Source organism: Vibrio sp. ZF 223, from assembly GCF_003050585.1.
In the GTDB taxonomy this organism is placed as follows: Bacteria; Pseudomonadota; Gammaproteobacteria; order Enterobacterales; family Vibrionaceae; genus Vibrio; species Vibrio crassostreae.
On record NZ_PIGB01000004.1, the window covers coordinates 288,358 to 346,028 of the forward strand.

The 57,671-nt window shown below is 43.3% G+C and carries 52 protein-coding genes, 2 tRNA genes and 1 pseudogene (1 of these 55 running past the window's edge); 21 read left to right on the forward strand and 34 right to left on the reverse strand.

Going from position 1 to position 57,671, the window contains the following annotated elements; translation table 11 throughout:
- Positions 1-207: the 5' portion of a hypothetical protein gene (locus CWO13_RS11170; RefSeq protein WP_108082958.1), read on the reverse strand. It extends 36 nt beyond the left edge of the window; only the first 207 of its 243 coding nucleotides appear in the window; its start codon is at positions 205-207; the stop codon falls past the left edge of the window.
- Positions 208-483: 276 nt separating this feature from the next.
- On the opposite strand from CWO13_RS11170, the gene CWO13_RS11175 reads away from it, so the two are divergent.
- Positions 484-1,371: a 6-pyruvoyl trahydropterin synthase family protein gene (locus CWO13_RS11175; protein WP_108082959.1), complete on the forward strand. Its 888-nt coding sequence runs from the start codon at positions 484-486 to the stop codon at positions 1,369-1,371.
- 171 nt (positions 1,372-1,542) lie between these two features.
- Here the strand turns inward: CWO13_RS11175 and CWO13_RS11185 are convergent, their stop codons facing one another.
- The 7 genes and pseudogenes from CWO13_RS11185 to CWO13_RS11215 form a co-directional block, all read right to left on the reverse strand.
- On the reverse strand, positions 1,543-1,749 hold the full coding sequence (locus CWO13_RS11185; protein ID WP_108082960.1) for a hypothetical protein: 207 nt from the start codon (positions 1,747-1,749) through the stop codon (positions 1,543-1,545).
- 211 nt (positions 1,750-1,960) lie between these two features.
- Positions 1,961-2,149, reverse strand: a complete 189-nt coding sequence (locus CWO13_RS11190) for a helix-turn-helix transcriptional regulator (RefSeq protein ID WP_219910246.1) — start codon at positions 2,147-2,149, stop codon at positions 1,961-1,963.
- A gap of 1,852 nt (positions 2,150-4,001) precedes the next feature.
- Positions 4,002-4,376 (reverse strand): annotated as a pseudogene (locus CWO13_RS11195) (FGGY-family carbohydrate kinase); the annotation flags it as partial.
- A gap of 78 nt (positions 4,377-4,454) precedes the next feature.
- A complete protein-coding gene (locus tag CWO13_RS11200; protein ID WP_108082962.1) occupies positions 4,455-5,696 on the reverse strand; it encodes an integrase domain-containing protein in 1,242 nt (413 codons plus the stop codon).
- A 172-nt stretch (positions 5,697-5,868) separates the two neighbouring features.
- Positions 5,869-5,945, reverse strand: a tRNA-Val gene (locus tag CWO13_RS11205).
- Positions 5,946-6,015: 70 nt separating this feature from the next.
- Positions 6,016-6,092, reverse strand: a tRNA-Val gene (locus tag CWO13_RS11210).
- A gap of 168 nt (positions 6,093-6,260) precedes the next feature.
- A complete protein-coding gene (locus CWO13_RS11215; RefSeq protein WP_048658548.1) occupies positions 6,261-6,923 on the reverse strand; it encodes a DUF2726 domain-containing protein in 663 nt (220 codons plus the stop codon).
- 272 nt (positions 6,924-7,195) lie between these two features.
- Between CWO13_RS11215 and CWO13_RS11220 the strand changes: the two genes are divergently transcribed.
- Positions 7,196-7,381 (forward strand): hypothetical protein, encoded by a 186-nt coding sequence (locus CWO13_RS11220; RefSeq protein ID WP_048658547.1) that lies wholly within the window; start codon positions 7,196-7,198, stop codon positions 7,379-7,381.
- Between the two features lie 97 nt (positions 7,382-7,478).
- On the opposite strand, the gene CWO13_RS11225 is transcribed toward CWO13_RS11220, so the two are convergent.
- On the reverse strand, positions 7,479-9,443 hold the full coding sequence (locus tag CWO13_RS11225; protein ID WP_107899333.1) for a diguanylate cyclase: 1,965 nt from the start codon (positions 9,441-9,443) through the stop codon (positions 7,479-7,481).
- Positions 9,444-9,702: 259 nt separating this feature from the next.
- On the opposite strand from CWO13_RS11225, the gene CWO13_RS11230 reads away from it, so the two are divergent.
- Complete coding sequence (locus CWO13_RS11230; RefSeq protein WP_019824125.1) at positions 9,703-10,809, forward strand: M20/M25/M40 family metallo-hydrolase; 1,107 nt, start codon at positions 9,703-9,705, stop codon at positions 10,807-10,809.
- A gap of 108 nt (positions 10,810-10,917) precedes the next feature.
- Here the strand turns inward: CWO13_RS11230 and CWO13_RS11235 are convergent, their stop codons facing one another.
- Positions 10,918-11,340, reverse strand: a complete 423-nt coding sequence (locus CWO13_RS11235; protein ID WP_048611912.1) for a DUF3859 domain-containing protein — start codon at positions 11,338-11,340, stop codon at positions 10,918-10,920.
- Positions 11,341-11,418: 78 nt separating this feature from the next.
- Positions 11,419-11,787 carry an ATP-binding protein gene (locus CWO13_RS11240; protein WP_102530324.1) on the reverse strand — a complete coding sequence of 123 codons (369 nt, stop codon included), beginning with the start codon at positions 11,785-11,787 and terminating at the stop codon, positions 11,419-11,421.
- A 275-nt stretch (positions 11,788-12,062) separates the two neighbouring features.
- On the opposite strand from CWO13_RS11240, the gene metA reads away from it, so the two are divergent.
- Positions 12,063-13,004: a homoserine O-acetyltransferase MetA gene (metA, locus tag CWO13_RS11245; protein ID WP_048658543.1), complete on the forward strand. Its 942-nt coding sequence runs from the start codon at positions 12,063-12,065 to the stop codon at positions 13,002-13,004.
- Positions 13,005-13,173: 169 nt separating this feature from the next.
- Positions 13,174-13,941 carry a type IV pilus biogenesis/stability protein PilW gene (gene pilW, locus CWO13_RS11250; RefSeq protein ID WP_048658542.1) on the forward strand — a complete coding sequence of 256 codons (768 nt, stop codon included), beginning with the start codon at positions 13,174-13,176 and terminating at the stop codon, positions 13,939-13,941.
- Positions 13,942-14,030: 89 nt separating this feature from the next.
- On the opposite strand, the gene rlmF is transcribed toward pilW, so the two are convergent.
- Both rlmF and CWO13_RS11260 read right to left on the reverse strand, forming a co-directional pair.
- Positions 14,031-15,353: a 23S rRNA (adenine(1618)-N(6))-methyltransferase RlmF gene (gene rlmF, locus CWO13_RS11255; protein ID WP_048668595.1), complete on the reverse strand. Its 1,323-nt coding sequence runs from the start codon at positions 15,351-15,353 to the stop codon at positions 14,031-14,033.
- Between the two features lie 4 nt (positions 15,354-15,357).
- The gene (locus CWO13_RS11260; RefSeq protein WP_004734935.1) at positions 15,358-15,855 is read right to left on the reverse strand and encodes a YgjP-like metallopeptidase domain-containing protein; all 498 of its coding nucleotides are present in this window, start codon (positions 15,853-15,855) and stop codon (positions 15,358-15,360) included.
- A 137-nt stretch (positions 15,856-15,992) separates the two neighbouring features.
- Here CWO13_RS11260 and CWO13_RS11265 point away from each other — a divergent pair, with 137 nt between their 5' ends.
- Positions 15,993-16,229 (forward strand): glutaredoxin family protein, encoded by a 237-nt coding sequence (locus CWO13_RS11265; protein ID WP_016786183.1) that lies wholly within the window; start codon positions 15,993-15,995, stop codon positions 16,227-16,229.
- 88 nt (positions 16,230-16,317) lie between these two features.
- Here CWO13_RS11265 and CWO13_RS11270 read toward each other — a convergent pair whose 3' ends face one another.
- Positions 16,318-17,190 carry a LysR family transcriptional regulator gene (locus CWO13_RS11270; protein ID WP_108082963.1) on the reverse strand — a complete coding sequence of 291 codons (873 nt, stop codon included), beginning with the start codon at positions 17,188-17,190 and terminating at the stop codon, positions 16,318-16,320.
- 110 nt (positions 17,191-17,300) lie between these two features.
- On the opposite strand from CWO13_RS11270, the gene CWO13_RS11275 reads away from it, so the two are divergent.
- Both CWO13_RS11275 and CWO13_RS11280 read left to right on the forward strand, forming a co-directional pair.
- Positions 17,301-18,500 carry an MFS transporter gene (locus CWO13_RS11275; RefSeq protein ID WP_108082964.1) on the forward strand — a complete coding sequence of 400 codons (1,200 nt, stop codon included), beginning with the start codon at positions 17,301-17,303 and terminating at the stop codon, positions 18,498-18,500.
- A gap of 85 nt (positions 18,501-18,585) precedes the next feature.
- Complete coding sequence (locus CWO13_RS11280; RefSeq protein WP_108082965.1) at positions 18,586-19,152, forward strand: DUF1415 domain-containing protein; 567 nt, start codon at positions 18,586-18,588, stop codon at positions 19,150-19,152.
- Positions 19,153-19,168: 16 nt separating this feature from the next.
- Here CWO13_RS11280 and CWO13_RS11285 read toward each other — a convergent pair whose 3' ends face one another.
- Complete coding sequence (locus CWO13_RS11285; RefSeq protein ID WP_108082966.1) at positions 19,169-20,239, reverse strand: sensor domain-containing diguanylate cyclase; 1,071 nt, start codon at positions 20,237-20,239, stop codon at positions 19,169-19,171.
- Between the two features lie 209 nt (positions 20,240-20,448).
- On the opposite strand from CWO13_RS11285, the gene CWO13_RS11290 reads away from it, so the two are divergent.
- Positions 20,449-21,024: a nucleoside triphosphate pyrophosphohydrolase family protein gene (locus CWO13_RS11290; RefSeq protein WP_048664881.1), complete on the forward strand. Its 576-nt coding sequence runs from the start codon at positions 20,449-20,451 to the stop codon at positions 21,022-21,024.
- Between the two features lie 136 nt (positions 21,025-21,160).
- Here the strand turns inward: CWO13_RS11290 and CWO13_RS11295 are convergent, their stop codons facing one another.
- From CWO13_RS11295 to CWO13_RS11350, 12 genes are all read right to left on the reverse strand, one after another.
- A complete protein-coding gene (locus CWO13_RS11295; protein WP_108082967.1) occupies positions 21,161-21,649 on the reverse strand; it encodes a GNAT family N-acetyltransferase in 489 nt (162 codons plus the stop codon).
- A 238-nt stretch (positions 21,650-21,887) separates the two neighbouring features.
- Positions 21,888-23,342: a lytic polysaccharide monooxygenase gene (locus CWO13_RS11300; RefSeq protein ID WP_108082968.1), complete on the reverse strand. Its 1,455-nt coding sequence runs from the start codon at positions 23,340-23,342 to the stop codon at positions 21,888-21,890.
- A gap of 399 nt (positions 23,343-23,741) precedes the next feature.
- Positions 23,742-24,101 carry a DUF6559 family protein gene (locus CWO13_RS11305; RefSeq protein WP_108082969.1) on the reverse strand — a complete coding sequence of 120 codons (360 nt, stop codon included), beginning with the start codon at positions 24,099-24,101 and terminating at the stop codon, positions 23,742-23,744.
- 91 nt (positions 24,102-24,192) lie between these two features.
- Positions 24,193-24,951 carry a vitamin B12 ABC transporter ATP-binding protein BtuD gene (btuD, locus tag CWO13_RS11310; RefSeq protein ID WP_108082970.1) on the reverse strand — a complete coding sequence of 253 codons (759 nt, stop codon included), beginning with the start codon at positions 24,949-24,951 and terminating at the stop codon, positions 24,193-24,195.
- Complete coding sequence (gene btuC / locus CWO13_RS11315) at positions 24,938-25,933, reverse strand: vitamin B12 ABC transporter permease BtuC (RefSeq protein ID WP_048668601.1); 996 nt, start codon at positions 25,931-25,933, stop codon at positions 24,938-24,940. Before btuC ends, btuD begins: the two co-directional genes overlap by 14 nt.
- A gap of 133 nt (positions 25,934-26,066) precedes the next feature.
- Positions 26,067-27,095: a succinylglutamate desuccinylase gene (locus CWO13_RS11320; RefSeq protein ID WP_017057427.1), complete on the reverse strand. Its 1,029-nt coding sequence runs from the start codon at positions 27,093-27,095 to the stop codon at positions 26,067-26,069.
- Between the two features lie 268 nt (positions 27,096-27,363).
- A complete protein-coding gene (locus CWO13_RS11325; protein ID WP_108082971.1) occupies positions 27,364-29,160 on the reverse strand; it encodes a M3 family oligoendopeptidase in 1,797 nt (598 codons plus the stop codon).
- Between the two features lie 140 nt (positions 29,161-29,300).
- Positions 29,301-29,918 carry a histidine phosphatase family protein gene (locus CWO13_RS11330; RefSeq protein ID WP_108082972.1) on the reverse strand — a complete coding sequence of 206 codons (618 nt, stop codon included), beginning with the start codon at positions 29,916-29,918 and terminating at the stop codon, positions 29,301-29,303.
- 9 nt (positions 29,919-29,927) lie between these two features.
- Entirely contained in the window at positions 29,928-30,530 is a 603-nt protein-coding gene (gene cobU, locus CWO13_RS11335) for a bifunctional adenosylcobinamide kinase/adenosylcobinamide-phosphate guanylyltransferase (protein WP_048668604.1), read from the reverse strand.
- A 9-nt stretch (positions 30,531-30,539) separates the two neighbouring features.
- On the reverse strand, positions 30,540-31,346 hold the full coding sequence (locus tag CWO13_RS11340) for an adenosylcobinamide-GDP ribazoletransferase (RefSeq protein WP_108082973.1): 807 nt from the start codon (positions 31,344-31,346) through the stop codon (positions 30,540-30,542).
- Complete coding sequence (gene cobT, locus CWO13_RS11345; protein WP_108082974.1) at positions 31,346-32,392, reverse strand: nicotinate-nucleotide--dimethylbenzimidazole phosphoribosyltransferase; 1,047 nt, start codon at positions 32,390-32,392, stop codon at positions 31,346-31,348. Before cobT ends, CWO13_RS11340 begins: the two co-directional genes overlap by 1 nt.
- 44 nt (positions 32,393-32,436) lie before the next feature.
- Positions 32,437-33,048, reverse strand: a complete 612-nt coding sequence (locus CWO13_RS11350; protein WP_108082975.1) for a flavin reductase family protein — start codon at positions 33,046-33,048, stop codon at positions 32,437-32,439.
- Positions 33,049-33,685: 637 nt separating this feature from the next.
- On the opposite strand from CWO13_RS11350, the gene CWO13_RS11355 reads away from it, so the two are divergent.
- The 7 genes from CWO13_RS11355 (at position 33,686) to CWO13_RS11385 (ending at position 43,406) form a co-directional block, all read left to right on the forward strand.
- Positions 33,686-34,381 carry an NAD-dependent epimerase/dehydratase family protein gene (locus tag CWO13_RS11355; protein WP_108082976.1) on the forward strand — a complete coding sequence of 232 codons (696 nt, stop codon included), beginning with the start codon at positions 33,686-33,688 and terminating at the stop codon, positions 34,379-34,381.
- Between the two features lie 185 nt (positions 34,382-34,566).
- The gene (locus CWO13_RS11360; protein ID WP_048658519.1) at positions 34,567-35,940 is read left to right on the forward strand and encodes an L-cystine transporter; all 1,374 of its coding nucleotides are present in this window, start codon (positions 34,567-34,569) and stop codon (positions 35,938-35,940) included.
- A gap of 314 nt (positions 35,941-36,254) precedes the next feature.
- The gene (locus CWO13_RS11365; protein WP_108082977.1) at positions 36,255-37,016 is read left to right on the forward strand and encodes a YdcF family protein; all 762 of its coding nucleotides are present in this window, start codon (positions 36,255-36,257) and stop codon (positions 37,014-37,016) included.
- Between the two features lie 462 nt (positions 37,017-37,478).
- Positions 37,479-38,951: an aerolysin family beta-barrel pore-forming toxin gene (locus CWO13_RS11370; RefSeq protein WP_108082978.1), complete on the forward strand. Its 1,473-nt coding sequence runs from the start codon at positions 37,479-37,481 to the stop codon at positions 38,949-38,951.
- Positions 38,952-39,125: 174 nt separating this feature from the next.
- On the forward strand, positions 39,126-41,405 hold the full coding sequence (locus tag CWO13_RS11375; RefSeq protein WP_108082979.1) for a hypothetical protein: 2,280 nt from the start codon (positions 39,126-39,128) through the stop codon (positions 41,403-41,405).
- Positions 41,406-41,409: 4 nt separating this feature from the next.
- Positions 41,410-43,029 (forward strand): M91 family zinc metallopeptidase, encoded by a 1,620-nt coding sequence (locus CWO13_RS11380; RefSeq protein ID WP_108082980.1) that lies wholly within the window; start codon positions 41,410-41,412, stop codon positions 43,027-43,029.
- 194 nt (positions 43,030-43,223) lie between these two features.
- A complete protein-coding gene (locus CWO13_RS11385; protein WP_017077989.1) occupies positions 43,224-43,406 on the forward strand; it encodes a hypothetical protein in 183 nt (60 codons plus the stop codon).
- Positions 43,407-43,639: 233 nt separating this feature from the next.
- Here the strand turns inward: CWO13_RS11385 and CWO13_RS11390 are convergent, their stop codons facing one another.
- Positions 43,640-44,161 (reverse strand): DUF2058 domain-containing protein, encoded by a 522-nt coding sequence (locus tag CWO13_RS11390; protein ID WP_004734880.1) that lies wholly within the window; start codon positions 44,159-44,161, stop codon positions 43,640-43,642.
- Between the two features lie 403 nt (positions 44,162-44,564).
- Here CWO13_RS11390 and CWO13_RS11395 point away from each other — a divergent pair, with 403 nt between their 5' ends.
- Together CWO13_RS11395 and CWO13_RS11400 are read left to right on the forward strand one after the other, a co-directional pair.
- A complete protein-coding gene (locus CWO13_RS11395) occupies positions 44,565-45,899 on the forward strand; it encodes a sphingomyelin phosphodiesterase (RefSeq protein ID WP_108082981.1) in 1,335 nt (444 codons plus the stop codon).
- A 39-nt stretch (positions 45,900-45,938) separates the two neighbouring features.
- The gene (locus tag CWO13_RS11400; protein ID WP_108082982.1) at positions 45,939-46,889 is read left to right on the forward strand and encodes a chromosome partitioning protein ParA; all 951 of its coding nucleotides are present in this window, start codon (positions 45,939-45,941) and stop codon (positions 46,887-46,889) included.
- 24 nt (positions 46,890-46,913) lie between these two features.
- Here the strand turns inward: CWO13_RS11400 and CWO13_RS11405 are convergent, their stop codons facing one another.
- Positions 46,914-47,948 carry an AraC family transcriptional regulator gene (locus CWO13_RS11405; RefSeq protein WP_108082983.1) on the reverse strand — a complete coding sequence of 345 codons (1,035 nt, stop codon included), beginning with the start codon at positions 47,946-47,948 and terminating at the stop codon, positions 46,914-46,916.
- A gap of 170 nt (positions 47,949-48,118) precedes the next feature.
- On the opposite strand from CWO13_RS11405, the gene CWO13_RS11410 reads away from it, so the two are divergent.
- Together CWO13_RS11410 and CWO13_RS11415 are read left to right on the forward strand one after the other, a co-directional pair.
- Positions 48,119-49,132, forward strand: coding sequence for a DUF2804 domain-containing protein (locus CWO13_RS11410; RefSeq protein ID WP_108082984.1), 1,014 nt, complete (start codon positions 48,119-48,121; stop codon positions 49,130-49,132).
- A 90-nt stretch (positions 49,133-49,222) separates the two neighbouring features.
- Positions 49,223-50,071, forward strand: coding sequence for a sterol desaturase family protein (locus tag CWO13_RS11415; protein WP_108082985.1), 849 nt, complete (start codon positions 49,223-49,225; stop codon positions 50,069-50,071).
- Between the two features lie 55 nt (positions 50,072-50,126).
- Here the strand turns inward: CWO13_RS11415 and CWO13_RS11420 are convergent, their stop codons facing one another.
- Entirely contained in the window at positions 50,127-51,956 is a 1,830-nt protein-coding gene (locus CWO13_RS11420) for a ricin-type beta-trefoil lectin domain protein (RefSeq protein ID WP_108082986.1), read from the reverse strand.
- A 280-nt stretch (positions 51,957-52,236) separates the two neighbouring features.
- Between CWO13_RS11420 and CWO13_RS11425 the strand changes: the two genes are divergently transcribed.
- Entirely contained in the window at positions 52,237-52,983 is a 747-nt protein-coding gene (locus CWO13_RS11425; RefSeq protein ID WP_017104489.1) for an ADP-ribosyltransferase, read from the forward strand.
- Positions 52,984-53,033: 50 nt separating this feature from the next.
- On the opposite strand, the gene CWO13_RS11430 is transcribed toward CWO13_RS11425, so the two are convergent.
- Genes CWO13_RS11430 through CWO13_RS11445 form a run of 4 tightly spaced genes read right to left on the reverse strand, consistent with a single transcriptional unit; the run spans position 53,034 to position 57,143 of the window.
- Positions 53,034-55,481 (reverse strand): carboxypeptidase-like regulatory domain-containing protein, encoded by a 2,448-nt coding sequence (locus CWO13_RS11430; protein ID WP_108082987.1) that lies wholly within the window; start codon positions 55,479-55,481, stop codon positions 53,034-53,036.
- A 30-nt stretch (positions 55,482-55,511) separates the two neighbouring features.
- Positions 55,512-56,222, reverse strand: a complete 711-nt coding sequence (locus CWO13_RS11435) for a fimbrial biogenesis chaperone (protein ID WP_108082988.1) — start codon at positions 56,220-56,222, stop codon at positions 55,512-55,514.
- Positions 56,219-56,656, reverse strand: a complete 438-nt coding sequence (locus CWO13_RS11440; RefSeq protein WP_102433211.1) for a DUF4402 domain-containing protein — start codon at positions 56,654-56,656, stop codon at positions 56,219-56,221. The genes CWO13_RS11435 and CWO13_RS11440 overlap by 4 nt, the downstream gene beginning before the upstream one ends.
- Before the next feature lie 52 nt (positions 56,657-56,708).
- Positions 56,709-57,143: a DUF4402 domain-containing protein gene (locus tag CWO13_RS11445; protein WP_108082989.1), complete on the reverse strand. Its 435-nt coding sequence runs from the start codon at positions 57,141-57,143 to the stop codon at positions 56,709-56,711.
- Positions 57,144-57,671: the final 528 nt, after the last annotated feature.

The window sequence follows — 57,671 nt, forward strand, 5'->3', positions numbered from 1 at the left end:
TCCAAGCTTCTCATACCCACAAAGCTCTACCATAGTGCGTAACTCAATATCTGACACTTGGTTATTCTGAGCTTTGTTCTTAAGCTCATTCCAATGTTCAGATCCTGCTTCAGGTGCTATCTGCCCACTAGATACCCCGATTAAAAATGGTTTTACTTCATATTGAAATAGACGAGAACCTATCAAGCTCAATTTGTATGCATCCATTGTCGTTTCTCCATCACGTACCCTTGCCGTTCACTAATCACTCTAACCTAGTCGGCAAAAATCTGAAATTAAGTGTATCACTGAGGCTAACACTTAATTATCGGGAACTACTAGCTTTTTGACCTACAATCATGAAATCTCACGGATTTAATTCCGTCATTAAAAGAGACTTAGACTGCTTGAACTAGAGAGTCCTATCAATAACTTACAAATGTTGATACGGTTTGGGTATAATATTATGTGTCAAACAACTATCAATATCATTAAGGTTTTATTTTGAATCTATTTGTTAAAGCACTAACTGTCATCGATGCTTCCTATCTATGTGATAAAAGAGGGATGGTGGGCGAGAGTTGGATTTTAGATGTGACCCTTTCTGGACAACTCAATGAAATGAGCATGGTTCTCGATTTCGGTCAGGTTAAATCGCAAATTAAACGTCTTGTTGATCAGTTTGTCGACCACCGCTTGCTTATCCCAAAGAGAAACCCATTGATTCACTCAGCTCAAACAAACTCTGGTTATACCAGTATAGATTTAGTGCGCGAGACCAAAAGCATATACTTGAACGGCCCCGATGAGGCGTACTGCTTTATAGATGCTGAGGAAATCAATATAGATAGCGTAACAAAGCATGTTTACCAATTGCTTAAAGGATATCTACCAGATAATGTTGACGGGTTAAACATCACCCTTCGCCCTGAAAAAATAGACGGCGCGTTTTATCACTATTCACACGGGTTAAAAAAACATGACGGGAATTGTCAGCGTATCGCTCATGGCCACCGCTCTCCTATTGAACTAATCGTAGATGGTCAAAGAGATCCAATTCGCGAGCTAGAGTTTTGCAAAAGGTGGGAAGACATATACCTTGGCTCTCTAGAAGATAAAGTGCCAACTACTTCCTTAACATTAAGTAACAACAGTCAAGGAATCTCTGAAGAGAGTCATTACGCATTCAGTTACACTAGTCCACAAGGTAAGTTTGAGCTCGCAATTTCCAAATGTGAAACCGAGATTTTGGATACCGATACCACTGTAGAGTTATTAGCCAATTATATTTCAAATGAAGTCCAGAAGTCTCTTAGCCCAACTCAAACGCTCAAAGTCGTTGCATACGAAGGTGTGGGGAAAGGAGCTATGGCTTTCCATAACTGCAAATAATTACCTGCTCTAAAATTAGCTCCTTCGCACGCTGGCACCAAGTGCGAAGGATTTCGACATTTTAGTCGTTACAACCAACACAATGCTGAATCCAATCAGATGTATCTGAACTGAACCACCCAATACTTCTCAACCCTGACGAAACACTTTCAGGGGAAATGTCCATCTCGTTTACTCATCTTTATTAAGACCCAACTTTTTATCACACCAAGCCATGATTTTCTCTGCATAGATAGTAACAACACCAACACCTAGCATAAGAAGAATATAGAGCCATCCAAGCCAGTAAAAAAGCTTTGGCACATTCGGAGCTATAATCGCAGTTATGCTACCGAACGACACTAGCGAAAAAACAACTTTCCAGAATAATTCCTGCATAGTGAACCTTTAACTCTGTTAATAGAACACCCAAGCTAGCATGTCTTATTTATTTCCAAAATCAGCAAGCATGAGCCCCACTCAAACCCTCAAAGTCGTTGCAGACGAAGGTATGCGTAAAGGAGCAATTGCTTTCCATAACTGTAAATGTTATCTGCTCTAGAATTAGCTCCTTCGCACGTCGGTCACAAGTGCGAAGAAGCTCTACATTTTAGTCGTTACAACCAACACGGTGCTGAATCCAATCAGATATATCAGAGCTTAACCACCCTACACTTCTTGGACCTAGTGAAACACTTTCAGGGAAATGCCCGTCTTTCATCCAACTGTAAATTGTACTTCTGCTAACTCCGACAATTTGCTTAACTTCTTCTAAGCGCAATACTCTTAAATCTTCCATATAAATCACCTGTACACCGTAGTGTTTTCCAATAGTTAGGTACTGTTTACAGTATTTAACTGCCGGTATTCTTCGCACAACTGACTTAAGGAACAAACTAACTGGCGTTTAATCTGTACATTTAGCATCATGATGGTTTCCTTTAAACTTCCAAATAAAACCAGCATAAAACTATGCGCAAAATTTCCTAAATGCGTGATACACAAACCATGAAGACCAAGATCACGATATAACCAATTGTTTTAAAAGAAATTTAAAAACTATTACGGGGAAATGAGATGGAGTTATGGTATTTAACAATGTAATAATTAGTCATAGATGAGATGTACATCACAAAATAAATAAAAATTCAAACCAAGGAGAACGTTATTGAATGAAGCGTAACTTCGACGAACCAAAGTGTTAAATGAAGTTTTATATTTCCTTTGTCAAAGTCCTAATAAAAATTTAATTATTTACTAAATAAATTAACAATTTTTATTAAGCAACGAAATTAATTGTGGCTAGTAAGTCGACCTAGTATTATTCTTGGTAAAAAGTTACCGATGAAACCAACACAAGTACTTACAAATGATTAATACATAATTGACTTCAACTATTCCATTAAATGTTCAGTTAATACATTGTCGGTGTATAAACCTAAACACATCGTCTATCAAAGAGATAGATATATCGTTCTCGAATTATTTAGATAATAATTTTGGTAATTACCTTATTGCGGTGTCGCGCTGAAGGTAAATGATACATTACTTAAGTAAATATCCAATTGAATATCGTCAACTCAACCACCTCAGTATAGGTGACTTACTTTCTCACTTAAATGCAGTCAGGAATTTGGGCAACATCACTCACATCGTAGTTGCCACCTTTGTGCTGTACTACCTAAAACCGTTAGAAAAGCATCGTCATTTTTAGCTACAAAAAGCAGTAAAGTTAATTTCATTAAATCTACTACTTAACGAATGTAGTAACAAAAAAGCATGCTTTTTTGTACTATATAGATACTAGTACAAAAAGACATGCTATTTAGTTCTATAGACTCATACTTTATCTACTGAAAATTTTATTACCGTAATTTAGATTTGCGTCGATGAACTCGTCGTGCCTCAGTGCTGTTGTGAAAATTGCCAATAGCAAGATATCTATCGTAGATCACTCCACAGTATCAAAGTGTGCAAACCGTTATTCTATAGAAGAACCCAAACGCCCCCAGTGCTGAAACAATACCTAACAAGAAGGTGCAATGGATTTTGGAACTACAGTTTTAATGCTATTGTAATTATTGTTAGGTTAATTAAGGAAAGGACATGCTTGACGGTTTGAAAGAACTTACTTTATTCACATTAGCTATCGTATTTTTGTTTCTAGGATGGGCTTTTTCTGGTGGTTTCACACCTCTTGACATATTAGTACCACTAGTCATCGTGATTCATTACATCTGGAATTTTAAATTTAAAAATAACGGCCAGTAAGATTTTACACATTAGGTAAGGGGATAACATGTGGTTTTCATTCATTATAATTTATTCTGTATTTCTCTATTCTAAATATAGGAAAGGCTATTTATATTTAGCAAAGCCTAAAAGGAAATTACCCAATGACAACTCTATATTCGAAGATGATCATAGACATTCACTCAATTATACATTATCACTAAGTAATATTTATTATAAAAAGGACTAATAGTTGTAAAGTTCTCTGGGACGATCTGCTTGTGACTGCAGCACGCAAAACCAACATTTAAAATTTCTAGTTATTTTCCACCGTTGAGGCCTATGTGTTGACGGTCTAGTTCAATAACTAGACCGTTAACAGAAGCATAAATTACATTTTGAAATATATGAGGGCTTGTCTAAAACTCTCCCATTAAACGTTTGTACGCTACGTCATCTCCGTACATCTTGTGGAATACTTTATATTTCGCGTCATAGAACCGCTTAATCTTTTCAGTTTGTGGCATTACGCTCTTACTGATGCGACTCATGGCATTCATAGCGTCTGGGATATCACTGTAGAAGTCAGCGGCGACAGAGCCGAGCATTGCAGAGCCCTGCAAAACGGCTTCGCTTTCTTCAGGCAACAAAATCATACAGCCAGTGGCGTTAGCATGTTCCTGTAAGAAGCCACTATTCTTAGTACCACCACCGCAAGCCATAATGGTATCAATCTCGAATCCAGCCTCGTTCATTACTTCAATGATATGACGTGTCCCTAAAGCAATACCTTGGTTAGATAACTTCTATTGGAAGAATATAGTTGCCCTTAAAGGGTGTAAGTTATGAGTTGCTTTAGCACTCCCATACAACTAGCCCACAACCTTAAGACTCTTCTTATCACTCATCGACAGACTTCCTGTTGCAGCCTCTTCAATACGGCCACTCCACCACACCATGAGAACTTTACGGCGTTCAAGGTAATCAGTGCGGTTGTATGCGCTTCTTACCTTATCCCTATCCACATGAGAAAGTGCAGCTTCAATAATGTCTGGATCAAAGTTCTGTTCATTTAGAGTGGTACTAGCTAATGCGCGTAAGCCATGAGACGTTTGCCTGCCCTTCATGCCCATTCTTACTAATGCCTTATTTGCTGTCTCTTTATTGATGTGATTTTTGTTACTTTTATCAGCAGGGAAAAGGTATTCACTATCACCCGTGATGAAATCAATGGTTTCCAATAGATCTAGAGTTTGTTTTGTTAAAGGGACAGTATGCACTCTTCCCTTTTTCATTCGTTCAGCAGGAATGACCCAAAGCATCTTTTCTCTGTCAATTTCATCCCAACGTGCACCAGCAGTTTCAGCTGGCCTTGTCATGGTGTGAAGTTGCCATTCTAGCAAGCAGCGAGTGATGGGTTTAATGGATGCGTAGTTGATTGTTTTGAGGAGCTCTGGAAGCTCATCTGGGGCTAACGAAGCTTGGTTGGTTACCTTGGCGGTTTCAAAGGCTTTACCAATGCCTGCGAGCTTGTTGTGCTCAATCACACCCGTGTTTACTGCAAAGGTCATTATCTCATTGAGGTTGCGACACAAGCGCCCGACTGTTTCTAGCTTACCTTGGTTAGCAATGGGTTTAATTGTTTTGATCGCTTGAGGGGCTGTTATATCGCTAAGTGGACACTTACCTAGATCCGGCAAGAGGTACTTTTCTATTCGTTGTTTTAACTTTTTAGCCGTTTGCTCTTTGACGCTTGTTCTCTTCACTTCAATCCAATCATCAAATACCGACTGTAACGTATTCGACAATTCTAACTGTTTTTCTCTAAGAGTAGTGTCACGGTGCTCTTTAGGGTCAATACCATCAGCAAGTAGTTCTCTCGCTTCAATAGCTTTGGTTCGAGCTTTAGCAAGCGATACAGATGGGTATTTACCAATACTGAGGTTTGCTCGCTTACGAGTAATTGGACGGTAATAGTTAAAGAGCCATAATTTGGAACCATTGGGCTTTATTCTCAATGCAAGACCATCACCATCGAGCAGGCTATATTCCTTTTCTTTTGGTTTTGCTTGTAAGATCTGAGTCGCTGTTAATGGGGTTGTTTTCCTAGCCATAGTAACATCACCAATCCGTATTTCCTGTAGTGTTACTAACAGTGTTACTTTAAACGGTGGATTTTACAACACATCATCGGTTCTCTTAGGACTATGAAATAGCTAAGAGACTGATAAAAAAGGAATTACAGACACAAAAAAGCCCACGCTAGGTGGGCTCTTTCGTATAATGTGGTGCCCGCTACTGGACTCGAACCAGTGACACCTTGCATGTCATGCAAGTACTCTAACCAACTGAGCTAAGCGGGCGATGTTCTAATTTCTTATTACTACCATTGTGACAAACTCAATAGTTATGCAATAACAACTAAACAAGGAATGGTGCGTCCGAGTGAACTCGAATCACCGACCCCCGCCATGTCAAGGCGGTACTCTAACCAACTGAGCTACGGACGCATTCCTTTAGAACGAGGAAGATATTAACGACTGATTTATTGCGGCGCAAGTAGAAATTACACTTGAATCAACCGTTTGCTCTTATTCGCACCAATACGTTGAATTTTTAGACGTGAAACGTAAATAAAGTTGAGTTACATCACACTAAGTATTGAGTGTTGCTTTACGTTATTCCTCATCTACATCGAATACAACGTTGTAGTTTTCGGTATAGGTACAGTTAGGCTGGCGGCTACAAGTGAAGAATCGTCGGCCTTTGTAATCGCCTTGGCTTGCCAGTTTAATGATCATCGGGCTACCACATTTCTTACAAAATCGAACTTCTTTGGATGGTTCGATTAAATCAATGTGCGCTGCAAGTAACCTCTTCAAACGACTTACTTGGTAGCTGTGTTTAATCGAAGCACCAATCAAAGGTAAACCTGCCGATTTACAGACGTGAATCAGTAGCTTTTCGCGGTCGACCTTCCCTTTATTGAGCTCTTTACCGTTATCGAGTTCGATGATCACACGGGGTTCTAACGTTCGTGGGTCGCAGACGACAAAATCAAAGTAACTACGAGAGATCTTGTTGTTGGCGATAAACCAATTCTTCTTGTTGTTCGTCTTAGCAGGAACAAGTACGTTCGACATGCTGACTTTGGCAAACACTTCCCCATGGTTACCCACAGCGGATTTAAGCGCATTATAGAATGTCGCCTGTTGCGCCGACATCAACGCCCCTTTCTTCTGATAAGCATGGTCTTTGGTGTCATCATGTTTCACCACATACTTTTGAATAAAGTAAAAGAATACAACCAGAACAATTACAACGATAAAGATATTAGTCATTTTCCAACACAATCAAGTCTGTATAGGGATTAAGAGAGTGGCTAGCGTATGTAGAAAAGCATCACCTGGCAAGCAAAAGAGCGAGAGTTACCAACCAGAATCACGACCTTTGAGCGCTGCAATCACCGAGAGCTCGCTCCCACGCTAGACACATCTCTCCTATTTGATATTCAAATCATCAATTACACTCTAGATTGATTTAGATCAATTTACCTTAACTTGTGATCAACTAGTCTGAAAAACGTTAGGCAAATGTTAATAGGGAAATTGATATGGAACTCAAACAAGACCCAAGATGTTATACCGATGTATGTGTAGACGGTAAGTGGTTCCACTATGACCACTGCGGAACTCGAGCTTACATGTTAAAAGGTGGCGCTTCCGCTGTTATTGAACTAGCAAGAGAACCTTCTACAGAGGGCGAACTGGTTGAAATGCTGCAAGGCGTCGCAAAGTAAGTTAATACGTTCATCTATCACTGATACCAAAATTATCGCCTAGAAGTCATTCTTATCTAACCACGATCAGAATGGCTTTTTATTCCCAGATTAGAGATTAACTTTCAGCGATAACCACGCGGTTTCTACCTGCCTCTTTGGCTTGATACAGAGCATCGTCAGCAGCTTTAAGCGACTTCTTATAGGTTCCATTGTTAACTTGCTCTTGAGCGATGTTAATAGTGGCACCAATTGAACAGGTAAGACTCAACGTTCCAGCATGAGTATCAATGGGATGCTGGGCGATGGCTAGCCTGATGGTTTCTAGTTGTTGTTCTGGATCTTGAGAGCCTGAAAATAACAGAACGAACTCTTCCCCGCCCCAACGTGCAACAACATCATTTTTAAGTACTACCTGACCTAAACGCTTAGCCACTTCCACCAGCACTTGATCACCAACATCATGCCCGTAGGTGTCATTCACTTTCTTAAAGAAATCGAGGTCTAGAATCGCCAAACTCATTCCAAATTGGGTGTGACCGAATGGCATAGGTTGAGCTAGTAATTGTTCGAGATAACGCCTATTGAACAAGCCGGTAAGCTCACAAGTCGTTGATTGGGTTAACAAGGCGCTGTTCTTTTTTTGGATTGAACGCAATCGAATCATCAATAACAGTGCGCTAATACCCACCATAATGATCAATGCGACAACGATTCGATTCCTAAGCTGCTGCTTCTGCAGTAACAACTCATTCAGGTCTTTTTCCGTGTTGAGTAATTCGTTTTCTTTCGCGAGTGTCGCAGTCGCAAAGTCTTGTTCTAAAAGAAAGATATCACTCTGGCGCTTGTCAAAAAGCAGCGCTTTATTAGCTTTATAATATAGCTTGTAATAGTGTAATGCCTTATCAAGATTACCTTTTGATTCGTAATATTGAGCCAGCCTTTTTAATCCGAGTACCTTCCAATTTCGGCTGCCCACAACTTCAAAAATGTCGAACGCGCGTTGAAAATCTGCCAGGGTATCATCATCTTTATTCAGTCCGACTTTCGCCAACGCTCGGTTGAGGTAACACTGCCCATGTTGAAGCGTGTATTTCTCGACCCCAGGATAATGAATGCATCGATTCGTCACATTGAGTGCTGATTGGAATTCCCCTTCCGCAAGCAATACATCACTGTATGTTCTGAGCAATAGAACCTTGTATCGCGTACTTACTCTCTCACTATTCAGCTGCTTCGCTTTGTTATAAGCAATACGACCTTTTACGAGATCGCCACTGCTTAAATAGGTGAAGGCTTCGTTAATGTAGAGGATACCAATGGCCTCATCTTCGAGTAATCCGCTTTGATAATAGAGTTTTTTGGCTTTCTCAATGATCTTGAGTGCTTTCGGCCAATCTTCCAAATAGATGTAAAGCAATGCCATGTTAGACATGAGCTTGCTGTTATAAATATGCTTTGGGTACTTTTTCCCAAGTTGTATCCCTTGATGGAAAAAGTATTGAGCATCTTGTAGGTCGTTACGAACGTTATTGATGGCGCCCGCCGTATTATAGGCTTTGACCAACAGTTCTTCGTATCTTATGGACTCAGCTATATCGATTGCGGAACGAATTTGAACTTCAGAGGCAGCGAGTTCACCTTCTTTCAAATTCTCGATGGATAATTCAACAAGCGACTGGGCTTTCAACCACAACAAATCTTTGTGGTCAGCCAATTCTTTAAGCTGTTGAATGTATCTCATGACGGCTTCTGTATCTTGCTGATGATGGGCGACATTTGACAGAATCATCAGACGGTAAGCTTGGTAAATAGCCGAAGGTTTTGCAGGTGAAGTTTCTGCAAGCTCAGTAAGCTTTTGTTGCGCGAGAAGTGGATCACCGCGAGATAGCTCAAGCAGTTTGATTAACTGGAGCCCATATGCGGACTTAGCCAATTCGTTTTCTGGGGTGTAAGCAGCAGTGTTCGTTGATTGCGCATGACTTAGGTCGTCGTCCTGCAATGGGTACAACAAATAAAGCCCGAGTACGGCACTCATTGTCACAACGAGTAGAAAGGATCCTAAAACGTTGTTTTTATTCATGTATCAAGGCCGTTCCAAATTGAATTCTCATATCACTGCTGTTTATCTATATTAGAAACGCATTATACCCGAGCCCTAGACAGATTAAAATGTTGCCAGCTCGACGATATAAATAAGATTTTTCTAATTAAATAGCATAATCAGGCAACTTTCTTGATTTAACACAGGCATTCATCTCGCACATTGGCGTTATAGTGATTTTCCTGTTCCTATAGCCGTGACTTCTGACGAACGAGCGGAAACATAATGAGAATTAACAATGACCCAAATTAATGAACAACGTCTAGTCGACCATTTCTGTGATCTTGTGAAAATCGATAGTGAATCACGCAACGAAAAAGCCATCGCTGAAGCGCTGGCTGAGCAGCTAGGCGAACTAGGCTTTGACGTACACAAACTGGCAGTTCCGGAAGAAGTATCGAACGGTTTCAACATCTACGCACGTTTAGATGGCACACTTCCAGGTAGCACAGTATTCAGCTGCCACATGGACACAGTAACGCCAGGTATCGGCATTGAGCCAATCATCGAAGACGGTATCATCCGTTCAAAAGGCAACACGATCCTAGGCGGTGACGATAAGTCTGGTATTGCGGCTATCATGGAAGCGGTTCGCGTAATCCAAGCTGAAGGCCAAGCACACAAAACGATTGAAATCGCATTCACCGTATTCGAAGAAGGCGGTCTATTCGGTTCTCTGAACTTCGATATGTCTTACATCCAATCTGAGCACGCTATTGTGCTAGATACAGGCGGTCCGATCGGTACTATCGTAAATGCAGCACCTGGCCAACAAAAAATCGTTGCGAAGATCAAAGGTCGCCCTGCTCACGCTGGTTTAGCACCAGAAGAAGGCATCAGTGCGATTCAAGTGGCAGCAGACGCTATCACTAAGATGAACCTGCTTCGTATCGATGAAGAAACAACAGCAAACGTGGGTATTGTTGAAGGCGGTCAAGCAACTAACATCGTAATGCCAGAGCTTAAAGTCGTGGCTGAGGCTCGCTCTCTAAACGGTGAAAAACTAACAGCACAAGTTGAACACATGATCTCGACATTCGAAGAAAGCGCGAAACAGTTCGGCGCTGAAGTAGAAATCGAATCGACTCGTGCTTACGACGCATTCGTTATTGCAGATGATCACCCGCATATTCTTTCTATCAAATCAGCATTTGAGAAGCTTGGCGTAACAGCGAACACTAAACGCACTGGCGGCGGTAGTGATGCAAACAACTTCAACGCGAAAGGCCTAACAACAGTTAACCTTTCTACTGGTATGGCGAAAGTTCACACCACTGAAGAGTACATTGCAGTGAAAGACATGGTCGCTATAACTGAGTTTGTTGTGGCTTATGTAACGCAATAATCGAATCCATTAGTTAGGTAGTCACTTCTATCTAGCACAATGAAAAAAGCCGAGACATCATCACGATGCTCGGCTTTTTGCTGTTTAGGTGAACATGGAAGGTCGAACCTAAAACCCCCTACGCTTCCAGAATTGGCCTTCGTCTTTTGCTACTAGGTCGAATGTCTTGTCGGCGATGATGTTGCCTTTTAGCTCAACCGTCATACGCCATTTTCCTAGTTTGTTCGAGACAGGTGCCCAGATAGTGTCACCTAAGTAGAAATCCCAATCATTGTTGCCGACATACTCTTCACCATCGAACGGTTCGAGCACTTCACCTTTGTCTGTGGTGATGTTCGGGTGATAAATGCAGTAACGAATCTTCTCACCTTTGGCTTTTTTTATATTCAGGATATAGCCAAACTCCACGTCGATTTCAGCATCAACGATGGTGGTGAACTCTTGGATTTTTGGAAGATCTTTAGATTTGGAATCCCATGTGGAATAGATACCATAAGAAGTCATGTCGACCACAACAGAGCGCTTTGCCATTTCAATCGTTACCTTGGAGTTGTTCTATTAATTTAATTCTATTTACCATACAGCCATGCAAGCAGAGGAAAAACGAGGCTATTCTTGCCAATCTTTCGCCATACGCTTAATCACCGATGGTTCGATGTCGTGAATAGTGCCATATTGCTCTCGGCAGACTTCGATAATCAATTCTGCTTTATATTTGCGTGCTAGTTGGCGGTAAGCCTTCATTTCCCAGTGCTTAATAAAGGTATTTGAGACCACGACATCAAAACCTTGCTTTAGACCATTTTCAGCCGTGTTTTGGCACCACTCATGTGCCTGTTGCAGCTGTCTAGGGTCAAAGTGATATTCACCTTGCTCATTCACATAATACATATCGGCTTCAACGTGTAACGCATCGTAGGTTTTGGCTTTTGTTGACTTGCCCGAACCAGGCAACCCTCGAATGAGTATTAACTTCATCTGTCACTTTACAGGCTAATTCGAAAGCTCAAGTTTATCTCAAATACTAACGAGTTTCTCTGATAACTGCCTTTGCTCAATATCCGAAAACCAAGTACTTACACTCGACTCAGACAACCACTGAATGCTATGAGACTCCCCTCTGTGCCCGTGGATTGCTTCTGATAGAAAACACAAATAATTTACATCTATCCATTTTGCATATCGACAAGCGTATCAAACTACTATAGATTTAGATGTATAGACGTCTACATATCTAGCTTAGGGAGAAAGCTGTGCCTATTCGCATTCCAGACCAATTGCCAGCATCCGATGTTCTTCGTGAAGAAAACATCTTCGTTATGCCGTTATCAAGAGCATCGACACAGGAAATTCGTCCACTTCGAGTCTTGATCCTCAACCTAATGCCGAAGAAGATTGAAACCGAAACTCAATTCTTACGCCTACTATCAAACAGCCCATTGCAAGTGGACGTAGAGCTGCTGCGCATTGATGACCGACCGAGCAAAAACACACCGACTGAACACCTTGATAACTTCTACCGCCAATTTGAAATGGTCAAAGGAAGAAACTTTGATGGATTGATCATCACTGGCGCGCCGCTTGGCTTGGTTCAATTTGAAGATGTTATCTACTGGGATCACCTGAAAACCATCATGGAATGGGCAAACAAGCACGTTACTTCAACGCTATACGTATGTTGGGCGGCTCAGGCTGGTTTGAAGTTATTGTATGATTTGCCAAAACGCACTCGTAAAGAGAAGCTGTCTGGTGTTTATAACCACGAGATACATAACCCATACCATCCTATTCTGCGTGGCTTCGACGATACATTTTTGGCACCGCACTCTCGCTATGCGGACTTCTCTCAAGAGTACTTAGCTGAACATACCGACCTTGATGTTCTTGCGACTTCTGATGTTGCGGGTGTATATCTAGCAGCGACCAAAGATAAACGAAACGTGTTTGTAACGGGCCACCCTGAATACGACTCCCATACACTTCACAATGAATACATTCGTGATTTAGGTGAAGGCATGGAGCCTGTTATTCCAATCAACTATTACCCGAACAACAATCCAGACAACAAGCCTGTTGCAAGCTGGCGTAGTCATGGCCACTTGTTATTCTCTAACTGGCTAAACTACTGCGTTTACCAACAAACGCCTTACGATCTGGAGCATTTCAGCGAAGACAACTTTACCAAAGACGATTAAGTTCTCTCTTCCGATTCACAAACACATAAAGCCGTGTTCAATAGGTTGTTGATAAGACTCCAAATTGGACGCGGTTTTTTTATGGTGGTTGAGTCGCATTCCATAATAGATTTACCACTTCAATGGGTTTGATTTCATATGATGGGTTGGTGTTCATAAGGAGCTTCACATGCCTGCCAAGCCGTCATTCTCAAATCCGATTTCGTTGCACCGCCCCCTTTCGTTATCAAGTTTGGTACTACTCACCTCGCTTTCGTTGGTCGGTTGCGTCTCTGTCACTGAAGGACCACCAAAAATTGAAAGCGATCCTATTGCGATGTCTGAATCTCGAATCGAATTAGGTTTGGGCTATATGGGACAAGGCAATATGGTAAGAGCGCGTGAAAATCTTGAGCTGGCTATCAAGCACGCACCTAGCTACTACCGTGCTCGACTTTCAATGGCGCATTACTACGAACAAGTGGGCGAAGTAGACGAAGCGAGAACCACTTACCGCAAAGCACTCAGTCTCGATTCTAGAAACGGTAATGTATTGAACAACTACGGTACATTTTTGTGTAAACAGGGCGAATACGAACAAGCCGACAAGTACTTCAATCGAGCCATCGACCAACCCTACTACTACTTGGTGTCTGCAAGTTATGAAAACGCGGCATTTTGCGCATTTAAGGCTGGCAATACTGACCAAGCGAAGTACTACTTCACTCGCGCCATTGACCATGACCCAAATCGAGTAAAGTCGATATTACAGCTTTCTAAAATCGAAGTAAGTGAAGCCGATTACAATGAGGCTCGACTTCGTTTATTCAAATTCCACCAGCGTTATGGCTATCAAATTCCATCACTTCAAATCTTGGTCGATCTCGAAAACAAAGCCGGGAACAGAGCCCTAGAGCAGAAATATCAGAGTAAGTTAGATGAGTTGCTTTCTGCTTAGCGAATATGCAAAACACAAAAAACGGGCTTGTTGCGTTAACAACAAGCCCGTTCATAATTTCGACTTAATATCTTAATTAAGTGCAGTCGTTACTTAAGCGCGATCCACTCTTGTCTTTGTTCATCGTCCATAAAGGTCCATGCGATAAAACGACTCACCTTCTGGCCTTGCGACATCTCGACAACTTTCACTTGTTTAGCTCGTAGCTTACCCAGCTCTGAACGAACCATATCGACGTTATCTTTCTTAGAGATCAATGTCGTAAACCACAAAACTTGAGTAGCAAAAAGCTGGCTCTCTCTCGCCATTTTCATGATGAAAGCAGCTTCGCCACCCGGGCACCAAAGCTCGGCTTTTTGACCACCAAAGTTTAAGGTTGGTTTATCTTGCTTAGTTGATTTATTTTGCTTGGCTGGCTTCTTGTTCATTTCTGGCTTAAATGACTGACCTGCCTTCTTAGCACGGTTCGCCGCTAGGTTATCCAGTTTACGTTGTGACCCCTTTTCCGCTTCTTCAAGGGAGCTATGGAATGGAGGGTTACAAATAGTGACATCGTAACGTTCATTACCCTTAATCACGCCCTTAAAGATAGATTCAGAGTCAGCTTGTAGGCGAGCTCGGATCTTACCTTTTAGATTAACGTTGCTTTCCGCAATGAAGTTCGCTGTTTTGATGGAAACAGGATCAACATCTGTACCTGTGCAACGCCATTTGTATTCCGTGGTGCCAATGATTGGGTAGATACAGTTTGCACCAACCCCAATATCTAATGCTTTCACAGACGCGTGGTTATATGGTTCGCCTTGGCCATCGCTATTAAGGATGTCGGCCACTCTGTGAATGTAGTCTGCACGCCCAGGAATTGGCGGGCACAAGTAACCAGCAGGAATATCCCAATGTTTAACGCCGTAGTGGTGTGCTAACAAAGCTTTGTTGAGTAGCTTAACGGCCAATGGATCAGAGAAGTTAATGGTGTCTTCTCCTACTGGGTTCTTGATCAGGTGCTCTTTTAGCTCAGGCAACGAGGCAACCAACAACTCAAAGTCATAACGACCAGTGTGCTGGTTTCTTGGGTGTAATCCACCTTGAGGTTTTTCAGAAGAACGTCTTTTCTGAGCTGCGTTCTTGTTAAAAGCCGTTTTATTAAAAGAACCCTTATTTGATGATCCTTTATTCGCGCCCTGCTTCCCTTTGCTATCTTTTGCAAAAGGTCGCTTTGCTTTGTTATTGCCCGTACCTTTCGGTGCACTACTCTTGCGGCTTTTATCTGATGTGTTCTTTGTAGAAATACGCTTGTCGCTGCTTGGCTTAGCTGTACTTGGCTTAACATCAGCTTGATTGTCTTTTGTTTTTGCTGATGAAGTACTGTTTTTCGACAGGCTTAGCGTCTTTCTATTTTGTGATTGGCTCATTGGGCTACTTCTTTAAATCTAAATACATCATGAATAAACGGGCATCCAACTCAAGTTGATGATATTCCGGTTCCATGTGACAGCATAGTTGGTAAAAGGCTTTGTCGTGCTCTTTCTCTTTGATATGCGCCAGTTCGTGTACCACCAGCATTCTAAGTAAAGGTTCTGGTGCATTTTTAAAAACACTGGCAATACGAATTTCATTCTTTGATTTGATCTTTCCACCGTGATTCTTCGCAACGTAAGAATGAAGACCTAACGCATTATTGATTAGGTGTATCTTGCCGTCGTAAATCACTTTGCTGATCGGTGGTGTTTTTTTCATGTAGCGATTTTTTATCTCAATCGCATAGTCAAACAGGGCTTTCTCGCTTTTTATTTCATGATTCTTTGGGTAGCGAGCTTCAAACCAAGGCACCAATTTACCCGACTCGACAAGTTGAGTCACAGGATCAAGAATGTGCTTAGGATAGCCTTGAATATAGCGTAAAGAAGGATGCATGCTGAAAGACCGTACAAGTTACACCACAACAATACGTTGTGGTCTTGAAAATTGAGCCGCATAGTGTAACTGATCACACTTTTCTAATCACCTAGGATTCGTTACACTTTAGCGAGATTCACCAAGAGAATGAAAAAATGAAACGTGTTGTATTGTACGTCGCAGACAAATGCCCGCACTGTAAAGATGCCCAAAGGTATTTAGACTCTAAGAAAATTGTTTACCGCCTGACGAATGCAAAGATGCAGCGTGGCCGTAAAGAGTTACAGGCGATGGGTGCTCGCTCTATCCCAGTGCTTAAGATCGGCGATCAAGTGATGGTCGGTTGGAATCAGAAGAACTTCGATAAGATGTATAACTCTAAGAACACTTAACGTGATTTAAGAGACTTATATTTCTACAAACAAAGCCCGAATGTCCAACCTAGGATTTTCGGGCTTTGTTTATTTATATCTTACTAAATCATACATACCGCTTAACGAAATCAATAAAGGTTCTATCTGCTTTTGATAAGTAACCTTCTTTTCTCCAGGCTATAGACAAATTCAATTTAACCGGATCTTTAAATGGTAGCCCCACCACATCTGACTCATATTCTGTAACTAAGCTAAGCAGCGCAGTAATGGCAAACTCTCGCTTCACGATAGAAAGGATCATCGGCAATAAATTGGTTTCGAACGCGATGGTCATATCGAGGTTGTACTTCTTACAAGTCGCATCGATAAAATCACGGTGGAAGTAGCCTGATTTGAACATGATCAGCTCTTGAGCAAAAAACTCTTCAAAGGTGATGGATGGTTGCGTTGCCAGTGGGTGATCTTTGCCAACGACCGCTAACATTTCTGAGCTTAACAGGTGGTCAGTTTCAAGGTCATCTGGCACATTTTCATGGTTGATTACACCAATATCCAGTTCGCCGTTTAACAACATTTCTCGAATAGATGCGGTGCCAGCATCAATCAAGGTCAACTTTAGGTTTGGGTATTGGCTTTTAAATGCCATCACGACTTGCGGGAAAAAGTAACTGCCCATCATGCTTGGAGCGCCTAACCGCACTTCTCCTTTCTCCAACCCCTTTAACTCGTTCATTGCGAGTTGAGCATCATCGAACTGTTGAGTAATCCTCTTGGCGTGTTCGAACAATACTTTTCCCTCTTCCGTTAATGTTACGGATTTATCTCCTCGACGGAAGAGAATCAACTCAAGCGTCTGTTCGAGTTTTTTAACAGAAATACTCAATGCAGGCTGTGCGATATGCAGCGCTTTGGCGGCCTGGGTGAAGTTACCAAACTGCGCAACAGCCAGAAAATGTCGAAGTGGTTTTGATTCAAGCATGGCGATATATTAAATATATAGAGGTGATATTTTTAATATATTTCTTTAATCACACTTGTACTGATAACTTGTTCACAAATAGCTTACTAACTCGTGCAGGCACAACGTAAATGTTTGATAAAGGCAGTCCTCAATACAAACGCATCACCCAATCATTGGCGATTGGCTCGTTTATCATTTTCTGTAACCTTTACCTCTTTCAGCCAATCTTGCCGCACATGGCGGAGCACTTCCAAGTATCTGAAACTCAAATCAACTGGCTGTTTGCCGCGACAACACTTGGGCTTTCCATCAGCTTAGTGCCTTGGGCGATCGCTTCTGAAACCTTCGGTCGAAAACCCATCATTCTGTTCAGCTTATTTGCTATCCCGCTAATCGGGCTGAGCATGGTGTTCACAACCACTCTACTGCAACTTGTTATTGCCCGAGCATTCATGGGAATCGCAGTCGCTGCTTTTGCGGGCGTGGCGGTTGCCTATATGGTCGAAGAGTTATCACCCAAAGCATTCGCAGTCGCGATTGGAGGATATATTGCGGCTAATTCTTTAGGTGGCATCTTCGGGCGTGTATTGGGTGGCTTGATTACGGATTATTTCGACTGGCACGCAACGGTTTTGTTTTTCGTTGTCGGATCTTTGCTTGGCGCGCTCTATATCGCCTTTAGATTGCCTGAACAACAAAACTTCAAACCACAGAAAGGGTTGTTCTTTCATCATAACCGCTCGGTTGTGATGCACTTAAGAAACCGTACCTTGTGGCTCGCGATGTTGATTGGTGGTGCTAACTTCGCGTTGTTCGTTAACCTGTATTCGGTAATGGGCTTTAGGCTAGTATCTGCGCCTCACTCTGTGCCAGTGGGTTTAGCTTCGCTTATATTCCTATGTTACTTGGCCGGAACGGTAAGCTCTAAGCTCTCCAACAAATGGACACTTCGCTTTGATCCGTTAAACGGTATATTAATGGGCATGTGTATTAGCCTGATTGGGATGCTAATTTCTGCCGTCGATAAAGTCCCGTTCATGTTAGCTGGCTTGTTATTAATTAGTGGCGGTGCATTCTTCGCCCACACTCTTGCCTACTCTTGGGTGAGCCAAAAAGCACCGAGCGCCAAAGCGACAGCAACGGCACTTTACTTAGTCCACTACTACATAGGTGGCAGTTTAGGAGGCTTCTTACTCCTATATTGCTGGCAACTGTTCGGTTGGAATGGCGTGATTGCAGGCGGCTCGATCTTCTATGTCGCGATATTTGCTTGGGTCTACCAGTTAAAACAGCGCCAAGTATCGGCGTCCAAACTCGCACAAGCATAAGTACGACTGAGGTTGTAACTCAATTATTGCTTTTGATTAACGTCCGTTCTGATATCCTACGCAAAATTTCATTTCGGAACCTGTTATGTCGAACACTCAAAGCTCAGATCTTCAAACCATCCACGACCAAGTAAAACAGTGGTTAGACGATGTCGTTATTGGCCTAAACCTGTGTCCATTTGCAGCCAAGCCACAACGTAATAAACAGATTAAGATCTTTGTGAGTGAAGCGAATACGGAAGAAGCGTTGTTGGAAGACATCATGACGCATTTCGTAGAGTTAGATAACACACCAGTCGCTGAACTTGAGACGACTCTGGTTGTGGTTCCTAACATGCTGCAAGATTTCTTCGATTACAACATGTTCATTGATTGGATTGAAGCGCTGATCAAGCAAGAAGATTGGGAAGGCGTTTACCAAGTGGCAACCTTCCACCCTGACTATTGCTTTGGCGGTGCAGATCCAGAAGACGATGAAAACCTAACCAACCGTTCTCCGTATCCGGTTTACCATTTGATTCGTGAAGCGAGTATGGAAAAGGTGTTGAATCACTACCCTAACCCTGAAGCGATTCCTGATACCAACATCGCGAGAGTTGAGTCTTTAACGCCGGAAGAACGTCGTAAGCTATTCCCTTACCTGTTCAGTTAATCTCTAACATGCTGGCTCATATTCCTGAGCGCTCTTGATGATATGGACGAGAAATAAACTGATCTCGTCCATTTTGTTTCGCAATGTACAGACATTCATCGGCAACTTTGATTAGCTTATCTAACGCCGACATCCTTTCCCCTTTGGTATCCCCTGTACTCAACTCAAAATGACACGCACCGATTGATATAGTAACAGGCTTTCTATCCAGCGTGATTTTCTTCATCTCTTGCAAAAGAGTCATGAACTTATCTTCTACACAACTTGGTGTTTTATTTGGGTACCAAAGAATAAACTCTTCACCACCAAAACGCGCCACAAACTCACCCTCTTGAGTGTTATTACTTAGCACGTTCGCCACTTTCTTTAAGACAACATCACCCATTTGGTGGCCATAAGTGTCATTGACCTGTTTAAAGAAATCGATGTCGACAACTGCCAAGGTTCCTTTTCCTAAAGAGCCTTTTAACTGCTCGACTTCCGCATTCAACGTTTTGAACAAGCAACGTCTATTTGGTAAATGTGTCAAAGGATCGTACATAGCTTGGTACTCTAACTTCTCATTGAGCTCTTTGAGTTTTCGTTCTTGTTGTCTTCTAACCAGCTCTACTTCGATCCATGAGGCCATTAGCCTCATCACGTCGATATCGAACTCTTTGAACTCACGATGATAAGGCTCTGGGCTTGAAAAGTTTAAGGTGCCATAAAGCTCATCATTAACGAAAATGGGAATACCAATGTATGACTCCAAACCAAAAGACTGATAGGCAGGATGAGTCGCATACTTATCGTGTTTACCACAATGCTCAATGCAGATAGGACCAATCGATTTACAAGTAATTTCGCAATAAGTCGAACGATAATCGAAGGTGTCACCGCTATTGAGTTCTACCCCTCCAGGTATAACGCAGTGCTCAACTAAATAAGAATTTCCATCGACTTTCGATAAGATACCAATATCAAGGTTGAAGCGTTCAAGCCCCATAATAAGCAGCTGAGCGATCTGAATATCGAAGCCCTTTCGATAATCATTGGTGATTTGATACAAACGGCGTATAACAATTTCGCTTTCACTGGCTTGGTACATAACGGAGATCCCACTGCTGACGAGATAAATGACAACACCAATATTGAGGTTATTACTAATAAAGGGCAGAAAACATAATAATCAATCGGTTTGTATGCAAAATACCTCATTGGTCCAATGAATAAAAGTCGACTTCTTCGACTTTGCGTTAGCACCCTATTCCGAGCTTTGATAAAATAATCCATTAACGAAACAGAATGGATAGGAAAATGAACCTTTCTCAACTAAGCCAAGAAATCTACGATCACCTTTACCGCGACATTGAAGAGTTCCGCAGTACTTTTGATCTGCCTGTTGCTGCTCCTGAAACAATGGACGAAAAAGGCGATACGCTACATACCTCTCTAGCGATCGAAGAACTAACAGAACTTGCAGAAGCTGACTCTAAAATCGAACAAGCGGACGCTATTGTAGACAGCGTTTATGTTTTGATGGGACGTTTAGTCCACCTTGGTCAGTCGAAAGTAGAAGACAACCTAGCAATCAGCTACCTGATCGACCTACTGTTGAATGTTTCTAAAAACCGTTCAATCGACTTTCTACCTTGTTGGGACGAAGTACACTCAAGCAACATGAGCAAAGTGTGTCGTAACGAAACAGAATACGCTGAAACGGAAGCTTTCTATGCTGAGCAGAGCATCAAACTGATGGCTGTTCAAAAAGGCGAATACATCATCGCGAAGTGTGCGGAAGATTTCGTATCTGAAGGCAAGACAGTTCGCCAAGGTAAAGTACTAAAATCAGTACACTACCGCCCTGCGAACCTTGAGCCTCTAACGGCTTAAGTAAGGCTGCAACTGAAACACTTTAAAGCCTCAGTTGACTGAAATCGAAAACGCCACGTTATTTTAACGTGGCGTTTTATCATCTATTAGAAAACTCTAGCTGTGTTAATTGGAGCCGTGTATTAGAAGCAGAACACTATACCAGTCGAGCCATGTGATGAGCCGCCACATATTCGCCATTTCTAAAAGCGAACCCTGCTGACTCACCTTCAATCACAAAACCAAACTTCTTATATAGGCTGATGGCTCTTTCGTTATCGGTATAGACGGTGAGTTCCATTCGCTTGATGTTAATCCAGTTATCACACAAATCGATTGCTGTTGCGAGCAGTTGGCTACCAACACCTTTGCCTAGTACATCATCTTTAACACCCATACCAAATGAAGCGACATGTCGTCTCCTTGGGTTCACACACACTTCCATTCCCAAGTTGCCAACAATCTCATCGTCAATCATTGCGACATACGAGTATACGTTGTCGGGAATATTAGAGATTCGTTTCTGCCAGCTTTCCAGAGATGGGTTTGGGAGTTGCAGCGTACCGGTATAAGCATTAGTGCATTCGTAAACTTCTTTTATTCCCTTTGCATCTGACGGTTCAGACCGTCTCACTATAATACTCATCGCAACTCCTACTATTATTCTTCGCTAAATGTGATGCACATCCTCAATGTGCAACTAGACACATTACCAAATAGTAAATATTTAACAATAGGTTAGATGAAATTGTTTTTATTGGGGCTGACGTGAGGAATGTATCTGGATGTTCTGAAGAAATAAATTCGTGGAATCAAGGTTAGTTAAACTCGAGGTCATTAGATATGGGCACCTCAGGTGTGCCCATATCGTGAAACCTATGGAGTTATTGAGCTGGACGCCAAACGCCCCATTTGTCATTTTCGTAGGTCGCTTTAGGGTTTGTACCACCTTGAACCCACCATTGCGCTTTCCATGACTGGTTCGAGTAAGTCACGACTTCGCCACCAAGGTAAGTCGCTGATGAGTCCCAAGTGCGATTGTCTGGGTCAGGAGTCGGATCAGGATCCGGCGTTGGATCGGGGTCTGGTGTTACACCACCGTCATCAGCAATCACTTCGAACGTGAAGGTTTCAACACTGTCGTTTTCAATTGAGCTAGCCATAAACGATAAAGTTTCGTTTGCAGTGATGCTAGCGGTATCAACTACGATAGAAGCCGTGCCGTTATTCTGGATGCTTACTGAAGAACCTTGAGTTTGAGTCAATGTCGCCGCTTCGCTTGTTGCAATCACAACTTTATCGCCAGCATTCACAACATTGTCACTCTTCACTAGCTCGTAGATGTCACCTTTCAGTGGTTCAACACCACCGTCGCCACCATCAATCAGCGTTAACTGACCAGAAGCACGGCTATCTTTTGAGTTGAAGAAGTTACGTGAAGGATCGTTTTGGAAGTACATGTAGTGCTGCATTTCAGCGTGCCAGTCACCAATGAAGATCGCGCCATCTTTAAACTCTTCATGCCAACCATTGATTTCTGAAGCCAACAAACGAGCCCAATCGTTAATGTTTGAAGCATCGATGACGATGTCGAAGCTACGCGCTACTTCACCATACTTGTTGATGATGTCGTACTTAACTGTATCACCAACTTCTGGCGTTCCAAATTGGTCTGAAACAAACAGATCACCACGCACTAGATCGGGCTCTGGACCCGGCTCTGGTGGAGGGGTTGTGCCACCCGCGATAGTGATGTCTGAACAGTTGTAGAAGCCTTCGCCCGCAGCATCATCACGTTGCCAGCGAACGAATAGAATCGCATCGCCAGAACGGTCTGAAGGGATAGTGACGTTAATGCGGTACTTACCACCATTAACCGGAACGTTACCCTCTTCTTGGATAAGCTCTAAGTCTCCCCACGCTAAGCCTTTGCTTAGGTCTGCGTTTGGTTTCGTTAGGTAGAACTCCCAAAAAGAAGGGTTGTGTGGCGCAGTCGCATTGAATACATATTCAAACGTACCAGTATTTAGTTCAGTACGAGTCCAACCAGTATGAGGCGCACCCATACCGCGTTTTTGCGAATCATTGGCGTAACATAACGTGCCGTCAGGAATCGCCGCTTTTACAGCATTGATATTATTGAAATCCTGAACATTTTTAGCGTATTCGTTACGTTGAACAAACGGATATGAACCAGAAATGTCTTTTGCTTGAGCACACGCAGCATTAGGTGGTGTACCCGACCAGATTCCGCCTTGCTCGTAACACGTGTTCTGACGCGCACTTGGAAATTCAGACCAACCATGAGCATTTGCCACTGAAGGCACACTCGATAGCATAGCCATACCTACTGCTACTTTTAGAATATTATTATTTATTGTTGTCACTTTCCCACTCTCTATTATTTTACCCTGCACATCACATCAATTGGTCACTTACCAATCAAAATTGCACTTCGAGGGTTTATAGTTTTTATTTGAAGAACAACGAAAAATATATACGTCAATTTTATCAATAACAGCGGGTTTTATATTGATAGGAATCAGATTCACACAACTCAAAGAAATGCGTTGTCGATAGATGATGTTGCTTCGAATTATCGGATCTCAGTATTCCGTCTTGATTGACGCAACATTATTCAAAGTGAATAAAAAAGCGGCTTAATGATTAAGCCGCTTCCAATATATACATTAAGTATGCTGCACGAGTTGTACACAAGTTGAGTAATGATAAGGTAATTAATAACGGCTATTCATGCCCATACGATGCGACATGTCATCGTCCATACGACCGCCCTTCCAACCGCCGCCACCCAATAGATTGAGTACATCTCGCGCTGTGTACTCTTCTCCACCGAAGAAGTCATTCGACACATCATTACGTAACAGCTGGATAGTGGGAGCCAATTCAACAGCAAGGTCTTTTGGATCCGCAAACAAGGCTAAAGCAATCTGTTGTTGGCGCTTGCTCAGTTCATTAGAGCTCGTCTCAACCTGTCCAATCGAGAAGAAATCACGGCTTCCGTAGCTCTTCACCATTTTTGCAGACAGAAGCTTAATTACTTTTTTGATTCTTCGTCTTTGGATGTATCTAAACATATTTGCTTCCTTTACTAACTCGCCTTAAACCCAAGAATCCGCTTAACCAAATAACCTTTTAGCAAATACTCTTTCTAGACAAACGCCCTATCTAACCAAACAGCAGATAGGTTTGATTATCGACTGAGATACTTTTGACTTCAGTGTTGAACACGGACTCTAGTTGTTCTGGAGTAAGCACTGCTGTAGCGGTACCTGATGCTTGCAGTACGCCCTTATCGAGCAGCAACACTTGGTCTGCGTGTCTTAGGGTTCTGTTCAAATCATGGTTAGCCATGATAACTGCGATCCCCTTCTCTGCTACTCGTTCAATGAGCTTGTACAACAAGGCTTCTTGTGCAATATCCAACGGAGCGGCAGGTTCGTCGAGGATCAGCAGCTTCGCGTAGGGGGTAAGTGTCGGCCAGATTTGCAGACACATGCCCGCCAAGCGAACGCGTTGCCATTCACCACCAGACAGTGTCTGAATTGAACGATGAAGTTTGTCTGCAATGTCTAACATCTGGCTGATTTCTTCCAAAGCTGCGTTGATTTCAGCCTCAAGGCCATGCGATGAACTTGGCAATGACAACGCAAGGTATTGGAATACTTCCAAGTTGAAGGCTGGCCTTGCGCTTTGGCACAAGTAAGCACGATGCAATGATAAATCTTGTAGCGACAATTCCGACAAATCCTGCCCGTCGATCTTTATATCGCCTTTGTAACCATCACCAATGCCAGATATCGCTTCGAGTAAGGTACTTTTACCGCTGCCATTCGGGCCGATAACATGAGTCACCTGCCCTTGCTTGAGCTCAAATGATAGTGGTAATAAACGAGCGCCGACGCTCAGGCTCTTAATTTGAATCATGATTTTTAATTAACATCCAAATGAAGATAGGCGCACCAATACTGGTGGTCATCACACCTAAAGGCAGCTCTGCGGAATCTAATAAGGTTCTTGCACAGATATCAGCAAATACCAGCAATGCAGCACCAGCAACGGCAGACAAAGGAAGCAGATATTTGTTATCAGTACCAATCGCTAAACGTAACAAGTGCGGCACAACCAAGCCAACAAAGCTGATCACGCCGCCTAACGCAACCGCGCAGCCAACTAAAATAGACACAGCAAAGATTAAACGCCAACGTAATCTCGGAACATTCACGCCTAACTGTGCTGCATGCGTTTCGCCTATCATCAGTTTGTCTAGTTTGCTGCCTTGCAAACACAACCAGATAATAACGGGGATCATCACTAACGTGAGCGAGTGTTGATACCAAGTCACGCCACCTAAGCTACCCATCAGCCAATACATCAATAATCGTAGGCTTAGGTCATCACTAAAATAGAACGCCCATGTCACCATCGCACCAGAAAGAATGCCTAATGCCACACCCACCAGCAGTAATTTAGCCGTGGTGAGTCGCATCGTTTTTACCATGCTCACTAGAATCACCGTAAAACAGAGTGATCCTAATACCGCAGCAATCATGAACAGTTCTGGAGTCGGCGCAAACGGCAAGAAGAACAGCACAATCACCATGGCGAGGCTTGCGCCCCCAGAAATGCCGAGCACTCCTGGCTCTGCTAATACGTTGCCTAATAAGACTTGTAAGCTTGCGCCAGATACAGCTAGCCCAGCCCCGATCGCAATCGCTGCTAATAATCGAGGTAAGCGTAAATCAATCAGTAGTTTTTGTTCTAACGTGGACAAGGTGTCCAGAGGGGAAATGAAGAGATCGCCAACCATTAGGTAAATCGCACTCAGCGTGACAAGCAGTGCTGTCATCAGATAAATGGCTAGGGTCCATTTGCGCTGTTTTTGGTGAAGAAGTTGTTGGAAATCCATATCAAGCTACTTTGAAATTGTTCGCGTAACCTTACCTGTATCCCTAAATAAACTCAAGGCTCACACCGTAATGTGAACCTTGATATTTCAACCAGTTGAGCGGTTGTTTTCGTTGCTATAACTCGACTCGGTATTAATCGTACACAAGCTGACCGTGGTCGAATCGTGTTTCAACTTCGCACACCATTAAGGCCGCTCGTTGACCGATAGCCACGTTACGATTTGGGAATACCACTGCTTCGTTTTCATTCTTCGCCATCAATGGCTTATCACCATCATGACCAAACACTTCTCCGTGCTTGAACGCGGTAAAGTTCTCCACGTCATCAGAGAACATGAAATCAAAGTCATCGTGCAAACGAACAATCGTTCGGCTTACGCGATATGTTATGGTTTTCTTCGGCAAATGCTCTGGTTCTATTTCAGCAATCAGATTGCGCATTGCCAAATCGAAAGCAGTTAGCTTATCAAGTTGGTTTTCACCAATTCTTGCTACCTGCCCTAGCTCCATTGTCAGTGCTTGGGCTTCGAAGTTTTCAGCGCTGTACCAACTGAAAGTGCTCGTTGGCGCATTCGATAACAACACAGCTTCAACGTGAGCACTGTTGATGAAGTCGAACAAAGCTTTGCTGCGAACTTCGTGGCGAACCTTAGGGCTTACGGCGAAAGAGTAATGCTTAGACAAACGGATCGCACAGTGCAGATCTAAGTGCCAACGAGTGGCAGGTACCGTTTCTTTGTAAAACTCAGTCACCAAGTACTTAAGGTTCTTCGCGATATCCACTTCTCGGTTGCTTTCGTGCTGTTTTTCATCAAACAGACGGTTCATATTCACATCAAGAAAACGAGTATGCGCGTTGGTTGCTTCCGGGTGAGCAATGATGAATAAACATCTTGCTGTCACTACTTGGAAGCCTGTTTCAATATCCTCAATGAGCTTATCAATCAGCTCCATTGGTGAAGTTTCGTCGCCATGAACACCTGTTGAAAAGATGATATTCTTGGTTTCAGAATTGTACTCTGCGGGAATCACTTCCAATACACCGCGTTGATGAAGCTTAATTTGAACACCGTTACTCAGTACGGTCTGTCCTGCAACCACTTCTTGCTCAAGATCTAGGCTGTCAAAAAGAAATGATTGGCGAAAGAGGGTCTTCGTCATGCGCTACTCCTTAATTGCACGGCCGTATGTTAATAAATTGTACATAGAAATTGTGTTGCTAGGATCGCACTTATCAATAGAAACTCCGTTATCACTCACAAATACTACCCATATATTTTTGTATTACCTGCTGATTTTACTAACCGACATCTGTTCCAAATAACTTTCTCTATTTAAAGCAGCTTTTGGTTGTCTCAGGTCATCTCAGCAAGATAAGAGCCACGTAAGCTAACACAGCTCTTACCTGCCATGAACAGATTGAGATCAATTAATCTTCCTGATCGAGCAATCTTTCAAATTCATCGATTTGAACTTTGACCATGTCGATGCTTTGTTGCCAAAAATCAGCTTGAGTCAGATCCATACCAAGGTGCTTTTGAACGACTTCTTCCGCCATCATGCTGCCTGTATCACGAAGCAACGACACGTAATCGCCGTAAAATTGCTCGCCTTTCGCATCTCGCTGAGCATAAACACCTTTGCTGAATAGGTAACCAAACAAGTATGGGTAGTTGTAGAAGCTTAGTTGAGAGATACTGAAGTGCAGCTTGCTCGCCCAGAAGTAAGGGTCGGCTTCTGTCATTGCATCGCCGTACCACTCTTTCCAAGTCGTTTCCATCAAGTCACACAGCTGCTGAGCCGTTAGCTCACCTTTTTCACGCTGCTCGTAGAAAGCTTTTTCAAACTCAAAACGCACAGGAATGTTCACCATTAATGCCAAAGAAGAAGAAAGCTCTTCCCATAGCATTTCAAGTTTCTCATTGCGTGTTTTTGCTTGCTTCAATAGATGGTCACGAACGATGTTTTCAGCAAAGATCGAAGCCGTTTCTGCTAGCGTCATTGGGTAGCGTGTTTGACACAACGGCATGTCTTTCATCACCCAGTTGTGGAACGCGTGGCCTAGTTCGTGCGCCAATGTCATTAAATCTGAGCGGCTACCGCTCCATGTCATAAACACAAGAGGTGTGCGTGTCGCAGCAAACTTGGTGCAGTACGCACCTAGACGTTTGTTCGCAGCTGGAGCTGCATCAATCCAACCGTTCTCAACCATCAAAGCGACGAAATCAGCCATCTCTGGATTTACTTCAGCGAACGCAGTTTTGATCACTTCGATCGCTTCATCAAATGGGTAGATCTTAGATTCAGCGTCACCCAGCGGTGGCATTGCTGCCAAATGATTCCAAGGCTTCATTTCATCGAGCCCGTGAACTTTTGCCATCAACAAACCTGCTTTCTGACCAACCGTGCGATTCGCTTTCGCTACTGACATCATGGTGTCGAGCGTTTCTGGCACAATGCGGCTGCCGTGTAGGCTTGGATCTAAGAAATGCACATCGCTAATCTTCGAGCGCTTTTTGTTTTCAGTCAGTCGCCAACCCGCCAATGCATTTAGGATCGAAGCAAAAGACTCTTGATGCGTTTTCATCGCACCTTGAACGGCGCGCCATGCCGGTTCTTGTTTATCGAATTCGCTGCCGTACAACAGGCTCGCGGCTTGTGAAAAACCTAGAGCTTCCTCTTCACCGTCCAGCTTTAGCGACAGTTTTAAAGAACCGGTTAGGTTATCGTATAAACGACCCCATCCGTCACGCCCATCAACCTTCATCGCTGCCAATAACTGCTCTTCAGCAACACTGAGTCGACTGCTTGATAACTTACGTGAGCTTTCGATAGCAAAGCGTTGGCCCGCAACATCGGCACTCTCGTGTTCTAAAACCGCATCAATAAACTCTGGTTCAGCGTGAATCAGCGTGTCTTCGTAAGGGCTGAACGCTTGAGACATTTCCGAGCTCAGCTTTGCGACACGGCCAAGCAGTGCTTTCGCCTCTGTGTGTGTCGCGTCTACCGATGCGTGGCAATTAGCGAAAGTGTTGATCGTGCTGAGTAACGTGCCTGCCGCTTCTGAAGTCTGAATCGCGTTTTGCATCGCTAGAATGATGTGACGCTTTTCAACGTGTAAGTTCAACAGCTCAATACACTGCTGAATGAGTTCAATGTCCTGTTCGATTTTTGCATCATTAAGATCGCTGTAAGCAATGCTTAGATCCCAACTCGGTGTTGTCATGACTAAATTCCTTTCACGTAGGTAGTAATACCAATCAGGTATAACGGCTGTGAACGCCGCTTTATATTTCGATCTATTAGATCTGTGTCTATTTACAGATCTAATAGATTGTTAAGTCTTAAACTGTGTTTTTTGAACACTCAGAGAACAGGCAGCCCTATCGATTTAACGCTGATAAAACTCTGTGCAAACTGAGTGATTTGAATATGAGTTATCGACGCGTTTTCTATCGATAACTTCGAGTACAAACTCGGATTTTTCCAATCGATATCAAGGCACTCCGCTAACAGAATACGAATCACACCACCATGAGTAACCAACAATATATTGTCACTTGGATTGTTCAAAAGTTGCGACCAAGCTTGAGTTACTCTGTCGTGGAAGCTCTGTAAACTTTCTGCACCAGTCAGTTGATGATTTGCTGGGTTTTGCCAAAAGGTTTCTAGCATTCCCCACTTGTCTTCAAGTTCATCAAATGGGACACCATCGACTTCACCGAAGTTCATTTCCTGAAAGCCAGGTGCAACCGACAAAGGCACAGACATACGCTCTGCATACAAGCTCGCGAGACCACCACATCGTCTTAATGGCGAGGTAACCACGCTATCAAAGGTAATGTCTTGTGTAGCAAGCGTCTGACATATCTGTTCTTGAAGATCAGGGCTCACCAATACATCAGATAAACCATTGAGTGCAGCTTTTCCTTCGACTTTGCCATGTCTTAGCAGATAGATGTTTTTGGTTGTTCCATTGACCATGTGCGTGACCTAGGCTTGAGTATCAAGCAAGTGATTGGATGGTTTTAAGCTCAGTGGTAACCCTGCTGCGACCAGAGTGACTCGTTCAACAACGCGAGCTAGCGCTTGGTTCATTCGCCCAGCATTGTCAACAAACAAGCGCGACACTTTACCCAGTGGCACCACACCTAAACCGACCTCATTAGACACCATGATAATTTGTGCCGGACTTTGCTCGACGCTTTTTACCAAAACTTCAACCACGGCTTCAATCTGCTCATTGGTTGCATCATCACCCAGTTCAAAGATGATGTTGTTCAACCACAATGTTAGGCAGTCAATCAACACCACATCTTCTTTCTCAAAAGACTGCAGTTTTTCGGCTAACTCAACGGGTACTTCATGCTCGATCCACTGTTCTCCACGACGTTGTTGATGGTGCGAGATTCGTTCTCGCATTTCGTCATCAAGATACGTCGCTGTCGCAATATAATTGAGGCGTCCATTTGAACATGCTTCAAACGCACATAATGCTTGTTGCTCTGCAAAACTCGACTTACCTGAACGAGCCCCGCCCAATACCAGATAGCTGTTTCGCTGTCTTGTTTGACTAATTTGATTCGTGTTTGTCATAGGAAACCGTTATAGAAAGCCATTGTAAAATGCAATAATGAATACCAGGTAAATCAATAACTCCATCAATTGCTGTGCTGCCCCCAAACAGTCGCCAGTAAAGCCACCTATTCGAGCCGTTAACCACTTTTTGAAACCTGCTCTGAACAGATAGGCGACGACCGATAAAACCATAGCGAATTCAAGACCAAACCACAGGCTAGGCAGTACGCCCACAAACAATAAAAAGACAAGTTCACCTTTAGTTTGCTTGTTGGCCAATGGCTTACTCTTGCTCGTGTCCAAATCACTGACATAAGGCATGTCGTAAATCAGCGATGCTGCGATCGCTCGGCTAAAGGTGTAGCTCGTCACGATGACCATAAACAACCCAGTCAAGCTGACGAGTTCATTGAGCAGAGCCCACTTACCAAGCAATGCCATGATCAGCGCAGACGCACCATATGTACCAATTCGGCTGTCTTTCATGATGGTCAAGCGGCGTTCAAGTGTCATACCGCCACCGATGCCATCCGCCATGTCGGTCAAGCCGTCTTCATGGAAAGCGCCAGTGAGCATTAAGCTGAAACTCATCATCAAGAAGATGGCAATCGAACTCGGTAATACTGTATTAAGCAGCAAGAACACACCGCCACATAGAACACCAAGTAACAAACCAACCGTTGAAAAGTAGCGACCAGAACGGTTCATTCGCTCTGATGAATAGGGCATGTTCTTTGGTATTGGTAAACGAGAAAAGAAGCCCATCGCCAGTGCAAACAACTCCCATTGATAAGTGACTCGATCTTTCAGCGATCTTTCTGGCGTATCACTCATTAAACCGTGACTCCAGCACTTTCGAAGCTCGCCATGTTGTTATAGAACTCGGCTGCCGCACGAATAATTGGCATGGCTAGAGCTGCACCAGTGCCCTCGCCCAATCTCAACCCAAGATCAAGCAACGGCTCAGCGTCTAGTAGCTCTAACAGAATTTTGTGCCCTGACTCTTCAGAGCGATGTGCAAAGATCATATAGTCACGGCAGTTCGGTTCAATTAAGGTAGCGGCATACGCTGCTACTGACACGATAAAACCATCGACCAATACCGGTGTTCTGTTTTGGTATGCACCAAGGAAAGCACCGACCATTTGAACGATTTCATAGCCGCCGACTTGTGCTAGTACCTCTTTAATATCTTTAACTTCAGTCGCATCTAAACCTTTGCAACGTGCAACACCTTGCTCAACCACAGTCACTTTACGTGTAAGCTGTTCATTGTTGATGCCTGTTCCTAGGCCAACACACTCCGCTGCAGCACGATTCGCTAATGCACTTAAGATCGCTGATGCGCTGCTGGTATTTCCGATGCCCATTTCACCAAACATGATGATATTGGTGCCATTAGAAATGGTTCTAGATACAAGCTCGCTACCTAGGTCAATCCCACGTTCCACCGTTTCTAAACTCATTGCCGCTTCATTGGCAAAGTTATTGGTTCGCGTACCTAAACGCTGAGAGATCAGCATTGGGCTATCAGATTCGACTGGTAACAAAATCCCAGTATCTACAACCGTAATATCGATGTGGTTCACAGCACAAAAACAGTTAATCGCCGCTCCGCCGTTTAAGAAGTTCAACACCATCTGCTGTGTTACCGCGCTTGGAGCAATACTCACACCTTCATCTGCTATGCCATGGTCGCCAGCAAATATAATGATACTTGGCGTATTCAATTCGATGTGTTCAACCGCAGCTTGTTTGCCTTGGCTCTGAATCAATGCCAGTTGATGCGCGACTTTTTCTAGTAAGCCAAGCGCGCCATGTGGCTTGGTTTTTTGGTCAATACGGTGTTGGATGTACTGCGAGTATTGGGTATCTAACATAGTTTTTATAAACGCTTATTCTGGGTACGGTTTAGTTAGGAAAGCTATTTAGGGCGTGCTACAGAGAACACATTAGAAAGCGTCGCGTATTCACCGCCGCCCAGTCGAGATAAAGGATCAAGTGCTAGTGCATCAATCTTCAAGCGATCGCTCTCTTTATCGATCACACCTCCAGAGATATACACCTGTTCAACTTGAGCAAAGATAAGGCTTTGCGGTACTTCACCGACTTCTTTAACTTCATACAATGTGCAGCCAAAAGCCACGGCGCACTCTTTCACTCTCGGTAAAGAAAAGCCCTCAAATTCAACCAGCTCAATATTATTCGCGGTTACTTCAGAATCACCATGATCGAGAGTGGCAGCTGTTGCCGTCATTATTTCTGCAGAACTTGAAGACGCGATATGGATCACCAGCTTACCCGTTTCAAGGGCGTTACGTGTGGTATCTTTGATTTCGCCCGATGGCTTCTTCCCGACCGACAACATCAGTAGCGGTGGATTGCTGGAAACGGGTGTGAAATAAGAGAAAGGCGCTAGGTTGTACTCTTGGTCAGAAGATTCCGTCAATGCCCACGCAATAGGGCGAGGAACAACGGTTTGTGTCATCAGGTGATAAATCTGAGTGGGAGCAAGAGTATCAAGCTTGAAGTTCATAGCACGTCCTTGGTCTATGTGAATTACGACTCAGTTTACGTGTTAAGAAGAGTCGTATCTATGGCTAAGTACTAGAAACCGCAGAGAGTGTTCTTAATTTAGACAGATCACGTTGGTTTTTTCTCAAATTGACAATCAAATTGACGAACCCTATAACGCCAACAATTCTGATAATAGATTTATCAATAACTTACATTTTGGCATCGTTTATGCTTTATCTAAAACACTTGTTAATCTCTCCATTGATAAGTACCCATACAGTGAATTCCCACAACACTGACGCTACACAAAGAAACACAAGCGATAGAAATACTCAACAGAACAGCGATTTAGGAGGTGTAATGATTCCGAACTCAAGTAAAAGAAAGCCAAATAAATCAAATAAGAAAACCAGCAAAAAGGTAAGGAAAATCCCACTGTCCTTCACCTAGTAAGCAGCAAAGCAAGTAACAAAGCCCGTCGCCCAGCGGGCTTTGTTATGTTTGAGACTCAACCAATACCGGATTCAGATCCCTACTATATTAAATACGTCATTAGCCACTCAGCATTCGCCCCTCATTTATCAAACTTTTATTCGCTTAAAATTCAAACACTGTTTATATTAAACAAGCACTTGTGAAGCGAGTAAGGGGTTAGGATGAGCATTTCTGGAGACAAAACATCGGTCGTAGTGGCTGGTGCTACTGGGCTAATTGGCCAACATGTGATGAAACTGCTCACCGACGAACCTGCCGTCGAGCATATCTATGCCCTATCTCGAAGATCACTAAATTCACAGTTTGACTCCAACAAGCTCCACACGCTTATTCACAGCGACCTGCAAGTCACCAGTTGGGACGATACCCAAGCCACGCCAAATCTTGGCGTTATCTGCTTAGGTACGACTAAGAAAAAGGCAGGATCAAAAGAAGCACTGCGCAAAATCGATGTGGAGCTGGTTAGCCAAGTCGCTCAGTCGATGAAATTTCTTGGGGTTCAACGCGTCGCGGTCGTTTCTAGCTATGGCGCTTCACCAGATTCCTATTCGCACTACCTTCGTTGCAAGGGGCAAATGGAGCAAAACTTAAAACGTATTGGCTTCAAGCAACTTTTCATCGCACGCCCCGGACCGCTGGTTGGTGAGCGTGATGAACCAAGAGCTGATGAAAAACTCCTGCAAAGTGTCTTTCCTCTGCTGTCTCCATTTATGTTTGGTAAGTTCAAAAACCTACGTCCTATTCAGTCGGAAGACGTAGCTAAAGCAATGTTGTTCCGATTATTCGAAAATAATTTCCAAAATATCGAAATTTACTCGTCAAGTGACATGCTCAATTTATTGGCAAAATATCGCTAAAAAGCTCACCTATTCATCACAATGTTGAATATCCACCCATCCTATTGAGTGGATATTACTAATCGTTCTATTAAATTACTTTTCCTTATTTTACGTTTTGTTACAGGTCGCTACTGTAGCTAACAGTATTTGCGCCCATATATCTAAGCGCCCTATCGATTTAAAGAAATTCATAAGGAAAACAAATGTCACTTTCAGCTATCGCTGCCTTAGCGGTATTCACTGGTATCCTCTTCTTTCTCTACGGACAGCAGAAAAAAGAAAACACGTTATCGCGCTTGGTTCTATTAGGTTTAGTTTTTGGTAGTGCTTTCGGCCTTGGTCTTCAGCTGCTATTTGGTGAAGGCAATCCTGTTATTAACGAAACGCTAGACTGGGTAAACATTGTTGGTCGTGGTTACGTTGGCTTACTGAAAATGGTCATCATGCCATTAGTACTAGTTTCAATGATTGCGGCGGTAGTTAAGCTTGAGAAAGGCGGTTCACTGGGCAAGATTTCTGGCATCACCATTTCTGTCCTGCTAGCAACCACAGCAATCTCTGCGATTGTTGGTATTGTTGTTACGCAAGCATTCGGCTTATCTGCTGAAGGCTTAACAGAAGGCGCTCGCGAAACAGCACGTATCGCAACACTAGAAAGCCGCATTGGCAGCGTTTCAGACCTAACAATTCCGCAGATGCTGATTAGCTTTATTCCGACTAACCCATTTGCAGACCTAACGGGCGCTCGCTCTACGTCTATCATCGCAGTGGTTATCTTTGGTGTGCTAACGGGTATCGCTGCTCGTAAAGTGATGGTAGAGAAAGAAGAACTAGAATCTCCAATCCGTACCTTCGTTGAAGCGGCTCAATCTATCGTGATGCGCTTAGTTAAGATGATCATGGCACTAACACCATATGGCATCGCAGCGTTAATGGCGAAAGTAGTGGCAACATCAAGCGCTTCTGACATCTTAAGCCTACTAGGTTTCATCGTAGCGTCTTACGTAGCGATTCTGCTGATGTTCGTTGTTCACGGTGTGTTGGTTTCTTTTGTTGGCGTAAACCCGAAAGAGTACTTCCAAAAAATCTGGCCAGTTCTAACGTTCGCTTTCACTTCGCGTAGTTCTGCAGCAACGATTCCACTGAACGTTGAAGCTCAAATCACTAAGCTTAACGTGCCACCAGCGATCGCTAACCTGTCTGCCTCTTTCGGTGCGACGATTGGTCAAAACGGTTGTGCGGGTATCTACCCTGCAATGCTAGCAGTTATGGTTGCACCTACGGTTGGTATCGACCCAATGGACATCAACTTCATTCTGTCTCTGATTGCTATTATCACAGTGAGCTCTTTCGGTATTGCTGGTGTGGGTGGCGGTGCAACATTCGCGGCGCTTATCGTACTGCCAGCTATGGGTCTTCCTGTAACGATTGCAGCACTGCTTATCTCTATCGAGCCTCTTATCGATATGGCACGTACAGCGCTTAACGTATCTGGTGCAATGACAGCTGGTACTATCACAAGTCGCCTATTGGGTAAGAAAGACAAGCAACAAGATCTGGAACAAGCGAACGCTTAATTCTGAATCAAACAGCTCGACCAACAAAAAAACCGATGCCTATGCATCGGTTTTTTATTATTACCGTTTTTATATGGAGTGAATTAGATTTAAATAACCCTATTAATTTATATGCCAATATTTAGAAAGGTGTTATCGAACAATAAACAAGCGATTTTTAGAATGATCTCATTGATAATTGTGTTTAATAGGAAAAATCGTGTATTTGTTCAATAAAACAATGAGTTAGCTATGAACGATTAACATAACTGATATATCATGCACCGCTTCAGTATGTCACATCATTTTGGCACCAGTTCGATAACAGGATCCTCATGAGCTTTATTATACTTTTACTTCTTCTACTCTTCGTTTTCATAACACGCTTACTTCAATGGCGAGCAACTTCCACTTTTTTATCTCTTGTTCTTATATCGTCATTTGTGTTGATTGGTTCAGGTTTTATCCCTCGTTATTTATTAGATGACCTGCAAGCAAATTACGAAAGTAAGCCTGAGATCCAATGGTCGGATAATAATGCGATTGTTCTTCTGGGTGCAGGAACGCAGTTAATTAAAAGCACGCAAGAATTCGAGCCGGCCTTCTTCTCTTTTGGCCGAATCAGCGAAACAGCCAGCCAATATAAAGATTGTTCGACAACGCAAGCCATTTGCAAAGTGATCATCAGTGGTGGCGATGCACAAAACAACGGTGTCACCGAAGCAGAAATTTATCAACAACAATTGCTGAGACTTGGCGTTCCGATGGGTGACATCATTCAAGAGCCAAATAGCGTCAACACTTGGAAGAATGCACAGCTTACTAGTGACCTAATGAAGCATCATAAATTCGACAAAATTGTACTGGTTTCATCTGGCCTACATATTCGTCGCAGCGAGCTCTACTTCAACCACTTCGGCTTGAATGTTGTTCCAGTGAGAGCCGATTATATGGCGGCTCAAATTTCATGGCTGCCATTGTGGTACAACTTTGCGGTCACAGATTTTGCTATGCATGAACAGATAGGATTTGCTCGTTACAACATCTACAACTTTATGGGCTGGAACAGCAAACGCGAAAAGCCAGGTGATGCGTAATAAGACACTTGCCGATTACCGAGGGCTGCTCTAAGTAAGGTAGTCAAATCACTATAAATGAAAATGCAGCGACAACCCTTGGGTTATCGCTGCATTTTTGTATCTGTTTTGTCTATGTTCTTTACCAACTATGCAAAACAATCAGTATCAACCTGTTTGTTGAACTCGACACCTTTCATCATTTCATCGAAAGCTTTACACACACCTCAAAAGGTATCCCATACCTGAGTACGCACCGCTCAATAAAAAAGACAGAGAATAAAGAGAAAAATCTTTATCAAATGATACTTCAATCATTAAATGAGCCTGAAATTAAAGAGAATTTCTTTTCAATTCAATTCAGTATTTTTGCGATCGTTTTATATGACAGAGTACACGCCGCTAGGAGCCCTCGGCTTCAAAATAACACATATAAATAATATCTAATAAAAAAGCCAAACAATGGCAATTAGGAACTCATTAATGTTCAACGTCAGTAAAACTGCGCTCTTTATCGCTGCCACATCATTAACGTCTTATTCTGTTAATGCCAAAATCTATTCAGACCAAGTCGTGTTGGATAACCTCGGTGAGGATGTTTGCCGCTCCGACTATCGCCCACTGACTCATACTGAAGCGCAGGAACACAAAGCTGCGCTTGTTTCTCGTATGAACGTTTGGGATATCTTTGGTCTTAAAGATGACTGGGTGATCATGGGGTCTGGCTACCACGGGCTCATCAAACATGGGCAACCAAGCGACAATACTTGGTGCTACCCCAACACCCCAGACGTAGGCCTGCCATACTACGAAGCGCAAGCCATTGAAACGAACAACAACCTTGATGTTCAAAACGCTTTAGTCAGCGACAACACGAACTTTATCAGACCACTGAGTTACTTAGCCCATAACCTGGGTTACGCTTGGGTTGGAGGCGATAGCGCGCGTTATGTGGGTCAAGATATGGCGATTAAACCGCTTAACAATGGTTGGGAGATTAAAGGCAATAACGATGGAAGCTGTGCCGGTGATCGCTGTAATGAAAAGGCAAGCATCATTGTTGATAACTTCGTTTACACGCTCGATAACACATCGTTTTTACACAGCTCTATCACAGAGACCGACCAAGAGCTGATTGAAACCGTCTCGGCTTATGCAATCAATGATGGAGATCAGCCTAAACAAATCGTCGTTGACCTTCATTTTCAGCAATCCACACAATGGAATAAAACACAGCGCTTCGACCTTGCTGATTCAGTCGTCATTGATGAAACCTTTCACTGGCCACAAGTTGGCAAAACAGAGGTAAGAGTCGCGCTAGAAGAAGGCCAACGTTTCTCTGATACCAATAGTGGCGCTCATTTTGAGCCGACGGATCTACAAGCCATCATTACCGTCCCGGCTCATTCCGTGCTGCCTTTTCAAGTCGAGTTCTTACGCTCTACCATCTCTTACCCATACCGTATCAAGACAAACATGAGTTACGACGTGAACTTTACAGGTTTCCTTCGTTATAGCGGCAACGCGCTAAGCTCACATCCAACCAACCGCCCTACTGTCTCACACACCTTCACCATGGGAACCACCAGCGAAGATCAAGCCAATATCCGTTACCAGTGGGATCACCGCTATATTCCTGGAGAGATGAAATGGTGGGATTGGAGTTGGGCAATCAACACCAATGGCTTGAATAGCATGCAGTACGCCGCAGGTGCCAGTGTGCGTCCTTTCTACACCTATGTTTCAGGCCAGTTTAATGCAGAGTCACAATATTCTGGAATGATAGATATCGGCGCTGAGCACGCTGCTAATTCATTTGATGTCATAGAGGTATTAACTAACCACACAACCTACTACGCGGGTGATATTAAAGTGGTTACTGATTTCGACCCTGCGACTCTTGCTCGACTTGGGTATGAAGATGCTCAGCTTGTGATAAACCCTTTGCAGCAGTAAACAAACTCATATCTCCCCCCTTACCTAAGCTCATCACTCTGGTGGTGAGCTTTTTTGTAATACCTCTATCAACACAACCAAACCTATCTTGAATCTCAGAACCCAAACATGGCTCGTACCAGTTGGTGAGAGGCTATCTCGATAGATACAGCTAACTATCCAAAAAGAAATACTATGAAAAACAAAAACACGTTATGGCGGTTCGCTGCCATTATATATAGCCCCATATCTGTCGCATTTTGTCTTAGTGACGACGTCCAAGATACTCAATCATTAGATGCGATTAACCAGAATCGTATAACGTCATGGGCTCGGAACGAAGTTTATTCAGAGCCACAGTTTGGGATTGCACTAGGCGAACTCGAGCAAGATGCTCATACGAACTCTTTTTCGGCAGCTTGGCCACAAACAGAACAAGCACTAGCGAGCGTCCCTCAAACTTTTGAAAGTCCACTAAGCGAACAAAGTCTATTCAGTCGCCTCGGTAAAGCGGGCTCTTCTACGTTGGAAGTTTTAGGGCCAGTTGGAGATGCGGTCGCTGTGGGCTTTTGGCTAGACAACATGGTAAGTACATTCTCTCAGGAATCCTCTACCCGTCTTGATGAAGCCGCTTCTGTTTTTTCCATCATTCCTCTCGTTGGTGACGAGTTAAACCTATTATCGAATGACATTAAATACTTCGCTGCAAAAGAAAAAATTGAAGAGTTTGAAAGCCAAACACATTACGTGTTTAGCGACCACTCATCAGAATTTTATCGCTTCCACCACAAAAAAGAGGATGCAATTGTTCTACTTAACAAGTACGACAATCACGTATTACACAGTGCCTCAATGTACGTCGACCACCTGCTTCTTGAAGCAGACACCGAATACCGACGACTCACCTCTGCATACGATAGGCAACTTTCTAAGCAAATGGCTCGAATTGATTTAGAACTGTTGAAGTCAATCGGACACCTTTCCCCTGATTCAAATCTAAACCAACCTCTATGCCAAAACGGTCGGTCCTCTTTAACAGAGATCGAACGCTGCATTCGCACTGAAGGACCAGCACGCATTGATGATCTGATTAACAACCTGAACGCAGATAACTATCACGCGCTCGCTTTAAATATACATAGCAAAAAAAAAGAACTTGTTGAAATCGCTTTGCACCGACTATCTACACACAGAGAGAACATCGTTAAGCGGCTCATAGAGAGAGCAAAACCTCACGTAGCATCAATCATTACACACAGCAGAATCAACCGAAGTACATTGGAATTTCAAGTAAGGCAAAGTGGATTGAGAGAGTATGCGAATGAAGCATGGGGGCTTGATTATCTCAGTGAAGAGCAACTTAAAACGGCTACCTTTGAGGTACGTCCAGCTAGAGAGTGCTGGGGCATTCCCGCCATTGTACCCGGAGGCATTCAAGCCTCTGTCGATGCATGTAAAGAATCAGGTCCATTGTACGATACGTACCACCCTAAAAAGGATCCTGAGCTATCCGAACTGTTAATGAAGAGAGTCGACTTTAATGTGGAACAGTATATTGCAGCAAAGATTATTTATGGTTGGCCTGCAGGCTTATTTAGAATTCAGCTAATCAACACGGCTAACGCCTACATCTCTGGTCAATCATCGAACAAACTCTTTGAAGAACTCGTTTCTGAATTAACGGAAATCCAGATTCTTAGCTACCAAACACCTTTTGTCGAATACTTAGAGAGCAAAGGTGTTGATAGCTCAGACCCCAACAATCATAAAAATTGGTATCAAATTAGCCGTTGGTATGAACTGCTACTAACCGAGCGACCAAGCGGTGGAGTATTAGACCAAATCAAACAATATGAGATTTTTAAACATTTCATTCAGCCTCAATTCAAACTGGCTATTTCAATGTCTTACATACGCTCTCTCAATTACTCTATACCGTTTCCTAGCGTTTACTCTGCAGCAAACCTTAGGTTTTATGCACCTCAAATGGCAGACATACTTGATAACGTGATGTCGCAACCTAGCGCTCACTTTGAGCGAAACTTTCAAAGCGCTATTGACAGCATAACGGAAAAGGCGATGAAATCGACAAGTGCCAACCAACTTCAGTATTTATTGGGCGATCTTTCTCTCTATCTTCAAATCGCACAGCATCAACAGTCAGAATCAAATATATCAACCAACAGTAAACATCAACTGTTCAACAGCACGCTATCACCTCTTCATCTGAGCTACCTATCACAAGACCATCAAGACACCATTGCGTTTCAAATTGGGGAGATCTCTACCCACCAGCTTTGGTCACAACTTGCCGATATCAAGAGCACGTTAAGCCAAGGGGATATTCAAACGGCAGTTACACAACTAGGAGTCATCGTAAAGGAGGATGACTTTACTATGCTTCCACACATCAACCATCTGCTGCTTAGAGAGCTAGAAGATTGGATTGAAATCCAATTGGCACTAGAGGAATAAGTCTATGAAACATAACATTACACGAATCTTCTTGGTCTTGTTGCTGATCATTAATTCAAGCGGTACATTTGCTGGAAAAGGTTCTGAATTTGGACTCTTTTATGATGATCCAGACGGCGTAAAAGTCATCGAAGGATACAATTCCACGGCTTATGGAAACCTCTATCGCATGTCCAGAAATCTATACGTGCAAACCAAGAGTGACGCCTACCTTGCAGACATGAGCGTGTTAATTCGCAACCTGCAACTATCGCCAACAGGGCGTGAGATTTTGCGACAAATCGCGACCTACGAACCAGTAAATGCACCCGATGATGCTGTTGAACCGTTAGTTGAACATACGGTTGGAGTCGATCAATCAAAGGCCACTGTTGTCACTGTGATCAGGGAGCCTGAAGGCCCAGGCCGACTATTCGAGACAGTACCTTCGATATTCGAAGATCAACAAAAAGCTTCACTGGCATGGCAACGACAATTCAATGGTAAAGGTGTATCGAATACAATACTGTTCTCCACCACAGAAATGGTTAACATTCCAGGAAAGAACACACCATTTGATCAAACTGTCGCTTTAGGACATGAGCTCATCCACGCTCGAGACTTTGCTTCTGGCGCTGTTCCACAAGGCAGTACACCTTTGTCTCATCGACATCCCGACACCAACCAAATCACAGAATATGTCATTCCGAATTATGAGTACCAAACGACAGGAATTACACACTACAACAATGCTGAAAATGGGCGAGATCCTGTAACGGAAATCAGTAGTGCCAGACAATCAATGATCAACCTTCGCGAAGAGATGAATTTCCATTGGAAAGCACTGGGACAAGAAAAGGCTAAGGCGTATTTAAAAAATGAAAAAGTAGTGAGCGAGTTTCATTTGGCTGATGATCTAGGAAAAGCGAAGCGCAATACTTATTGGCCAAAAGAGCACTACGACTATCAACCCTATGCCCTTGAAACTAGACCATCTGCAACACCTCAGCATGCCCCGAAATGGGATACCGTAGAAGGAAAGCAAGCTCATATAGAAGTTAAACAAGCACTCCAAAAGTCATTAAGTGAAGGGAACAAGCCAGCGATTGTTATCGTTGACGCTACCGAACAGCGTCTTTCTCAAAGCCTGCAAAACTCGCCAGCGCTTACACGAAGAGGCCTTAGTAACCAAAGTTCCATTTTAAAATACGCAGCTCAGAACGACATCAAAGTGGTCAACCTATACAGTGCCGCGAATGAAACGCCACTGGGCTCGCTAAAGAAACGGAAAAAGAACCTGCTGTATCGAGCAATTTCCGGTCAAAGAACAGACGAGGCACAAGGTTATCGAGATGTTCAGTACAACGAAGGCAACCAAACAGCCCTAACCTCGGCACTGGAAGACAATGATGAAGTGTTAGTGATGGCCTACTCTGACGGCAAAGTAACAACCAATATTATCGACAATCTTTCAGAAAACATGCAAAAACAAGTAGTGGTATCGCGATACGCTAACTTGGATTACCAGCCATCAAACCTCAGCGCAGAAGAAAGCACGGCCTGGAAATCGCTAGGAAGAAAAGACAATGTAAGAATGCTTGGAGGTGGCAGTCGCTCTCGCTTCAATATATGTAGCATCCAATAAAAAAGGCTTAAAAAGCCAGTTTGCCATCAATAAACGTCGTATACAACTGGCCCTTTGTTAGTGATTAACCGCAATAGCAAAGGGCTGGTTTATGACAAATAAACCCGTTGCGTGACTTAAAAATGAAATCATAACGAAACAAAAGTTTGAGTTAATGGGGCCGGTTATACACTGGGATTCCATCAGGAGGATCTATGAAACACTGCCCATCTTGTTCAACTGAACTGGTCGCAAGAGACGATGTACAAATTTGCCCACGCAATGAAATCGGCGACTGCTATTTTGATGGTTATGAGCAATATCAACTCGAATATCATCAGCTTAAAAACAACCAACAAGACTCAACGTTCGACATCGCAGACATTGTTGCCGATTAGCAGGCCAAAGCCTTAGTCGGTAACCTACTTACCTACCAGTAAAGCGGTCGTAAGTGAGACACTGGCAATGAATTATTTCTCAAATATAGAGACACGACCGGTTCAGATGAGCCCGTAAATAATTCTATGCAGTTGCCAACATTGAAAAAGCCCCGATGCAAGACGCATCGGGGCTTTTAATACTTCTTCACGCCACAAGTAACTGACGAATTAGATAGCGGTTTAGTCGAGGACTACCACATTAGATCATCAGGGATCACGAAGTCTTTGTACGGGTCATCTTCGTCTACTTCATCTGAGCTTGACGCTTGAGTATCAACGATAGATTCTTCGTCACGCATAGCGATCTTGTTCGCTACTGCAGTAGGGATAACAACATAGCTTTCGCCTTGACGCGCGATACTTAAGATACCTTTACTGAGTTGCTTTTGAGTCAGATCTTCTACGTAAAGATATTTAACTAGCGTACCATCGGTGAAGTTGTATTTGATCTCACCATTCTTCTGTTCGATCTTGTTCATCTCAATCAGTTGCTTCACTTGAGCTTTAATTTCTTTGCTCAACTGTTGTTCTTTCAACTGTTGGTTTAACTCTTTGTCTTTCGCTTGCTGCGCCAGTTTAGTTTCTTCTGCTGCCGCTTTTGCTTCACGAGACTGAACGCGAGACTTTTTAGAGCCCTTCTTCGCCTTCTTTAATTTTTTCTCATTTACCAAGCCAGCTTTAAGCATTTGCTCTTGGAGTGTTAACTTTGCCATGACTTTCCCAGTTCAGGATTAAAAACGACACTATCATACCTGTTTTTGAGGAATCTGTTTACTGAACAATGGCAAAATTTATGCTGATAGAGCAAGGCGGTTAGCGTTATCCCTTATCGTGATTCACAGCATCCATTTCTGGTTATTTTCCGACCTATGATTTCCACGAAAACACACCACTAGTGACTTAGCCTTAAATCCAAATCGTTCTTCTGTTTATTAGCGTGCGCGCGTATCACTTATCATTCCGACAAAGCAATATGTTAATTATCAATGAGTAATCGAATTTAAAAAACTATGGCATATATCTAATATTTTGATAATTCTTGATAGAGTTATAACTCCAATGTCATAACTCTTTACTACGTTATTCTTTAGACCAATCAGTAAGGATAACGTGAAAATGAAAACTCAATGGACTTGCCTGAGTGCATTACTTGTATCAGCTTCATTCATCTCAACCTCGGCTATTGCAGATACCGATGTGTACCTGACCAACAACACCAAGCAAGTGATGACGATTCAAACCATTCATACTGGTACCGACCTACTTCAGTTAGGTGATGAGTGGCAGCAACATGTTGAACAAATTGGCCCGTGGGAAACCAAAAAGCTGATAAGTTTCAACCGCTGGACAGGCGTGAAGTCCGGTAAGACATACGAGTTTGACACAGTAGTCTCAAATTCTATTGGGGAGAGCGTCACACTTAATCAAATCATGGAAGGACATTGGTACAACTCAACACTGCAACACGGTTTGAGCACAGCAGACGTCGACTTAACACTGCATGATGATCGTAATATTCACCGTAATTCAACCGATGCTTTTGATGTGAATACGGAGCTTGCCTTCAAAGCTGATAACACCACTCGCTACGATGATATTTACTATACCATCACCCCAGAGAAAATCGATGAGCAACCAGAGCCAGATGCCAACATATTGAAAGTGATGACCTACAACATTTGGGCTCTACCCGCTATCGCTTCGCACATCGGTGATCGTTACGACCTCATCCCTCAATACGTTAAGGGCTACGACGTATTGGCGCTTCAAGAAGTGTTTGCCAACGGACGAGATGAGTTCCTGCGTGAACTGGCAAAAGAGTATCCTTACCAAACTAAAATGCTCGATAAAGAAGGCATCAACATCTACGACGGTGGCGTGATCATTGTGAGCCGCTATCCTATCGTCAACGAAGCACAATACGTATTCCCTGATTGTACGGGCACAGATTGTTTCGCTGACAAAGGGGTGAATTACGCTGAGGTCATCAAAAACGGTCAGGCTTACCACGTGTTCGGTACTCACACCGCTTCGTTCGATACGGACACAGCGCGTGACTATCGTCAGCGTCAATTTAGACAGATGCGTGAACTCGCTCAATCACTGAATATACCAACCTCAGAAACGGTGATTTACAGCGGCGATTTCAACGTGAACAAGCTTAAGTTCCCAAGCGACTACCAACAGATGTTCGCCAACCTGCAAGCCACCGAGCCTGATTACTCCGGTTATACCGCTTCAACTTTTGATCCTCGCATCAATAACTTTGCGGGTGCACCTATGTCGGGTGGTGAGAACGTCGAATACTTGGATTACGTGGTGGTGAGTTCAGAGTATGCACAAAAAGCTCACAACAATAACCGCGTTGATGTTCCTCGCTCTACCAGCAGTGAATTATGGAAGCACTACAACCTTTCAGACCATTTCCCTGTTAGTGCTGTCATCAAGTAACGCGGTGAACGAATAATGCATCGAGTTATATTAATCCTAATGCTCGTCTTAACGGCGAGCATTATTGGCTATTCATGGTCATCAAAATCGATTGAAGCACCGCAATCCTCTGTCGAACACACAGAGGCAGAACAATACGTTTCTAAAGCGACAGATGACTATAGCCCCACATCAAACACAGCTGGTTCTTCAGGCAATCCCGTTTCGCAAGGTAAACAAGACCATGCTGACAACCTGCACGGGCAAACGCATGCTGAAAACTTAGCTGAACTTGAAGGTAAAGCTCTATTCAATGAACTCGATGGGTTCTGGAGGCTTTGCCAACAACGTGATGACTGCGCTGAGCAACTAGCACGATTGAAATCAGAATTACCGAGTATATGGTTTGAGCTATTAAGTGATTACCCAAAGCTCTCGGCCGATTGGCAAGTAAGAGAAAGCACAATACCACTCGAATCTATAAACTCTTTGGAAGCACGTGTTGAACTGTTTAAGCAGTCTGCACAAGAGATTTGGGGAGAGTTAGCCCACCAGCTATTTGCTGATCAATTTGCACGTTTGGATTTTACGCTTAGCACAAACACGCTTGAGGAAATCGAGCCCACAGAATTTATCTCACACTACCAAGATTTACTCGCTGAGTGGGCAAACAAAACAGGGACATTAAACGCAAAAACTCCGGCTCAACAATACGAACTTGCTGTCTCACTGCTGCCAAATAGCTACAGTTCTGCCGAGCTAGCGACCATCAAAGTTGAACTTCAAGAGACATATTTAGATGCAGCACAGGCCGATAATATCGCCGCGCGTGAACAACAAGTGGTGCAACAACAGCAGACTGTGATGACGTATCACGAACAGCTGGATCAATTGAAATCGACCTTAGATTCTCAACGTTCTGCAAGTCATGCCAATTGGGATACTCAGGAATGGAACAGTTACTATCAACAACAAGTAACTGAATTTCGTGAGCAGTTCTTCAGGAAATAAAGAGAGACAAAAGTTATAACCAGATTAAGTGAGGCCTTTAAGAAACTGCGCCGGTGTTTTATTTAGCCAGCTTTTGAATGCTCGTCTAAAATTAGCGGGGTCGCTATACCCTAGCCTTTCACCGATGTCATCGATGCTCATTGCTGTGCCGAGTAACAGCTCTTTGGCCAGTTCCACTCGAACTTCGGTAAGCAATATTTGATAACTGGAGTCATGGGTCACTAGCTCTCGCCTGAGTGTGCGAGAACTGCAACCAAACAGCTCAGCGAGTTGCTCAATATTCGGGAAACTGCCTGCGGTTTGATAAAAGATCGTTTTTATTTGGTTAGTTAGCAGATGCTCAGAGTCCAGCGTTTCCACTATCGACTGGCAAGACGCGAGATAGCGCTTCAGTGTCGCGGCATCATGAGTCAATAAGGTTTGTGATAAAACCGAGACATCAAAACGCAGTTCACAATGGCTTTGTTCAAAAATCACCGGACACTGGAAACGCTCGTCATAGAGCTTGGCGTAATTGGGGCGAGCATAAGGCAAAGCCAAAGTGTGAATATCCAACTCATGACCAGTCAGTTCTTTGAACAAAGAGACGATTGAACTCAAGAAATACTCACTGCAAAAAGGCAGGAGATCGCCCACTTCCAGGGTGTTCTCAATCTGAATCACTGCTTGCTCGGAATCTAGAAACAATTTAACCGAGAAAATAGGCCCGTTTAAACGCAGGTACTCGAAGCCCGACTTGATGGCCTCCCCGACATTTTGACTGGTCGATAGCGCATAACCCAACACACCAAAGTGGCTCAGGCTCGCGTGTTCTCCCAACCAAAGCCCTAAGCCATCGTGAGGAAAGTTCTGGTTGGCCGCACTGAAGATGGACAGTTTATCCGCGTAAGTCAGCTTCCCATTGGGGTTTTGCCAATCTAGGCTTTCTAACCCGGCACCAGCAAGTAGCGCTTCAATATCCACGCCTCTTTGCGCCAGTGTATGCAGCAATAACGCGACATCCAATGTGCCCAATTGGTGGCGATGCTCCGTTGGCATATACTCCGCGATAGTTTCCAATTAAATCCCCTTATACTGAGCCTATTCCCACGCTCATGACCATACAGATTCGATAACCCACACTGACAAAATCGTGATTGATAACCTGCTCTTGTCCGATTATGACCTCCCAATTTTACGTTACTCGTCGCACAATGCTGTTAATTGTTAAATTTATGTGAACCATCGCAATGATAAAAACAAATCCGGCTCCATACAGTTTGATTGATTCTAATGGTCAGCCGATCATTGGACATTTCGATGGCATCCCCAAACACCTGAACATCGAGAGCTTTGACTACCGAAACTCGATGGATTCAAAAGCAAACTCTTGGCAGAAGCACTTCCACTACAAACAATTCCAATTTGTCAGCATCGTCACCGACACACACATTATTGGTGTCGCTATCGCGGATATTCGCTACTTGGGCTCGGCATTTTGTTATCTGTACGATATTGAAAACAACCATCTAGAAGAGTCATCTTGGTTGAGGCCATTAGGGTTTTATAAACAAGTTACCGCTTCACCATTTGACGGCACGACAAACATTGCAGACCAAAGCATTACCTTTGAGATTGAAGGCGGACAATGGCAAGTTCGCTTGAATACCAAACTCATCAAGGCCGATATCGCTTTACAGCCTGAAGCCGACAGCTTGCCCTTGGCGATGTGCAGCCCAACCGGTTATTCAGGTTGGACTTACACCCAAAAGCACAATGCTTTGCGCATCAGCGGCGACATCCAAATCAAAGGAGAATCACTCGTTCTCCAACAAGCTCGTGCCGGTTATGACTTTTCAGCGGGTTACATGAGGCGTGAGACCAGTTGGCGCTGGGCAAGCATCAACACGCAATCCAATGGCACAGATATTGGCCTAAACCTCGCGGCGGGCGTAAATGAGACTGGAGGCTGCGAAAACGTATTGTGGGTCAGTGGAACCAGACACTTACTTAACCCGGTACAGTTTACGTTCAGTCGCCAAGACACGAATTTACCTTGGCAGATAACATCACAAGATGGGCGTATAGACCTGACCTTTACGCCCCTCAATAACCGAAGCGAAAAGCTCAATTTATGGCTGCTTAAGAGTAACTTTCGTCAGTTCGTCGGTCATTTTTCTGGCTCGATTCAAGACAACAATGGAGTGACACATCAACTCGATGATGTTCTTGGCCTAACAGAAGATCACTTTGCTCGCTGGTAGCGAAATTCTGCTGAACACTGAATCTCAGACGACTAAGTCTAAGTAAACTTGATACTAAGAACGCGTATGGCGTCTCAACAAGGATAAAAAATGAATATCGACGCATTAATCAATCACCCAGAATGGCTGCTGCTGGTATTGGCTCCGTTGTTCATGATCTGTATGTTGGCCGAGCATTTCATTGGTCAAAAGCAAGGCCGATTGCCAGACAATTCGAGTTACAAACTATCGGAAGTCATGTGTAACTTCACGCTAGCAGGCATGCACCAACTATCCGATTTATTGACCGGGCTGCTAATCGTTCAGCTCTATCTGTGGCTGTTTGGTTGGCGCTTAATAGACATTGAAATGGGTGTGTTGAGTTTTATTGTCTTGATGGTTCTACAGGACTTTTTTTACTACTGGTTTCACAGGGCAAGCCACCGCGTTCGCTGGATGTGGGCAGCACACGTCGCACACCACAGCTCTGAACACATGAACTTCAGCACTGCTTTCCGACAAAGCCTAATGTACCCACTTGCGGGGATGTGGCTATTTTGGGTGCCACTCGTCATCATAGGTTTCGACCCTAAGTGGGTGATATTTGTGGTGCTTTTAAATCTCGGTTTACAGTTCTTTGTGCACACCCAATGGATAAGAAACCTAGGCCCATTCGAATACATTTTTAACACGCCCTCTCACCACCGTGTACATCACGGCAGAAACCCGCAATACATAGATAAAAACTACGCTGGTGTTCTTATCATCTGGGATAAGCTATTCGGTACCTTCGAACCTGAAATCGAAACGGTGCGTTACGGCGTCACTAAACCTGTAAACAGTTTTAACCCGATAACGGTGACCTTTCAAGAGTGGAGAGCTATATGGAAAGATCTCAAGAATACACAGCTCTCTCGAATGCAGAAAATCAAACTGATGTTTTCCCCACCTTCCGATTAACATCTGCAAGTTGATAGAATAAAAAAGCCCGCATAACGCGGGCCATCAATTCAGTTTATTTCCAACGCCACTGGCTACCGTTGATATCAGCACCCACCAGCCAAGTACGCTCATTCCATTTCAGGGAGTTCGCCAAACCATTCTTCAGCTGGCCATTATCCCAACGCCATTGTTGAGTCTCGTGATTACGGCACTCCTCTAAACTGATATCTATGCCATTTTGGTCAAGGCAAATATCCGGTGCCGCTTTGTTGATCAACTTTCCATCCACATTCATTTTCCACTTTTGATTGTCCCCATCGTGACAACTCCAACCATAAATGAGTAAGCCTGAATTAGAGCCAGCAACTTCGGCATCCAAACATTTCAATCCATCTTCTGAATCAGTAACAATACCTCGCCATTCATCATCGGACTCAATACCGCTCGACGCTTCAAACAAAGCGTTTACGACCGATGTTAGTGGTTGAGTACTGCGTGATGCTCTGCGAGCGTTATCTTGCCAAGATTGAGGAACGGGCTGTGTAATATCCCACTGACCTTGGCCATCGTAGTAAGACTTAGCCACCGCTTGAGGAGTGGGTGTCCATAAAAAGTCTGGATGTCGATTCTGGTACCATTCGCCTCCGATTGCGTTGCCATTCTGGTCAAGTTCCAGATCGTAGTAATAAGTGACGTTGGTAATGCCATCGAAACGAGGCGAATCACTATCTCTATGAGTTGGAGATGTCTCAACCACATAACTGACCACCATTTGAACCCCAACCACACTTTGAGCATTTGAAGAGCGGTAATTAGAAAACCTGTCTTTACGGTAATCCCGCAAATCAATGGTTACTGCTGATGGTTGAGAAGCTGTTTGGTTCGTTTCTGGGTTAAAGTAGGTCACCTTGTAGCCAACAACGGGCTGATTCCAAACTTGATAATCATAGGTTGCGTCCATGATTAAGCTTCGCTTAGAAATGCCCAATTGATTTACGATAGATAGGTGCCAACTTGCTGGATTTGTATCCGCGCAATTTGGATCAATAACACGCCCATTTTCGTCTCTCATTGGATCTTTTATGTTGCAGCGCCCACCAATAAAACGAGAATTAAACGGCGCTTCAGACCATAGCAATGTCCCGAGTGCTTTAATATCTGACGGGTAGAAAGTAAGGAGCTCACCATTTGCATCAGGTACAATCAACGATTGCTTTGGTCGTGGAAGCATATATGCTGCGGGGGCCCATCCGTGACAAAGCCCCATCCAACGCTCCACATGTCCACGAGACTCATAATACCGCTTGCCAGAATCCCACGAACGTTGAGTCAGAGTAAAATCCCCATCTCCAACCAGAAGGTCGTACTTTTCTGCTGGCGACAGGTCACCACGGTCTTGACCCTGATAGAACGCTAAGGGCTTTTGCGTATTACTAAAATCGAAATACGCATTCCAATTATTCGCTCTAAGTTCCTTATCTGCATAACGCCAAGCGAGTGCACCAGAATACAAAGGCCAATACGTATCTGACCACGGTTGAACATCGAGTCGTGTTTGATTTGGAGCCACTTGAGACAATTGGTTTAAATTGCGAATCAGATCATTCCCAGAGTCAACTAAACGAGCAGGGTTATCGTTTTGTTGAATCGGTGATAATAAAGATTCTGATATTTCTGAGTTTGCCTCTCCCCTTCTCATGATGGTGTCTCTCATCAAGTTTCGATGACGACTCATATACTCGGAGTTCTTGGAAAAGATAACCTGACCAGTTTTTTCCGGAATAGCATCCATAACCGTCTGGGGAGATTCATGAAACGCCTCCATGAATTCAGTGACTTGTGAATCACTAGCGACTGCGGCATATGGGAGTATCGCTGACAATAAAGTTACGATCGTTTTCATTAAAATTTCTACTCTCTCAGTTACTATTGTTATTGATAATAATTACCATTAACAGGACAAAGTAAGCAGAGTGGTTCGCTTTATGGGATAAATCAATTTCACGATCGTGCCAATAAATCAAACTGTGATTCGCTTTCGAATAACACCTCCATTTATCTTCTGAACTAATTAGAACGCTAACTATCTATAAATAATCAGATAGATACGCAACAACACATATTAAATAATAGGCATAATATGTATAATAAAAAGCTATTAGAAATTGATTATTATTACCAAAATGAAAACATTACACATTCGCTATTTGCTTGCCCTTTGCCTCTCTGCACTACCATTTACTTCACTCGCCGCCCTCAAATATAACGCTCAGTATTACAGTGCTGACAACATTGAAGCCATTCTTGAAGATATGTCTGACCCAGGATTCGAATCGAATTATGGAGACTTCGCTAAGATCCGGTCGCAGCTTTACCAACAAGCAGGAGCGCAAAACCAACACCTAAACCCTAGTGAGATTGACGCACTAGAAAGGTATCAAGATGATGCCTATCAGCCGATAAGAAGAGGGTTAGCGCAAGGGAGAATGGACTCGGAGACAGAATCATTAATCAATGAAATAGACTCAGCGTTCGAACATGGCATCAAATACCAAGGGACAGTGTTTCGTGGGGAGAGCTTACTCTCCGCTTACGGAGACACTGTAAAAGTTGGAGATATCGTCAGTCCCAATTCATACTTATCTACGTCTATCTCGAAAACATCTTCTTATACTTTTCATAATGGGCAACTTTCGCGCTTTGAGCTCAATCTTGGTCAACACGGTATCGTGATACCCACGGTGCGCGATGATGAACTAGAAGTACTCATTAATAGAAACTCTCTGTTTGAGGTCACTGCTATCAATACCACGCCGGAGGGAAATCAGGTGATCTATCGTGAAATGTCAGCAGAACAAGTCGGCATGCGCCCTATAAAAGATCTCCATTCAGGAGAAACCCTCACGGTAGCGGAAGCCTGCGTCTACTAGTGAGCGTTAAGATAAAGGCTGAGAACATCGATTCTCAGCCTCAACTAGCATTAATAGACCTTATGAAAGTCGATCAGCTGGAATGTTAAGTCGCTTACCCAAAAGTCACCATCCAAGTCGGCACCTTGCACGTATCTTTTGTCGCCCATCTCTAAGGTGATAATGTACTTTCCAGCGATCAGCCCTTCTACCATGTAAAAGCCATCGCTCTCGATTTCGCTCGAATACTCAGTCCCTTTCTGAATGTGTTTGAAGTGCAGATATGCATTGCTCTCGATAGCGCCCTCCACTATGCCATCTACCCCAAATGACACCACCATTTCGATATTCGCATGAGTTAATCCAACCTGTTTGGTATTCACAAATACAGGGTTCTGAATCGGTGTTAAGTTAAGGTCAAGCGCACCTTCATCGATATAGATAGGCAGATTGTCGCGCGCGGGAACACTTGAGAATTCGAAGCGCCCTTTTGAATCGCTCACCGCACGTTGGTCCAGTATTTGTAAGCTCACACCCGCGATAGGCTGCTTGTGGTGATCATAAACAATTCCCGTCAGCTTAGAATGATTGTATTTATTCCACTCAACGAACTCGCCTATGTTCTTATCAAAATAGGTTTTCGCGCCAAATTCAGTGGTCACCTCCACACCATAACGGTCTTCGTTTCCTTCCAATTTGAAGAGCAGATAAGGGTTCACACGCGCTTCTAGAGAAGCCGAAAATGACACCTCTTGCTTTTGATATCTTGCGGATACATTGGTCGTAAGTTCTTGAAAAGCATTAAGTGGGTCCAATATGCACTCTTTGCACGCGTTCCTTAACGAAAACTCGGTTCGTTCATGGTGTCCAGAACCATTCACTGTGCCCGATACATTCCAAGAGGTGTCTGAAAAACCGCTCTTGGCTAACCCTATTGTGTGTAGATAATCGTCTTTATGGGAGCTCTTGATATAACGATAGTCGCCAGCATAAGAGAGAAATAAGTTGGGAGATACCTTGGTGTTAAACTTGGGCTCGACACTCAATTCTTTCTCGTCATCTCTCACCGTCAAAAATGCGGTTAGGTTGGCTAAAGACAGGTTATATTTGAAGACGTGGTACTCCATCGACTCCAAATCTAATTCATCAGTTTTATTGAGCTCTATCGAAGCGGATTGGTCGCTTACCAACAAGATATCAAACTCCATTGGAAAGCGGTCGAAATCAGGTAACCAACCGATGTGACCTGCAAACCAATGGGTGGGCAAGTATCGTCCCTGAAAACCAATCAGGTCCTTACCGTCTTGTCTCATAAAGGCACTGCCTACGGTGAAGTAATCCGCGAGTCCGTACTCCAAAGAGACGGCGCCCGCTCGATCTGCTCCTTCGTTCCCAACGACTTGAACGCCCCATTCGTTACTCGGAAGAAACGCATCTTCTAAACCTGCAACCGTGATCTCTTCTTCTCTCCAAACTCCCTTTGATAGGTAGTAACGAAACTTGATGGTGTCACCGGGTGAGATGTTATCTTCTTCAACAACAAAACGGCCAAATTCATCGGAGCGATACGTGGTTTGATAGATGCCATTAACCAACACATCGATACTGATGTTGGGCTGGGTCGTCCGTTCCAGCTGCAGATTGCCAAATTCAGGTTGACGCTTTCGGTTGGTGTAATAGAGCCCATCTTCGAGTGTTTGATTGGCGGTAAAAACGCTACCATCTAACAGCACATGGCCGATTTCAAGAGAGCCTTCCCCTTCATGCGCCTCAACCGCAATGTTGTAATAGACGATGGGCTGATCTTCTCGTGAATCAATAGATAAGCGAGATAAAGAATGTTCGGTGCTTAGAATGGTGTCAGAGATGGCGTAAACGTCGCCGCCAGTTTCGCTATCATGATAAACAGAAGCTGCAACTCTCGTCGCCAAACCCACAGTAGAACGCGGTTCTATCGCTGGAATGTTGCCCGCGCGCTTTAAGTCTTCGGCTTTCTTACGGGATTCATTTTTGATCTTTGAGATCACAGCTTCTAACTCGGTCAACGAACTGAATTCTGGAGAGACCGTTAACCGATAGTCATCAATATCCCACCGGATTTTGGCAGGAATACAGGCTTGCAGGCTGTACCAGTGGATGTAGGTTTCCGAGTCAATCACTTCAAATTTGATCGACTGGATATTGTTATCATCGCGATAGCAGATAGCTTGCTCGGTATCGACAATATAGGGAGGAGACTCTCTACCCACATCTTGTGGCAGGTAGATTTCGCAATAGCCGTTGTCATCGCATTGCCCATTCATCTCTAGCAGAGAAAACGCAGCATTCGATATAGAAATAAACGGTTCTTCGTAGTCATCCATCATGACCCTATAAAAGCTATCACCGACTTGCCCAACTCGAACTTCAATATGAGCAGGATAAAGTTCGCTCGCCTCTGGGTTCACTTCTGAATGCGCCGCCAAAGACAGAGACAAAAAGAACAACAACAGGGCATGCCAAACCAAACGTCTAAGCATTTTACTTTACTTGAGTCGTCTGCACTCTCGCTACAAAACGCATTCGAACAACGAGTTTTCGTTTTGCACCAATGAAACCTTCGAGCCTTTCGGAAATGGCTTGGTTAACTCGGCATTACGAAGTAACACCACTTTTTCGCTATGTTCATCGACATTCAATTTAGCGCTGAACTGAAACTTGCCGTCATTAGTGATCTTGAGGTTTTGATTATCGCATTGAAATTTCACATCTTGTACCTGCTCACCTTTCTGAACGTAAACCGGTACATAGCTGTTGATATGGAAGTTAAGCTGAAACGCTGAACCATTGTTAGAACGAACCTTTCGGGATAAATCAGGCGTTGCAGCTTCAGATGCTTTCGCGACAGGTGAAAACCATAAGTAAGCTCGGTATTCGCCATCAGGCATATCGGCTGGCAAGGCGTTCATACGTAAGCGAACAGTGCGTCTTTGGTTGGGTTTCAATTCACGAATAATCGGCGGTGACACTTTAATCCAATCAGCGATATTTTCAGACTCAGCAATATTAACGTCGGTACGAACTAAGCCACTGGCCTTTACTGGTCGATAGATTGGTTTGATCTCCAATCGAATCGGTTCATCCGAATTGTTCTCCACCACGATTTTTTCCGTCACAGAGGTATCAGCATCTAAGACAAAACGAGTTGGAGCGATTAGGAGTTGAGCAGAGGCTTGTGCCGTGAAAAGTAAGCCGAGAACACATGAGATAAACAACTTCATTTATAATTAACCTCAAAAGGAATTGTACTGGTATAAACGCCAGCGGGATGATTAGCGCCGATTTTCACTCGTGCACCAATACACAGTAGTTTGCTTCTTCCATTGCCTTTGATTTTGGCTCTGCCTCGCTTTGATAAGCCGCAACCAAAATAGAACTTTTTAATACGAAGACGTTTAGATTTACGAGAATGGTTGAGGTACTGCTTAGAGGGGAGCGAAACCACGATCTTTTTACCAGGCTCGCCTTCAACATAAAATCGAACTACGTAAATCTGACTATTAGCCGGATTAGCATCAGCATTTTGCCCCGAGCCAGAGATATACATACCCGGAAATTTCACCTCCATATTTTCAGGAATGATTTCCAGAGCATGAAACGGGCTTGAATAAAACGTCAGACCGATATAAATCGCGTATTTGAATAGAAACTTCATCGTAAAAATGGCTGCTCTACAACAGCCAAAATATTATACTGATTTCATTTGATTACTGGTAAGTTACATCTACTGCAACGTTTGCAGTATAAGTACCAGCAACTAATGTTGCACTTGAAGTACGTGCTGTGCCACCAATATTAAGATCCGCACTACCACCAGTAAGAGTAATAGCGTTATTAAAGTCGAATTCTGCTGCAATCGTATTTACACCGTTAACTAAGTTAGTATCAGAAATACTTACTGTTACTGCATCACCAGACTCTCCTGAAAGCGTAAATGCCGCAGCACCTGCGTCACCTTGAGCGATAACAACATCTGTTGTGTTATCTGAAGTGATGATACCGAAGTCCAAATCACTCGTTTTTGTCATTGTAATTGCTTGTTTTACTTCTAGTGTTGCATCAAAAGTGTCACTCACAGCGAAAACGTTCGCTGAAGAGATAGAAAGTACAGATACAGCAGCAACCTTAAAGATTTTGTTCATTTCTTTAATCCTTTATATAAATCGGGTTTATTATTAGAGTTACCTAACAGTCAATCAGAGTTAACAATTAAGTAATAGTAATCCTATTTATAAAATATATACATTAACACTGATTTATAAATAAATGACATTTATTGAGGATAAGATCACGCAAATTGACACAAATAACACTAACAAAAATAGTGGTATTTAGGTGTTTTTATTAATTATATATAAAACTGGTTTTACACTTAATCCCTTTAATTTTATACGTCATTATTTTTATAAAACACGTTTTATTTAAAATGTCTGCACAATAAAAAAAGTAATAACCAAGCATTTTATTTAAATGAATCACTATATAGATCACCGTGTTGCAATATAGTCTCATAAATGAAACAAACCAGTATTAACATTGGTCTGTAATAAAAATGAAATATTAATTTTCTGTATTAGCCAGTTTAAACATAAGTTTTAAACAGTATTAAAAATGAGACACGTAGAACTATCCAACATGATTACCCCTACACTCATAAATACTCAATAAAT

Coding starts and splice junctions, on each gene's coding strand:
- rlmF (WP_048668595.1), bottom strand. CDS start 15,353: ATGAGCCAATCACAAAATAGAAAGACGCTAAGCCTGTCGAAAAACAGT.
- CWO13_RS11305 (WP_108082969.1), bottom strand. CDS start 24,101: ATGTTTAGATACATCCAAAGACGAAGAATCAAAAAAGTAATTAAGCTT.
- CWO13_RS11370 (WP_108082978.1), top strand. CDS start 37,479: ATGTTCAACGTCAGTAAAACTGCGCTCTTTATCGCTGCCACATCATTA.
- CWO13_RS11355 (WP_108082976.1), top strand. CDS start 33,686: ATGAGCATTTCTGGAGACAAAACATCGGTCGTAGTGGCTGGTGCTACT.
- CWO13_RS11400 (WP_108082982.1), top strand. CDS start 45,939: ATGCTCGTCTTAACGGCGAGCATTATTGGCTATTCATGGTCATCAAAA.
- cobT (WP_108082974.1), bottom strand. CDS start 32,392: ATGTTAGATACCCAATACTCGCAGTACATCCAACACCGTATTGACCAA.
- CWO13_RS11290 (WP_048664881.1), top strand. CDS start 20,449: ATGAACCTTTCTCAACTAAGCCAAGAAATCTACGATCACCTTTACCGC.
- cobU (WP_048668604.1), bottom strand. CDS start 30,530: ATGACAAACACGAATCAAATTAGTCAAACAAGACAGCGAAACAGCTAT.
- CWO13_RS11380 (WP_108082980.1), top strand. CDS start 41,410: ATGAAACATAACATTACACGAATCTTCTTGGTCTTGTTGCTGATCATT.
- CWO13_RS11365 (WP_108082977.1), top strand. CDS start 36,255: ATGAGCTTTATTATACTTTTACTTCTTCTACTCTTCGTTTTCATAACA.
- CWO13_RS11215 (WP_048658548.1), bottom strand. CDS start 6,923: ATGACTAATATCTTTATCGTTGTAATTGTTCTGGTTGTATTCTTTTAC.
- CWO13_RS11415 (WP_108082985.1), top strand. CDS start 49,223: ATGAATATCGACGCATTAATCAATCACCCAGAATGGCTGCTGCTGGTA.
- CWO13_RS11340 (WP_108082973.1), bottom strand. CDS start 31,346: ATGAGTGATACGCCAGAAAGATCGCTGAAAGATCGAGTCACTTATCAA.
- CWO13_RS11260 (WP_004734935.1), bottom strand. CDS start 15,855: ATGCATCCTTCTTTACGCTATATTCAAGGCTATCCTAAGCACATTCTT.
- pilW (WP_048658542.1), top strand. CDS start 13,174: ATGCCTGCCAAGCCGTCATTCTCAAATCCGATTTCGTTGCACCGCCCC.
- CWO13_RS11230 (WP_019824125.1), top strand. CDS start 9,703: ATGACCCAAATTAATGAACAACGTCTAGTCGACCATTTCTGTGATCTT.
- CWO13_RS11200 (WP_108082962.1), bottom strand. CDS start 5,696: ATGGCTAGGAAAACAACCCCATTAACAGCGACTCAGATCTTACAAGCA.
- CWO13_RS11190 (WP_219910246.1), bottom strand. CDS start 2,149: ATGGAAGATTTAAGAGTATTGCGCTTAGAAGAAGTTAAGCAAATTGTC.
- CWO13_RS11240 (WP_102530324.1), bottom strand. CDS start 11,787: ATGAAGTTAATACTCATTCGAGGGTTGCCTGGTTCGGGCAAGTCAACA.
- CWO13_RS11265 (WP_016786183.1), top strand. CDS start 15,993: ATGAAACGTGTTGTATTGTACGTCGCAGACAAATGCCCGCACTGTAAA.
- CWO13_RS11445 (WP_108082989.1), bottom strand. CDS start 57,143: ATGAACAAAATCTTTAAGGTTGCTGCTGTATCTGTACTTTCTATCTCT.
- CWO13_RS11440 (WP_102433211.1), bottom strand. CDS start 56,656: ATGAAGTTTCTATTCAAATACGCGATTTATATCGGTCTGACGTTTTAT.
- CWO13_RS11390 (WP_004734880.1), bottom strand. CDS start 44,161: ATGGCAAAGTTAACACTCCAAGAGCAAATGCTTAAAGCTGGCTTGGTA.
- CWO13_RS11225 (WP_107899333.1), bottom strand. CDS start 9,443: ATGAATAAAAACAACGTTTTAGGATCCTTTCTACTCGTTGTGACAATG.
- CWO13_RS11360 (WP_048658519.1), top strand. CDS start 34,567: ATGTCACTTTCAGCTATCGCTGCCTTAGCGGTATTCACTGGTATCCTC.
- CWO13_RS11235 (WP_048611912.1), bottom strand. CDS start 11,340: ATGGCAAAGCGCTCTGTTGTGGTCGACATGACTTCTTATGGTATCTAT.
- CWO13_RS11325 (WP_108082971.1), bottom strand. CDS start 29,160: ATGACAACACCGAGTTGGGATCTAAGCATTGCTTACAGCGATCTTAAT.
- CWO13_RS11395 (WP_108082981.1), top strand. CDS start 44,565: ATGAAAACTCAATGGACTTGCCTGAGTGCATTACTTGTATCAGCTTCA.
- CWO13_RS11220 (WP_048658547.1), top strand. CDS start 7,196: ATGGAACTCAAACAAGACCCAAGATGTTATACCGATGTATGTGTAGAC.
- CWO13_RS11330 (WP_108082972.1), bottom strand. CDS start 29,918: ATGGTCAATGGAACAACCAAAAACATCTATCTGCTAAGACATGGCAAA.
- btuC (WP_048668601.1), bottom strand. CDS start 25,933: ATGGATTTCCAACAACTTCTTCACCAAAAACAGCGCAAATGGACCCTA.
- CWO13_RS11385 (WP_017077989.1), top strand. CDS start 43,224: ATGAAACACTGCCCATCTTGTTCAACTGAACTGGTCGCAAGAGACGAT.
- CWO13_RS11295 (WP_108082967.1), bottom strand. CDS start 21,649: ATGAGTATTATAGTGAGACGGTCTGAACCGTCAGATGCAAAGGGAATA.
- CWO13_RS11300 (WP_108082968.1), bottom strand. CDS start 23,342: ATGCTATCGAGTGTGCCTTCAGTGGCAAATGCTCATGGTTGGTCTGAA.
- CWO13_RS11430 (WP_108082987.1), bottom strand. CDS start 55,481: ATGCTTAGACGTTTGGTTTGGCATGCCCTGTTGTTGTTCTTTTTGTCT.
- CWO13_RS11270 (WP_108082963.1), bottom strand. CDS start 17,190: ATGCTTGAATCAAAACCACTTCGACATTTTCTGGCTGTTGCGCAGTTT.
- CWO13_RS11185 (WP_108082960.1), bottom strand. CDS start 1,749: ATGCAGGAATTATTCTGGAAAGTTGTTTTTTCGCTAGTGTCGTTCGGT.
- CWO13_RS11280 (WP_108082965.1), top strand. CDS start 18,586: ATGTCGAACACTCAAAGCTCAGATCTTCAAACCATCCACGACCAAGTA.
- CWO13_RS11425 (WP_017104489.1), top strand. CDS start 52,237: ATGAAAACATTACACATTCGCTATTTGCTTGCCCTTTGCCTCTCTGCA.
- CWO13_RS11350 (WP_108082975.1), bottom strand. CDS start 33,048: ATGAACTTCAAGCTTGATACTCTTGCTCCCACTCAGATTTATCACCTG.
- btuD (WP_108082970.1), bottom strand. CDS start 24,951: ATGATTCAAATTAAGAGCCTGAGCGTCGGCGCTCGTTTATTACCACTA.
- CWO13_RS11420 (WP_108082986.1), bottom strand. CDS start 51,956: ATGAAAACGATCGTAACTTTATTGTCAGCGATACTCCCATATGCCGCA.
- CWO13_RS11320 (WP_017057427.1), bottom strand. CDS start 27,095: ATGACGAAGACCCTCTTTCGCCAATCATTTCTTTTTGACAGCCTAGAT.
- CWO13_RS11285 (WP_108082966.1), bottom strand. CDS start 20,239: ATGTACCAAGCCAGTGAAAGCGAAATTGTTATACGCCGTTTGTATCAA.
- CWO13_RS11435 (WP_108082988.1), bottom strand. CDS start 56,222: ATGAAGTTGTTTATCTCATGTGTTCTCGGCTTACTTTTCACGGCACAA.
- CWO13_RS11275 (WP_108082964.1), top strand. CDS start 17,301: ATGTTTGATAAAGGCAGTCCTCAATACAAACGCATCACCCAATCATTG.
- CWO13_RS11375 (WP_108082979.1), top strand. CDS start 39,126: ATGAAAAACAAAAACACGTTATGGCGGTTCGCTGCCATTATATATAGC.
- CWO13_RS11410 (WP_108082984.1), top strand. CDS start 48,119: ATGATAAAAACAAATCCGGCTCCATACAGTTTGATTGATTCTAATGGT.